The sequence below is a fragment of the Pseudomonas sp. W5-01 genome (assembly GCF_046540435.1).
Classification (GTDB): Bacteria; Pseudomonadota; Gammaproteobacteria; order Pseudomonadales; family Pseudomonadaceae; genus Aquipseudomonas; species Aquipseudomonas graminis_B.
This window is the reverse complement of the sequence record NZ_JAXCIP010000001.1, coordinates 173,015-230,685: the sequence shown is the minus strand read 5'-3', so window position 1 is coordinate 230,685 and position 57,671 is coordinate 173,015. Positions and strand designations below refer to the sequence as shown.

Here is a 57,671-nt window from a genome sequence, read left to right as displayed (position 1 = left end):
CACGTCAGGCGGCGCAGGCGTTCAATCTGATGCAGGAGCGCATTCGCGAACAGGTGCGACAGCGCGGGCGCATGCTCGCCGCCGTCTCCCATGACCTGCGCACGCCCCTCGCGCGCCTGAAACTGCGGGTCGAGCAGATCGACGAACCGCGGCTGCACGGGCAGATGAGCCAGGACCTCAACGACATGATCGGCATGCTCGACGCGACCCTGACCTACCTCAACGAACAGCGCACCAGCGAAGCGCTGCAGTATTTCGACGTGCAGGCGCTGATCGAATCCCTGGCGGAAAACGCCCAGGACAACGGCGACGACATCCAGGCGAGCGGCACCTGCCGGCCGCTGAGATCCCAGCCCATGGCCCTGCGTTCGTGCCTGAACAACCTCATCGACAACGCCCTGCGTTACGCCGGGCATGCGCGGGTGGAGATCGAAGACGCCAGCGATCGCCTGCGGGTCAGCGTCATCGATCACGGCCCCGGTATTCCCGAAGACCTGCGTGAAGTGGTGTTCGAACCCTTTTATCGCGTCGAGAGTTCGCGCAATCGCAACTCGGGTGGTGTCGGCATCGGCATGACCATCGCCCGGGAAGCCGCACGCCGAATGGGCGGCGACCTGCGCCTCGAACAAACACCCGGCGGCGGTTTGACCGCCGTGCTGGATCTGCCGCGAACCTGACTCGACCTCGTCATAAGCGATGGGACAGGGTGCGTTCGGTGGTGCTGGCGATCGAACTTAGTGTAGGACCGGCTTTAGCCGGGAATTCGTCAGGCGTCACACCGCAAATATGACGGTGTTCGGACTGGCCTCTTCCCGACTGAAGCAGGTCCCACTGAGCGAAGCCTGGCGCAACCGCTGACGTACGCTCGCCGGTACAAACCCAACACACCCACGACACGCCTTGCCCGGACGCTGCATAAGCCGGAGCACCGCCCCGGCATTATCCATCTGATGGGGAGTCAGTCCGATGATCACAGGCGTCAGCGGCAGCAGCCGTTATTCCAGTTACACCAGTGCCAGCACGAACAGCACCACCAACACCGCCAGCACCGCCAACAGCAACAAGTTTGCCGACGATTTACTGAAGAAACTCGACGCCAACGGTGACGGCAGCGTCGACAAGGACGAGCTGAGCTCGGCGCTTTCGTCGGATTCCAATGACGGCATCACCGTCAGCCTGAGCAAGGCGTTCGGCGATCTCGACAGCAATGACGACGACAGCCTCGACGCCGACGAACTGGCCGCACTGACGCCACCGCCGCCTCCGCCGATGCAAATGGACGCCAGCTCTGCGGAGGACGACGCGCAGAACCTGCTGAGTGCGCTGGACAGCGACGGCGACGGGACGGTGAGCAGCGCTGAACTGACCACGGCGTTGAGCAGTTCAGACAGCAGCGCCGACAGCAATAAAGTGTTCGATGCCCTGGACACCAACAAGGACGGCACCGTCAGCCTCGACGAACTGACCGCCAGCCTGCAGACCCAACAACCGCCACCTCCGCAGCCTGCGCAAGACACCAGCGACCTGTTCAGCAGCCTGGACAGCGACAGTGACGGCAGCATCACTGCCGCCGAACTGACCAGCGCCTTGCAGGGCACGACGAATTCCGCCAGCGCCTCGTCCTCCAGCAGCCAGACCGCCTCGACGCAAACATCCACTTCGCACACCACCACCCAGCCCACTGAGGCACTGAACCGCATGATTGCGGCCCTCAGTGACCGCTACAACCTCAATGGCAGCGCCACGTCCGGCAAATACGTCAGCACCTCGGCCTGACGAAAAAAAACCGCCGCCGAGCTCAGCCCGGCGGCGGTTTTTTTGTGCGCGTGTTTTTTAAGGGTGTGAGCTACTTGACCGGCTGCCGCGCGCGATTGTCTGCGACCCAGTCCAGCAGCAAGCTGTAGGCCACCGCCAGCAGCGTCGGGCCGATGAACAGACCGATGAAGCCGAATGCCAGCAGCCCGCCAAACACCCCCAGCAAGACAATCACCAACGGCAAATTCCCGCCGCGGCTGATCAGATACGGCTTGAGCACGTTATCGACGCCACTGACGATGAACGTGCCCCACAGGCCGAGAAAGATTGCCATGCCGTAATCGCCTCTCCAGGCCAGCCACGCCGTGGCCGGTATCCAGATCAACGGTGGGCCCATGGGCACAAGGCTCAGCAGGAAGGTCCCGATCCCCAGCACCAACGCGCCCGGCACGCCGGCAATCAGGAAGCCGATCAAGGCCAGCACGGCCTGGGCCGCTGCCGTGCCGATCACACCGTTGACCACCCGTTGCACCGTGCCAGCCACCAGATCGAGGTAATACTGCGCGCGATCGCCGATCAGCCGCTCCAGCAGACTGAGCACGAACGCCGCCACCCGCGGCCCGTCACGGTAGAAAAAGAACACGAAGATGATGCTCAGGGCCAGCTCGAGAATCCCGCCGCCGATCTGCGCACTGCGCGCCAGCAGCCAGTTGCCGACCTGACCCAGATAAGGCCGGACGCTGACCAGCAACGCCGCGCCCTGTTGGTCGATGGTGTTCCAGTAACCCACCAGCCGCTCGCCCACCAGGGGAACGCCCGCCAGCCAGGTGGGTGGATCGGGCAGCCCGTCCACTTGCACGTCCTTGACGAACGCCGTTGCATCGCGCACGTGATCCGCCAGATTGAAGCCCAGCCAGACCAGCGGCGCGAGCACCAGTACCATCCAGCCCAGGGTCAGAATCGCCGCCGCGAGGGATTCCCGCCCCTTGAGCGCACGGGTCAGCAGACGCATCAGCGGCCAACTGGCGAACGCCAGCACCGCGCCCCAGAACAGCGCCGACCAGAACGGCGCCATTACCCACAGGCAGGCGCCCAGCAGCGCGAGCAGGAGGATCTGCACCAACAGGCGATCGTTATTAAACATCGGTCATTCCGCAAAAGAGGGGTCGAATCCGCTGAGCATACCGGCGAACAGGGTGGCCTGGCACGCAGCCCGCCCCATCCCGACAGCCAGGTCAGTTTTTCAAGACAGGAATAGAGCCCGCCTCAGCGGATGAGTTCGAGGGTCAGGCCGGGTTCTTTCCGATCGCCCGCTTCCAGCCGTGCAGCCCGCACGCCTTTGCCCACCAGCGCCTGGCGCCATGCCTCGCGCTGCTCACCGGACAGCGTCACGCGCAAGGTACTGTCCAGATTCAAACCCCGTGACAGCAAGGTGATCCAGGGCTCCTGCGGCTCTGCGGTCAGCATCGGCAGCTCCAGCTCGCCGGTGCTTTTCAGCTCGCGCAACAGGGTCGCGGACGTCGGCAGCAACTCCCCCAGCGGCGTGCCCGATTGAAATTGCTCGACGTGCAGGAACGCCCGGCGGTTGCCACGGGTGATGCCGTACAACGCCACGAGGGTGTTATCCGCCGGGGCGGCCAGGCGCAACAGCAAATAGGACTGACCGTTGTCGGCGCCATACAGCTTGGCGTTGCCGAACACCTCGTTGGCCCACAGGCTGCTTTCACCGCAATCCCGCGCCTGGCACCAGAACAGCAACTGCGCGCCCTGCTGCTGTAGCGCTTCACGGGCGGCGGTGAATGCTTCGTCGGCGCTGTGCTCGACCGGTAATTGGTAGGTGATGGCGGTAACGTTGCCGCGCCCGGCCACCTGCCCGTCGAAGCGCAGCTGGCCGCTGATCTTGCGGATCGAGCCCAGCGGGTAGATGCGTTCCAGCTCAACGGCAGGCCGATAATCGACGATTTCCGCGTCTTCCAGTCGCGGCAGATTGGGCAAATCCTGACTGCCGGGAACGTCAGCCGCCTGGGTAACGGCGCTGAGCCCGGTGAGCAGCAACGTCAGGGCCAGCGCATGGGTGAACGTCACGGATGTGCTCATGACAGGGCAATCGGCAGGCAAAACAAAGCCGCGACAACGCGCGGCGAGCATGAAAATAAAACGGTGAGGCGTGGGCAGTGGTCCATCGTGCAGTCTCCTGTTTCAACTGCCCCAGCCTCGGCAGTTGCAGGTCGCAAGTCAAGGAACGGCGAAGAAGCGATTGAAACAGTCTGCAACAGAGCGCGCACCCGCCTCATCGTTGAGGTGCAGATGGTGCCCGCCCGGTAAGGACGTCACCGTAAAAGGAACGCTGGCCAGCAGCTCCCGGTTCTGCGCCAGCATGCCCTCCTCGGCAACGATCAACTGCGCCGGGCAGCGCACCGCCGCGACGAAAGACAGCGCCTGCGCTCGCGTGAGACGAATCGCCGAGGGCAATGTCAGCCGGCTGTCGCTGCGCCAGGTGTAACCACCTGGCACCGGCTTCAAGCCACGCTGGGCCAACAGCTCGGCGGCCTCGCGACTGACCGCGACCATGCCTTTCATCCGCGCCTCTACTGCCCGGTCCATGTCCGAATAGACCGGCTTGCGCTTGCTCTGCTGGGTCAATTGCGCCTTCAGCGCCGCACCCATTCGTTCGACGACAGACTCCGGCTCGCCCACTGGAGGCACCAGGCCGTCGATCAAACCCAGACGACTCACCCGCTCGGGGACAGCCGCCGCGACGATCACCGAAATGATCGCCCCCAACGAATGACCCAGCAGGGAAAACCGCTCCCAGCCCATCTGCCCCGCCACCTGCAACACATCGTGGGCATAGTCCGGCAAACCATAGGCCGAACCTGGCGGACGGTGGTCGGAGTGACCATGCCCGGCCATGTCCAGCGCCAGAATCCGCAGCCCTTCAAGCCTGGGCGCCAGGCGCGCGAAGCTGTTGGCGTTGTCCAGCCAGCCATGCAATGCAATTACCGGAATGCCGTCCTGGGGACCAAACAGATGAGCCGCCAGTTCAATATGGGGCAGGCTCAGACGGATTTCTTCTACCGAGCAGGTCATGCGCGTGCTCGTTCAAGCGCGGCGTCGGCGTCTGGCATTGCAGTTGCGCCGTCAGCGCCGGCCGTCCAGCGGGAAAACAGCGTTCTGAGCATGTGGGCGGTGTCCTCGGGATGTTCGAGCGGGAACATATGCCCGCCGGGGACAGAAAGATACACGCCCTCGCGCATGCTTTTGACTGACAGCGCATGGTGGCGCCGCACCACGTCACTGCTTTCGCCCCGCACCATCGCCAACGGCACCCGCAACTGACGGGCCAGGCCGGGACTGGTGTGGGGCACGCTGCGGTAGATGCTGATTTCGGTCGCAGGGTCGAAACGCAGGCGCAACCCGTCGCCATCGGCTTGCAGCCCATGACGCAGGTACGCCTCGAAGCACTCGGGATCGAAACGCCGGAACAGCGACTTGCCGGCAAAGTATTCCCGGGCCGCCTCGACGCTGCTGAACACCTCCCGGCGCCCCAAGGTCCGGCCTGCGGGCGTGATGCGATCAATGAAGCCAAAGCGCTTGGCCGCACGAATCATCCACTGATCGAACCGCGTCAGCACCGGCGAATCAAGCATCACCACACCCCGGTACAGCTCGGGCTGACGCAACGCCGCGTGGTAATGCAGCACACCGCCCAGAGAATGCCCGACGCCCCACACCGGTTGAGCCTGCTCGCGCACATGGTGAATCAACTCATCCACCAGCTCCGGCCAGTTGTCCGTCACCGGAAATTGCGGGTTGTGGGCATGCTGCTCCAGATGCCGAATCTCGAACTCAGGCCCGAGCGCCGCGAACAACTTGCCGTACGTGCCCGACGGGAAGCCATTGGCGTGAGCGAAAAACAGAAGTTGAGCCATGCCGACGCACCCAGAGCAACCAGAACAAGCCGCGATTGTGCGCACCGCCCGACAGGGGCGGCAATGACCGGAACTGCCATCGATGAGGCCACTCCGGTCATGGGCGTGTTTATAGGGTGCGTTTGAACGATAAAGTGGGACCGGCTTTAGCCGGGAAGGCGTAAGGCGTGGCATTCCCACGCGGAGCGTGGGAACGATCAGGTGTCAGAGCTCAGGAATACCGGCGTCTGGACTGGCTTCTTCCCGGCTAAAGCCGGTCCCACGAAAAGCAGAGCGTGCATCACGCCGGAGTAGCACTCATCCCGACCGTAGGACCGGCTTCAGCCGGGAAGCCCTTGATCTGCTTTTGATCTTCCTACGCAAAACGCTCAGACACCGCCAATCGCGACTTGGGTGCCGGCTGAACGAAGGTCTCGCGCAATGGATCGAGCCGCAGGTCCAACCGGCTCAGAGCATCTTTGTGAAACGGTCCAGACACGCCTGAATATAGGCGACCTGGAAGGCGTACGCCTCCTGAATGTTTGCCTTTGCCTCCTCGGGCAAGTGCCTCTTTTTAAAACTCAAAATCCCCACCTGCATCTGCTGCACGGCGTCATCTGCGGCTTTCTGAAAAGTGCCCAGACCATCACTTTCCGGATACAGCTCCTTCAACGCGTCCAGCCTGCGATCAGCCTCGTCACGCAATTGCTGAAACTCGACACTGTTGAGCGACTGGTCGTCGTAGATACGCGCCAGCCATCGGCTCAGTGCAGTTTCGCCCGCTCTCGCCTTGGTCTTCTCGGGCGTCGAGAGTTCGGCGGCGAGTTTTGCAATCTCGGTACACCGGGGACAGATTGATTTACGGTGAAGCGCTGTAAATAAATCAGTCCCCTTGAAGCTTGGAACGATCAGATGTTAGAGCTCAGGAAATACCGGCGCCTGGACTGGCCTCTTCCCGGCTAAAGCCGGTCCCACGAAAAGCAGCGCGTGCAGTCAGTGGGGGTAGCGACGCTACTAGACCGTAGGACCGGCTTCAGCCGGGAAGCCCTTGATCTGCTTTTGATCTTCATACGCAAAAAGTCCGGACACCACGAAACGCGACTTGGGTGCAGGCTGAACGCAGGTCTCGCGCAGTGGGCCGAGCCGCATGGATGCGGCGTGAGCGCCGTTGCGGACATGGATGTCCGTTCGGCGGGGGCCCACGGAGCGAGGCCGGAGTGAAGGAACCCTGACGAAGTAAGGGCCAAACCAGGAGCACAAGCCCTTGGTTACTTGGGGCTTTATCAAGTAACTCGCCGGAGGCGAAACCCGAGGCCGTTAGGCCGACGCTCCTGATCTTGGCGTCAAGCGCCTCAACCATCAGCGAGCCGGAGGCTGCTCCCCATGGGGCACTACCGCCACCGTCAACCGGGAAATGCAACAGGCCTTGCCATCCTCCGTCGTCAGACGAATATCCCAGACATGGGTCGTGCGCCCGATATGCACCGGGTGCGCCACCGCCGTCACCCGCCCACTGCGCACCCCGCGCAAGTGGTTCGCGTTGACCTCAATCCCCACACAAAAAAAACGATCCGTATCAATCACCAGATAACTGGCCGTAGAACCCACCGTCTCCGCCAGCACCACCGACGCGCCGCCGTGCAACAAACCGTAAGGCTGATGAGTGCGCTCATCCACCGCCATGCTCGCCGTCAGAGACAGATCGTCGACCGCCTCAAACCGAATATCCAGCACCTCACCGATGGTGTTCTTCTGCTTCGCATTAAGCGCGTCAAGGTCCGGAGGGCTACGCCATACACTCATGGTTCTTCCTTGTTATTGGAGGGTTTGCACCACTTCTCTCATTCAACACCGGGAGCGCTGACAACCGCTCACCGCTGCCATCATTCAGCGTGCCGAACATCCACCAGTTCCATCGCGCCAGCAAGCGGCAAATCCGCCTCAAGCTGAGCAAGACTGGCAGTGTGCATCGGTTGCGCCTGCTGCAACGAGCCATGTACCGCCAGCCCGATCAACGTGCCCACCAACGGTTGATGACTGACCAGCAAGACATTCTCCGCACTGTACGCATCCAGTTGCTCCAGCACCTTGTGCGGATTGCAGTCGGGCGTCAGCCACGGCACGGTCACGATGGCCTCCGTGAACCCAAGCGCTTGACGGACCAGCTCGGCGGTCTGTTGGGCACGCACATACGGGCTCGCGATCATCCGCTGCACGGGCTGCCCCATCAGGTGAGCGGCACTGCGCAAAACCTCTTCGCGACCATTGGCGGTCAGCTCCCGCTCGGCGTCCGTACGGGCCTGAGGTTTCGCCTCGCCGTGGCGCAGAATCCAGACCTTCACAGTTTTGGCCCTTCGCCCGGCGTGGACGGCGGCGTAACCGGTGCGGATGGCGATGTATCGGCAGCCGCGGGCGAGGTGTCGGGAACCACTGGCAGGGTTTCGGAGCCAGGTTGCGGCGTGTCGGAAACCGGTGGCGTCGCAGCAGGAACCGGCTGCGGCGTCACGGGTGCCGGAGGCGGCGTGGCTGCAGCGGGTTGCGGAGCAGAAGGCGCCGGTTGCGGCTTGACAGTGGCAACGTGTGGCGCCTCGCCTTCAGGCGCACGCGGCGTTGGCCAATCGGCGAACGGCCACGGCTTCTGATCGGTGTGGAAGGTGCCGAAGCGGCCTATCTGCGCCAGGTACTGGCTCAGACTGTCGCCAAATGACATCACGCTGAGGCTCGGCGCGCCGTTGAACAGCCGGTAAACCAGCTGCACCAGGACAGCCACCGCCAGCACCACTTCCGCCACCTGCCAGACCAGCACAAACAGCACCATCCACAGGATGCGCAGCAGGATCGATTCGTGTTGCTTGAGTTTTGATTCGTTCAAGAGCTTCTCCGTGTGGGGATCAGTTGAAACCACTGGTTGAAATGAAATCGACGTCGGTCTTGGGCTCGGCGCGCATCAGCAGCTCGATGACCTGCTCCAGCGTGCGGCCCTCGAACAGAATGGCGTGCAGCCCGGCCACCAGCGGCATGTACACCTGCAACTCCTGCGCTTTGGTCTTCAGCACCTTGAGCGTGTTGACGCCCTCGGCGACTTCACCCAGCCGGGTAACCGCTTCGTCGAGGCTCAGGCCCTGCCCCAGGGCAAAACCGACCTGGTAATTGCGGCTCTTCGGCGAGGAGCAGGTGACGATCAGATCGCCGACCCCGGCCAGGCCCAGGAAAGTCATGGGATTGGCGCCCTGACTGACCGCAAAACGGGTCATTTCCGCCAGCGCGCGAGTGATCAGCATGCTTTTGGTGTTCTCGCCCATGTTCAGCGCCACCGCCATACCGGCGATGATGGCGTAGACGTTTTTGAGCGCGCCGCCCAGCTCCACGCCAAAACGGTCGGCGCTGGCGTACACGCGGAACGTGCGGCCGTGCAGCGCAGCCTGAACCTGCTGACAGAGGTCCTCATCTTCGCTGGCGACCACCGTGGCGGTCAGGGCGTGCTCGGCGATTTCGCGGGCCAGGTTGGGGCCGGACAACACGCCGATTCGCGCAGCGGGCGCGATGTCCTCAAGGATCTCGCTCATGAGCTTGAAGGTGTCGGCCTCGATGCCCTTGGTCAGGCTGACCAGCATTTTCCCCGCGAGCAGGTCGACGTGCGGGGTCAGTACGCCACGCAGGGCACTGGACGGCAACGCGACGAAAACCAGTTGACTGTCTTGCAACGTGGCGTGCAGGTCAGTGACCGGCTCAACGCCTTCGAGCACCTTGATGCCCTTGAGGTAGCGCGGGTTCTCGCGATTGACGCGAATCGCCTCGGCCTGCTCCGGATCGCGCATCCACTGCGTCACCCGATGACCGTTGCCGGCCAACAGATTGGCCACTGCGGTCCCGAAGCTGCCGCCGCCAAGGACCGCTATTGGTTGCTGCTGGGTCATAAAACAATCCATTCAGGGCCATCACATCTGGCGATGCAGGCATTATACGGAGCCCCAGGCTCGCGGCCAGCGGCAAAAGGTGACCCCACGAACTTACAGGCCATCCCCCACTCTTGCCGAGGAAATTGCCCACAGCTCGGTTAAGATGCGTCCCTGAGATGAAAATTCCTCAATGGCGCCGATGAGCTATCGTCAGGGTGCTCCCGAAGAGATCCGTCACATGACACCAAGCGTCCACCGCCCGACCCCCGTCAGGCTTCGCCATGCCTGAACATCGGCAAACCCTCCGGGCGCAGACCGCCGGAACCCCCTCGTGACGGCTCAACGCGGCTGGAACATCAGCACCCGGACGCAGATCCTCAGCCTGGGCCCGGCGTTATTGCTGACCTTGTTGCTGATCAGCTTCTTCACCGTGGTGCGGATTCAGGACCTGCGACAGGAGCTCAATCACACCGGGCAACTCATCGCCAACCAGCTGGCCCCCGCCTCGGAGTACGGCGTCATCGTCGGCAATAACGCGGTGCTGGAAAACCTCATGAACGCCACGATGAACACGCCCCACGTGCGTTTTCTCGAAGTGCGCGACAGTGCCGGAAAGGTACTCGTTCATGTCGAACCCGCCGAGGAACAGGGGCATTCGCGGCAGATGGAAGTGTTCCAGGCGCCCATCCGCCTGCAGCCAGCCCGATCTGCACAGCCGATCGAGGATGCCAATAAGGCCGTTTCCGATAACGCCATCAGCGTGCCGGTCGAAGGCTATCTGGGACGGGTGCTGGTGGGCATGTCCAGTGACGCGTTCAATCAGCGCGAGCAGGAGATATTGCTGAAAGCGGGTGTGCTGGCGATGTTCGCCCTTCTGTTTACTTACATGCTGGCCAGACGTCTGTCGCTGAGCCTGTCCCAGCCGATCAGCGCCATGAGCGCGGCGGTGAAGGCCATCCAGCGTGGCGATTACTCGGCGCCGCTGCCCGTTGCAGATGATGCCGAGCTGGGCGATCTGGCGCGGCACATCAACAATCTGGCTTTGGGCCTGGAGAAGGCCAGCCGCGAGCAGAGGCAAGCGATGGACGAGCTCATCCGCACCCGCGAAGAAGCCGAACGCGCCAATAATGCCAAGTCCGAATTCCTGGCCATGATGAGCCACGAGCTGCGCACGCCCATGAATGGGGTGCTGGGTATGCTTCAGTTGATGGAAACCACGAAGATGACCGACGAGCAGGCCGAATACGCCGCGCTGGCCATGGAATCCACCGAACACCTGCTGCGCGTTATCAACGACATTCTGGATTTCTCCCGCTTCGAACGCGATGCGCTGGAGTTGGAAAGCATTCCATTCAACCTCGCCGACCTGATCAGCACCTCGGTTCAGGCGTTTGCCCACAACGCGCAGCAGCGCGGTCTGGCACTGGAACTGGAGTTACCGCCTTCGATGGAGGCGTTGCAGGTGACCGGCGACCCTACGCGCATCCGGCAGATCCTGGTCAACCTGATCGGCAATGCGCTGAAATTCACCGAATGTGGCAGCGTGCGCGTCGAGGCGGGCTTCACCCTTGCCGACCCCCACCACGTTCGGTTTACCTGCGCGGTACGCGACAGCGGCATCGGGATTTCTCCCGACCTGCTGGAATCGATGTTCGACGCGTTTCAGCAAGCGGACAACTCCATCTCCCGACGCTATGGGGGCACCGGCCTGGGCCTGCCCATTGCGCGCAATCTGGCCGAACGCATGGGCGGGTCGCTGCAGGCGCAGAGCAGCGAGGGACTGGGCTCGGTGTTCCAGCTGCAAATCCCGCTGCAGCGGGTTCAACAGCCGGTGATCGAACCCGCATCAGGCGCCGTGGCTGAATTGCCCCAGAGCCGCGATGCCTGCGTGTTGCTGGTCGAGGACAACCCGGTGAACCGCACGGTGGTCGAGGCAATGCTGCGCAGCCTGGGTTTGCAGGTGAGCGTGGCGGCGGATGGCCTTGAAGCGGTGAACATGGCCAGTCGGGAGCGCTTCGCGCTGATCCTGATGGATTGCCGGCTGCCGGTCATGGATGGCTACGAGGCGACGCGCCGAATCCGACTGCTGCCGGGGCTGACGACGCTGCCCATCATTGCCCTGACCGCCAACGCTCAGCACGGCGACCGGGAAATTTGTCTGCAAGCCGGAATGAACGATTACCTGGCCAAGCCGTTCAAACGTACTGATTTACAGCAGGTTTTGCAGCGTTGGCTGACCATTAAGCCACCTGCGACTGGCGGTAAATGATAAATTGCGGCAGTCTTGTGTGCCGATTCGACCCACGCCAACGCGCGGACCAAAAATTTCAGTGCACAGGTGTACATTCATTTCACCCGTGCTGTGACTTTCACTACAACGCAATAGTCTATGAGTAGGCTGCCAGCAGAGGGATGACCCGCTGGCCAGATTGGGTACGTAACGCCACACCCTGCCGCACAGGATTATCGAGGAGCTCGCATGACCAAACAAAACGCCTTTACCCGGGAAGACCTGCTGCGCTGCAGTCGCGGCGAGCTGTTCGGCCCAGGTAACGCGCAATTGCCCGCCCCCAACATGCTGATGGTTGATCGCATCACCCACATCAGTGAAGAAGGCGGCAAGTTCGGCAAAGGTGAATTGGTCGCCGAACTCGATATCACCCCGGACCTGTGGTTCTTCGCCTGTCACTTCGAAGGTGACCCGGTGATGCCAGGTTGCCTGGGCCTCGATGCCATGTGGCAACTGGTCGGCTTCTTCCTGGGCTGGCAAGGCCTGCCGGGCCGCGGCCGCGCACTGGGCTCGGGCGAAGTGAAATTCTTCGGCCAGGTTCTGCCGACCGCCAAGAAGGTCACCTACAACATTCACATCAAGCGCGTCCTCAAAGGCAAGCTGAACCTGGCGATCGCCGACGGTTCGGTCAGCGTGGACGGCCGTGAAATCTATACCGCTGAAGGCCTGCGTGTCGGCGTCTTCACTTCCACTGAAAATTTCTAAGGGTATTCGCATGCGCCGCGTCGTTATCACTGGTCTGGGCATTGTTTCCTGCTTGGGCAATGACAAAGACACCGTCTCCGCCAACCTGCGTGCAACTCGCCCTGGCATCCGTTTCAATCCGGAATACGCCGAAATGGGTCTGCGCAGCCAGGTGTCGGGCTCCATCGACCTCAACCTTGAAGAGCTGATCGATCGCAAGATCTTCCGCTTTGTGGGCCACGCCGCTGCCTATGCCTACCTGGCGATGAAAGACGCTGTCACCGACTCCGGCCTGACCGAAGAGCAGGTGTCCAACCCGCGCACCGGTCTGATTGCCGGCTCGGGCGGCGCATCGACGCTGAACCAGATGGAAGCGCTGGATATCCTGCGCGAGAAAGGCGTCAAGCGAGTCGGCCCCTACCGCGTGACCCGCACCATGAGCAGCACGGTATCGGCGTGTCTGGCGACGCCATTCAAGATCAAGGGCCTGAACTACTCCATCGCGTCTGCCTGCGCCACCAGTGCTCACTGCATTGGCACCGCCATGGAACAGATTCAGATGGGCAAGCAGGACATCGTGTTTGCCGGCGGTGGCGAAGAGGAGCACTGGAGCCAGTCGTTCCTGTTCGACGCCATGGGCGCGCTGTCCAGCAAACGCAACGACACCCCGGAACAGGCTTCCCGTGCCTACGATGCTGACCGTGACGGTTTCGTCATCGCCGGCGGCGGCGGCATGGTCGTGGTCGAGGAGCTGGAACACGCTCTCGCCCGTGGCGCGAAGATCTACGCGGAGCTGGTTGGCTACGGCGCCACGTCCGACGGTTACGACATGGTCGCTCCGAGCGGCGAAGGCGCCATCCGCTGCATGCAGCAGGCGCTGTCCACGGTTGATGGCACCATCGACTACCTGAACACCCACGGCACTTCCACTCCGGTCGGCGACGTCAAGGAAATGGAAGGCGTGCGTGAAGTGTTCGGCGACAAGGCACCGGCGATCAGCTCCACCAAGAGCCTGTCGGGTCACTCCCTGGGCGCGGCCGGCGTTCACGAAGCGATCTATTGCATGCTGATGATGGAAGGCAACTTCATGGCCGGTTCGGCCAACATCGACGAGCTGGACCCAGCCGTTGCCGACATGCCGATCCTGACCAAGACCCGCGAAAACACCGAGCTGAATCTGGTGATGAGCAACAGCTTCGGCTTCGGCGGCACCAACGCCACCCTGGTAATGAAGCGCTGGACTGGCAAGTAATCCAGTCAGTTGCAGACAAAAGGCGCCCCTCGGGGCGCCTTTTTTCTGGCAGGTTGAAATGCATTGGCTCGGACCTGATTTCGCAGGACCGGCTTTGGCCGGGAACACATCGGGCGTCACTCCGCAGGATTGCCAGTGCCCAGACCGGCCCCTTCCCGGCTGAAGCCGGTCCTACAACCGAACCGAAAGAGAGAACGCCATCATGCTGACCATCATTCCCCGCGCTGAAGACGTAGAAGGCCAACCGATCCTGCGTCCCCTCCCCGCTGCGCGATGCCGGAGCGTGGGGCCTTTCGTTTTTTTCGATCACATGCTGGAGACCACCTACGCCCCCGGCACCGGCATGGACATCCGTCAGCACCCGCACATCGGCCTCTCGACACTGACCTACTTGTTCGAAGGCGAGATCCGACACAAGGACAGCCTCGGCAGTAATCAGCACGTCAGACCCGGCGAGGTCAGCTGGATGACCGCCGGCAGCGCCATCGCCCACATCGAGCGCACGCCCGAAGCGCTGCACGCCAGCGGCTCGCGACTGCATGGCCTGCAAGTCTGGCTGGCGTCGCCCAAGTCCCATGAGCAAGGGGCCGGACATTACAGCCATCACCCCGCCCACACATTGCCGGTCAGCGACGGCATGGGCATTCGTATCCGCCTGATTGCTGGCGAAGGCTTTTGCCTGAAGTCGCCTGTGCCGGTGCTGTCGCCCACCCTTTACGCCGAACTGAACCTGCAGACCGCGACAACGCTGCGAATCCCGGCCGAGCACGAGGAGCGCGCCCTGTACGTGATCGAAGGTGAGCTGCTGCTGGACGCCGAGCCGGTGCAGCCGCGCAGCCTGGTGGTGCTGGATGCAGGGAGCGAGCCGACGCTGTGTGCGGAAAGCGAATGCCACGCGGTACTGATTGGCGGTGCTCCCCTGGATGGGCCGAGAAGGATGAACTGGAATTTCGTCGCCAGCGATCCGGCACTGATTGAACAGGCCACGGCGAAATGGGCGGCCGGGGACTGGCCGACCGTGCCGGGGGAAGTAGAGCGGATTGAATTGCCGGTGGGCAGCAGGCCGAAGCGCTGATTGGCCGCGGCCTGCCCGGACTCTGTGGGAGTGACCGGAGGGGCACTCTCACAACAGCTAAACAATCACATTAGCCGGCGAACACTTCATCCAGAAGGTTGTGCATCGAGGTAAACGCACGCTTCGAAACGGTCGGGTTGTACATCTGCACGCCCGGGTTGTTGGCGTGCGGGTCGGTGAAGGAATGGAACGCGCCGCCGTAGCTCAGCAGTTGCCAGTCGACATTGGCAGCGTTCATTTCAGCTTCAAACGCCGGCAGTTGCTCCTTCGGCACCAGAGGGTCGGACGCGCCGTGCATCACCAGCACCTTGCCCTTGATGTTGTTGGCGTCAGCCGGGTTCGGGGTGTCGAGGGTGCCATGGAAGGACACCGCTGCCTTCAACGGTGCACCGGTGCGCGCCAGTTCCAGCGCGCAGCAACCGCCGAAGCAGAAGCCAAACGCCGCCAGCCGGGACGTGTCGACGGTGGCGATGGTCTGTGTGGTCAGTTGATCCAGTGCAGCCTTCATGCGCGTGTTCAACAGCACGCGATCATTTTTCAACGGCATCATGGCAGCCGCCGCTTCATCGCCATTGGACGGGCGCACCTGCTGGCCATACAGGTCCGCCAGCAACACTACATAGCCCTTCGCCGCCACGTCTTTGGCAATCTGCTCGGCATCTGTGCTGACACCCATCCAGTTAGGCGCCATCACCAGACCCGGTAAGGCCTGACCGCCTTCGGCGAAGGCCAGACGACTCTCGTAGCTCACGCCATCGATCTCATACACGATGGACTGCACGGTCACATTGCTCATAGCGAACTCCTGCTGATAAGGATGGAGGGAGATTAAATGACAAAACCCGCCGAAGCGGGTTCTGCCGTGACGCTGATGTTAAACCGAGAGCTCAACCAACAACTTGTTCAGGCGGCGCACGTAGGCCGCCGGATCCTTCAAGCTGTCGCCGGCCGCCAGCGCAGCCTGGTCGAACAGGATGTGCGACAGATCACCGAAGCGGTCTTCATTCTGCTCGTTGTCCAGCTTGCCGATCAGCGGGTGCGACGGGTTGAATTCGAAGATCGGCTTGGAGTCCGGCACCTTCTGACCGCTGGCTTCCAGAATCTGACGCATCTGCAGACCCAGGTCCTGCTCGCCAATCGCCAGAATCGCCGGCGAATCGGTCAGACGGTGGGAAACCCGCACTTCGCTGACGGCTTCACCCAGCGCCGTTTTCAGGCGTTCGATCAGGCCCTCCTTGTCCTTGGCGACTTCTTCCTGAGCCTTCTTGTCCTCTTCGGAATCAAGCTTGCCCAGATCCAGGTCACCGCGTGCCACGTCGACAAAGCCCTTGCCGTCGAAGTCGCTCAGGTAGCTCATCAGCCACTCGTCGATACGGTCGGTCAGCAGCAGCACTTCAATGCCTTTCTTGCGGAAGACTTCGAGGTGCGGGCTGTTCTTGACCTGGGCGTAGCTTTCGCCGGTGAGGAAGTAGATCTTGTCCTGACCTTCCTTGGCGCGCGACAGGTAGTCGGTCAACGACACGTTTTGCTCGCCGCCGTCGTCGGAGGTCGACGCGAAGCGCAACAGGCCGGCTATTTTTTCTTTGTTGGCGAAGTCTTCGGCCGGCCCTTCTTTCAGCACCTGACCGAAGTTTTTCCAGAAGCCTTTGTATTCTTCCGGCTGGTTTTTCGCCAGCTTCTCCAGCATGTCCAGCACACGCTTGGTCAGCGCGGACTTCATCGAATCGATGATCGGGTCTTTCTGCAGGATTTCACGGGACACGTTCAGGGACAGGTCGTTGGAATCGACCACGCCCTTGATGAAGCGCAGGTACAGCGGCAGGAACGATTCCGCCTGGTCCATGACAAATACGCGCTGCACGTACAGCTTCAGGCCGCGCGGTGCTTCGCGCTGGTACAGATCGAACGGCGCGCGGGCCGGCACGTATAACAGCGAGCTGTATTCCAGCTTGCCTTCAACCTTGTTGTGGCTCCAGCTCAGCGGGTTCTCGAAATCGTGGGCGATGTGCTTGTAGAACTCCTGGTATTCCTCGTCCTTGACCTCAGTACGCGGACGGGTCCACAGGGCGCTGGCGCGGTTGACGGTTTCCCACTCTTCAACAGGCTCGGCTTCGCCTTCGACCGGCGCCTGTTCTTTCGGCAGCTGGATCGGCAGGGCGATGTGGTCGGAGTACTTTTTGATGATGTTACGCAGACGGAAGCCGTCAGCGAACTCGTCTTCGGCGCTCTTGAGATGCAGCACGATGCGCGTACCGCGATCGGCTTTCTCGATCGTGGCGACTTCGAACTCGCCCTCGCCTTTCGACGACCAGTGCACACCTTCGCTGGCGGACAGGCCGGCGCGACGGGTGAACACTTCGACTTGATCGGCAACGATGAACGCGGAGTAAAAGCCGACACCGAACTGGCCGATCAGGTGGGAATCTTTCTTCTGATCACCGGACAGGTTCTTCATGAAGTCGGCGGTGCCGGACTTCGCGATGGTGCCCAGATGCGTGATGACATCGTCGCGGCTCATGCCGATGCCGTTGTCTTCCAGGGTAACGGTCTTGGCATCCTTGTCGTAGCTGACTCGGATCTTCAGCTCGGCGCCGCCTTCCAGCAGCTCAGGCTTGGACAGTGCCTCGAAGCGCAGCTTGTCCACCGCGTCGGATGCGTTGGAAATCAGCTCGCGAAGGAAAATTTCCTTGTTCGAGTACAGCGAATGGATCATGAGGTGCAGCAGCTGCTTCACCTCGGTCTGGAAGCCCAGGGTTTCCTTTTGAGTTTCCACACTCATGGTCATCAAACTCCAATCAGTCCACACAAATAGGGGGAGCTGCTCGAAACGCCCAAGGCGGCTCGGAGCAGCGCGTTGTCATCTAGGTGGGGGCTGGGGAGACGATTTCAAGGGACAGGCGTGCGGTCAGTGCAGAATCTTCACCCTCTGAAAATCTTCGGGCCGCCGATCTCATGGCTGAGGACGGCGCACAAACGATCACCGTCTCTCTTCCGCTCAGTGATTACGTCGCCGGGATGCTTATGTATTTATCCCGACGGAACATGGAACTAACCTAATAACCGAGTGCTCGAAGGCACGTTGATGACCAATAAGGAGAAACACCCCATGCGTAAATCTTTAGCTATTGCCCTGATGCTTTCTGCCACTCTGGGCCTCGCCGCCTGTGACAAAAAATCCGAAGATAAACAGCAAGATGCAAACAAGGCTGCCGAGCAGTCGCAAGAATCGATGCAAAAAGCGCAAGACAAAGTGAACGACGCTGCCAAAGAAAGTCAGGAAGCCGCTCAAAAGAACGCTGAAGCCGCTCAAGAGCGCGCTAAAGAAGCGAACCAGGCAGCACCTGCAACTAAGCAGTAAGTTTCCAGAGTTTCAAAAAACAAAGCCCGCATTAAGCGGGCTTTGTTTTGTCTATCAAATGATCAGCTCTGCTTCAGAGTGATCGGCGCATCGCTTTCACGGCGCGCCAACCTCCCCCCCTCAGGCCAGTGCCTCGCTGCGCTTGCCGAGCATGCGGTCCACGACGAACGCGACGAACAGCGTGATCAGCGACGGGATCAGCCATGCCAGGCCTTGCTCGCTCAAGGGCAGATGAGCCAGCGCATCCGGCAGGTACACACCCAGCGCAGAGCCCTTCACCGCATCCACCGCACCGATCAGGAACGCCACCAGCATGACCGGCGCCACGATCCGCCCCTGCTCGTGCCAGAAATCCTTGCAGAAGCTCAACGCCACCAGTGCAATGCACGGCGGGTAGATCGCGGTCAGCACCGGAATCGAGAACTGGATCAGCTTGGTCAGGCCCAGGTTGGACACCAGCAGGGAAAACACTGCCAGCAGAATCACCAGCGTCTTGTAAGACAGGGGCAGCACGCGGCTGAAGTATTCGGCGCAGGCGCAGGTCAGGCCGACGGCGGTCACCAGACACGCCAGCGAGATCAGCACGGCAAGGAAGCTGCTGCCCAACGTGCCGAAGGTGTGTTGGACGTAGGCATGCAACACAGCGGCGCCATTGGTTGCCCCGGCAGCGATGGCGTGGCTGTCGGAACCCAGACGGAACAGGCTGATGTACACCAGTGCCAGTCCCACACCGGCGATCAGGCCGGCGATTATGGCGTAGCGGGTGATCAGCCGAGGCGACTCGACACCGCGCGAGCGAATCGCGTTGACGATGACGATGCCGAAAACCAGCGCGCCCAGGGTGTCCATGGTCAGGTAGCCGTTGATGAAGCCTTGGGAGAACGGCGCGGCGACGTAGGCAGGTTCCGCGATACCCACCTCTCCCGCTGGCAGAACAAACGCGGCGATGCCGAGGATGGCCAGGGCAATGATTTTCAGTGGTGCCAGGAAACGGCCGACGGTGTCCAGCAAACGACCCGGATAAAGCGAAATCCAGAACACCAGCACGAAATAAACCAGGCTGTAGAGAAACAGCGCGAGCGGACTTTCACCGGTTAAGGGCGCCAGGCCGACTTCAAACGACACCGTCGCCGTGCGCGGCGTGGCGAACAATGGGCCCACGGACAGGTAGCAGACGGCGGCGAGGATGGTTCCGGCGACCTTGCCAATCGGACTGCTCAAGGCGTCCATGGCGCCGCCGACCTTGGCGAGCGCGATCACGGTGACCACCGGAAGGCCGACCGCCGTGACCAGAAAGCCCAACGCGGCCATCCATACATTGGGGCCGGCCTGGAGGCCTACGATCGGGGGGAAGATGATATTGCCAGCGCCCACGAACAGCGCAAACGTCATGAAACCCAGTGCCAGAATGTCCTGGCCTTTCAACACTTTCATTGAGGAAACCACACTGCTGAATCGGAATTAAGAAGAGGATTTCCCTGAGGGTGGGGGAAATGCTGCCCGCCCTTTTAAGACAGACCCTGAGCGCGCCGCCGCTCCTTGTGGGAGCCGACTGCACAAAACGGCGGCTAGCCTACCCTATTTGGCGCACCGATACAGGGCGGTGCGACCGCTGAACGCACGTTCGTGTCGCATATCAGAAATGTCTTACAGGATCAGGACCTTCCCGCCGGCGCAAATCGAAACGCCAGAAACACAAAAGCCACCCGAAGGTGGCTTTTGTTGATCAGGCAGTGAGACGAGGGCGATTAAGCCTTCTTCACTTCCCAACCGGTCAGCTCAGCCAGGGCTTTGCCGATGTCTGCCAGCGAACGCACGGTTTTCACGCCTGCGTCTTGCAGCGCAGCGAATTTCTCGTCTGCAGTGCCTTTGCCGCCGGAGATGATCGCGCCCGCATGGCCCATGCGCTTGCCCGGAGGAGCAGTCACACCCGCGATGTAGGAAACGACTGGCTTGGTCACGTGTGCCTTGATGTAGGCAGCCGCTTCTTCTTCAGCCGAACCGCCGATCTCGCCGATCATGACGATCGCTTCGGTCTTCGGGTCTTCCTGGAACAGCTTCAGGATGTCGATGAAGTTCGAACCCGGGATCGGGTCACCACCGATGCCGACGCACGTCGACTGACCGAAACCGGCGTCAGTGGTCTGCTTCACAGCTTCGTAAGTCAGGGTGCCGGAACGCGACACGATACCGACTTTGCCTGGCAAGTGAATGTGACCTGGCATGATGCCGATCTTGCACTCGCCCGGGGTGATGACGCCTGGGCAGTTAGGGCCGATCAGGACCACACCCAGTTCGTCGCACTTGACCTTGGCTTCGAGCATGTCGATGGTCGGGATTCCTTCGGTGATGCAGACGATCAGCTTGATGCCGCCGAACGCTGCTTCAAGGATGGAATCCTTGCAGAACGGAGCCGGAACGTAGATGACCGAAGCGGTTGCGCCGGTTTTTTCTACTGCTTCGGACACCGTGTTGAACACTGGCAGGTTCAGGTGCGTGGTGCCGCCCTTGCCTGGGGTCACACCGCCAACCATTTTGGTGCCGTAGGCAATGGCTTGCTCGGAGTGGAAGGTACCCTGGGAGCCGGTGAAGCCCTGGCAGATAACCTTGGTGTCTTTATTGATCAGGACGCTCATTATTTGCCCTCCGCAGCTTTGACGACTTGTTGAGCAGCGTCGGTCAGGCTGGTAGCTGCGATGATGTTCAAGCCGCTTTCTGCCAGTACTTTAGCGCCCAGCTCAGCGTTGTTGCCTTCAAGGCGAACAACAACCGGGATTTTCACGCCGACTTCTTTCACCGCGCCAATGATGCCTTCGGCAATCATGTCGCAACGGACGATGCCGCCGAAGATGTTGACCAGTACTGCAGCGACGTTGGTGTCGGACAGGATGATCTTGAACGCTTCGGTAACGCGTTCTTTGGTTGCGCCGCCGCCTACGTCGAGGAAGTTGGCTGGCTTGCCGCCGTGCAGGTTGACGATGTCCATGGTACCCATGGCCAGACCGGCACCGTTGACCATGCAGCCGATGTTGCCTTCCAGTGCCACGTAGTTCAGTTCGAACTTGGCAGCGTGGGCTTCACGTGGGTCGTCTTGCGACGGGTCGTGGAAAGCCTTCAGCTTTGGCTGACGGTACATGGCGTTGGCGTCGATGTTGATCTTGGCGTCGAGGCAATGCAGATCGCCGTCAGCCTTGATCACCAGCGGGTTCACTTCCAGCAGGGCCAGGTCGTGGTCCTGGAACAGCTTGGCCAGACCGGTGAAGATCTTGGCGAACTGAGTGACCTGCTTGCCTTCCAGACCCAGCTGGAAGGCCAGTTCGCGACCCTGGAATGGCTGAGCGCCAACCAGTGGATCGATGGTCGCTTTGAGAATCTTCTCAGGCGTGTCGTGAGCGATTTTCTCGATGTCCACGCCACCTTCGGTGGACGCCATGAACACGATACGGCGGCTCGAACGATCGACTACAGCGCCCAGGTACAGCTCTTTGGCGATGTCAGTGCACGATTCAACCAGGATCTTGGTGACCGGCTGACCGTTGGCATCAGTCTGGTAAGTGACCAGACGCTTGCCCAACCACTGTTGAGCGAACGCAGCGGCGTCTTCCTTGCTGCGAACCAGCTTGACGCCGCCCGCTTTACCGCGACCGCCTGCGTGAACCTGGGCTTTGACGACCCACTCGGTTCCGCCGATCTTGTCGCACGCTTCTGCTGCTGCTTCCGGGGTGTCTACTGCATAGCCCTTGGATACTGGCAGGCCGTATTCAGCAAACAGCTGCTTACCCTGATACTCGTGAAGATTCATGCTTATTACCGTCTTCGTTAGGTACTGCGCATTCGGTGCTGCTCGTCAAAGCGTGCCGCACCACCTGTGACCGCTTCTCCCGGAGAACGCAGATCAGGCGTTAAGCCTGCCTGCGCTGCCGGGAGTTCGAGTCCAACGATCCTTCCGCGGTAAGCCCTGCGAGCAGGGCCTGCGACGGGCGGATCGTCGTGGTTATTTTCAGCGTTTTTTCTTGTTCTGGATGTGGATGGCGCCGCCATTCACTGCCAGTGCCGCTTCGTGCAGCGCTTCGGACAGCGTCGGGTGGGAGAAGACCATCATGCCGATGTCTTCGGCACTGGTGCCGAACTCCATACCGATCGCGCCCTGCTGTACCAGCTCTGCAGCGCCAGGACCAATGACGTGCACACCCAGTACACGGTCGGTCTTGGCATCAGCGATGACCTTGACGAAACCGCCGGTGTCATTCGCTGCCATTGCACGGCCGCTCGCCGCGAACGGGAACTGACCGACGTTGACTTCCACGCCTTCGGCCTTGAGCGTCTGCTCGGTCTTGCCGACCCACGCGATTTCCGGGTGGGTATAGATAACCGACGGGATCAGGTCGTAGTTCATCTGGGTCTTGTGACCCTTGATGCGCTCGACGACCATGATGCCTTCTTCCGACGCTTTGTGCGCCAGCATCAGACCACGAACCACGTCACCGATGGCGTACACGCCAGGAACGCTGGTCTCGCACTGCTCGTTGACGAAGATGAAACCGCGCTCGTCGATGTCGACGCCGCTGTCGGCAGCCAGCAGCTCGGTGGTCACCGGGCGACGGCCAACGGCCACGATCACGCGGTCGAACGTGATGTTCTGCTCGCCGTCCTTGTCGGTGTAGGTCACGACCACTTCATCGCCATTGACCTTGGAACCGGTGACGCGAGCGCCCAGTTTGATGTCCAGACCCTGCTTGTTGAAGGTCTTCTGCGCTTCCTTGGCAACGGCTTCGTCGGCGGCAGGCAGGAATTTCTCCAGCGCTTCGAGAACCGTCACTTTGGCACCCAGGCGTGCCCAGACCGAACCCAGTTCCAGACCGATCACACCGGCGCCGATGACGCACAGGCGCTCAGGCACTGCCGGGAATTCCAGGGCGCCTGTCGAATCGACGATGGTGACCTGATTGACCGGAGCCGGCGGAATGTCGATCGGACGCGAACCGGACGCCAGAATGATGTTTTCGGCTTCGATGACTTCGGTGGTGCCGTCAGGCTTGGTCAGCTCGACTTTCTTGCCGGCCAGCAGTTTGCCGTGGCCCTGCAGGGAAGTGACGCCGTTGGCCTTGAACAGGCTGGCAACGCCGCCGGTCAGGCCTTTGACGATCTGTGCCTTGCGACCAATCATGGCAGCAATGTCCATCTTCAGGTCGCTGAGCGAGATACCGTGAACACCGAACTGATTCTTGGCTTCGTAGAATTTCCAGGAGCTGTCCAACAGCGCCTTGGAGGGGATGCAGCCCACGTTCAGACAGGTACCGCCGAGGGCCAGCTTGCCCTCTTTATCCTGGTACTTCTCGATGCAGGCAGTCGTGAGACCGAGTTGCGCGGCCTTGATAGCGGCCACATAGCCGCCAGGGCCAGCGCCAATCACTACCACGTCGAATTTCTGGGACATAGAAAAGAGTTCCTCTTTAGCTGCGAGCTTTAAGCCACAAGCTGCAAGCTGATCCGTGATGCTTTACAGACGAGTTGCAGCCTGTTCATTAGGATGTTGCGACGACCCAAGCGTCGGCGCCAGGCTGCTGTAACTTGCAGCTTGACGCTTGCGGCTTGCAGCTGTCCTTGAATCAGATGTCCAGCAACAGACGCGCCGGGTCTTCCAGCAGGTTCTTGATGGTCACCAGGAAGGTCACGGCTTCTTTACCGTCGATCAGGCGGTGATCGTAGGACAGCGCCAGATACATCATCGGACGGATGACGGCCTGGCCATTGATCGCCATAGGACGCTGCAGAATGTTGTGCATGCCCAGAATGGCCGCTTGCGGCGGATTGACGATAGGGGTCGACATCATCGAACCGAAAGTACCACCGTTGGTGATGGTGAAGGTACCGCCAGTCATCTCGTCGATGGACAGTTTGCCGTCACGGGCTTTCTTGCCGAAGGTGGCGATACCGCCTTCGATTTCAGCCAGGCTCATCTGCTCGGCGTTGCGCAGCACCGGAACCACCAGACCGCGATCGCTCGACACGGCAACGCCGACGTCGGCATAACCGTGATAAACGATGTCAGTGCCGTCGATCGAGGCGTTGACGGCCGGGTAGCGTTTCAGCGCTTCGGTCGCGGCTTTGACGAAGAACGACATGAAGCCCAGGCGTACGCCGTTATGGGACTTCTCGAACAGGTCCTTGTACTTCGAACGCAGGGCCATGACTTCGGTCATGTCGACTTCGTTGAAGGTGGTCAGCATCGCCATGTTCGACTGAGCTTCAACCAGACGCTCTGCCACCTTGGCGCGCAGACGGGTCATCGGCACGCGCTTCTCGGTGCGGTCGCCAACGGCAGCCACAGGCGCGGCGGCAGCAGGCTTGGCGGCAGGTGCAGCGGCCGGAGCGGATTGCTTCGCTTCGATGGCAGCAACAACGTCTTCCTTGGTCACGCGGCCGTCTTTGCCTGTGCCTTTGACGCTGGACAGGTTGATGCCGTTTTCTTCGGCCAGCTTGCGGGCGGCCGGAGCGCCGATGGCGTCTTCGTCACCGGAAGCGGCGGCAGGTGCAGCAGCAGCCTGGGCAGGCGCAGCAGCCGGAGCCGATGCAGCAGCGGCTGGAGCGGCGGCAGCGGCAGCACCGCCCTCTTCGATCGAGCCCAGCAGCTGGTTCGAGAGGACAGTGGCGCCCTCTTCGGCAACGATTGCGCCCAGTACGCCGTCAGCTTCGGCCAGTACTTCCAGCACAACCTTGTCGGTTTCGATATCAACGATAAGGTCGTCACGCTTGACGGCGTCGCCCGGTTTTTTGTGCCAGGTGGCAACGGTGCCGTCGGCAACGGATTCCGGGAAAGAGGGGGCTTTGATCTCAATAGCCATTATCTGTAATTCCTTTAATTCGGTTTCTAGTGCGCGAAGGCGTTAAACGGAAAACGCGTCTTTCAGCAGTTTTTCCTGCTGTTCGGCGTGCATCGAAGCGTATCCACAAGCAGGGGCAGCGGAGGCATCACGGCCGGCATACTCGAGAACGAGGTTGCGGTTGTGATTGCCGATGCTGCGGCGCAAGTGGTGCTGACTGCTGTACCAGGCGCCCTGGTTCATCGGTTCTTCCTGACACCAGACCACGTTGGTCAGGTTGGTATACGACGCGATAGCGTCCATCAGGTCGTCTTCCGGGAACGGATAGAGCTGCTCGAGACGCACGATGGCGATGTCTTCGCGGCCTTCGGCACGGCGCTTTTCCAGCAGGTCGTAGTAGACCTTGCCGCTGCACAGCACCAGACGCGTCACTTTCGCGGCATCGAGGGTGTCGATTTCCGGGATGACCGTCTGGAACGAGCCATGGGCCAGATCTTCCAGTGTGGACACGGCCAGCTTGTGGCGCAGCAACGACTTCGGCGTCAACACGATCAGCGGCTTGCGCAGCGGACGGATCACCTGACGGCGCAGCAGATGGTAGATCTGAGCCGGGGTGGTCGGTACGCAGACCTGGATGTTGTGCTCGGCGCACAATTGCAGGTAACGCTCAAGACGTGCCGATGAGTGCTCCGGCCCCTGCCCTTCGTAGCCATGGGGCAACAGCATGGTCAGGCCGCACAGACGGCCCCATTTGTGCTCGCCGCTGGTGATGAACTGGTCGATCACGACCTGTGCACCGTTGGCAAAGTCACCGAACTGGGCTTCCCAGATCACCAGCGCATTGGGCTGAGTGGTCGAGTAACCGTATTCGAACGCCAGCACGGCTTCTTCCGACAGGAAAGAGTCGTACAGGTCAAAGCGAGGCTGACCGGCGTACAGGTTCTGCAAAGGCACGTAGGTCGCGCCGTCTTTCTGGTTGTGCAGCACGGCGTGGCGGTGCGAGAACGTACCGCGACCAACGTCCTGCCCGGTGATGCGAACCTGATGCCCTTCGAACGCCAGCGTGGCGTAGGCCATGGTTTCGGCGTAACCCCAGTTGATCGGAAGGCCACCGACTTGCATCTTCTGGCGGTCTTCGTAGATTTTCTGGACCTGACGCTGAACCACGAAACCTTCCGGCACTTCCATCAGCTTGGCCGACAGTTCCTGCAGGGTCTTGAGGTCGAAACTGGTGTCGTGACGTGCAGTCCACGCGTGACCCAGGTACGGACGCCAGTCAACGAACAATTCCTTGTTCGGCTCTTTGACCAGGCTTTTGACAACGTGCATGCCGTTGTCCAGCGCGTTGCGGTACTCGTCGACCTTGGCCTGAGCGGCTTCGGCGTTGAGGATGCCGGCGGTGGCCAGTGCATCGGCATACAGCTCACGGGTGGTGCGCTGTTTGGCGATCTGCTGGTACATCAGCGGCTGGGTGCCACTCGGCTCATCGGCTTCGTTGTGACCGCGACGACGGTAGCAGACCAGATCGATGACCACGTCACGCTTGAACTGCATGCGGTAGTCGATCGCCAGCTGGGTCACGAACAACACGGCTTCCGGATCATCGCCATTCACATGGAGGATCGGCGCCTGAATCATCTTGGCAACGTCGGTCGCGTACTCGGTGGAACGCGAGTCTTCCTGCTTGCTGATGGTGAAGCCGACCTGGTTGTTGATCACGATGTGGATCGTGCCGCCGGTCTTGAAGCCGCGGGTCTGCGACATCTGGAAGGTTTCCAGCACCACACCTTGACCTGCGAACGCCGCGTCACCGTGAATCGAGATCGGCAGCACTTTCTCGCCAGTGGCGTCGTTGCGACGGTCCTGACGGGCACGCACCGAACCTTCAACCACAGGGGAAACGATTTCCAGGTGGGACGGGTTGAACGCCATCGCCAGGTGGACTTCGCCGCCGGTGGTCATCACGTTGGACGAGAAGCCTTGGTGATACTTGACGTCACCGGAGCCCAGCTCGACCTTCTTCTTGCCTTCGAACTCGTCGAACAGGTCGCGCGGATTCTTGCCGAAGGTGTTGACCAGCACGTTGAGACGGCCACGGTGGGCCATGCCGATGACAACTTCCTTGGTGCCGTAGGAACCGGAGCGCTGAATCAGCTCGTCGAGCATCGGAATCAGGCTTTCGCCGCCTTCCAGACCGAAACGCTTGGTGCCCGGGTATTTGGTGCCCAGGTACTTCTCCAGACCCTCGCCCGCCGTCACACGCTCGAGCAGATGGCTCTTGATGTCGGCGGAATAGGCAGGACGGCCACGCACGCTTTCGAGGCGCTGCATGAACCAGTTGCGCTGGTTGGAATCGACGATGTGCGTGAACTCGGCGCCGATGGTGCGGCAATATGTCTGCTGCAACGCTTCGACGATTTCGCGTAGGCTCGCTTCTTCTTTGCCGATGAACAGGTCGCCGGCACGGAATGTGGTATCGAGGTCAGCGTTGGTCAAACCGTAATGGTTGATCGACAGGTCAGCTGGCGCAGTACGCTTCCACAGACCCAGAGGATCGAGTTGCGCACCCTGATGGCCGCGCATACGGAATGCCTGGATAAGTCGCAGCACTTCAACTTGCTTCTTTTCATGCTCGCTGCTCACGCTGCCGGCAGAGACCGGTTGGGCGCGGCGCTGGTTTTTCCCCAGCAACACAAAATGATCGCGAACCGTAGAGTGCGATACATCGGTGGCAGTGCTGCCGTCAGCCGGCAACGTCTGAAAATAGGTGCGCCACTCTTCTGGCACAGCGTTAGGGTCGTGCAGGTAGAGCTCATAGAGCTCTTCCACATAGGCAGCGTTACCACCGGAAAGGTGGGCGCTGTTCCACATGCGCTGCATCACGCTTTCTTGCATGCTTGGTCACCCTCGATTAGGGGACACCATCGGCGTCGATGCCAGCGCAAACTTGAAAAGTCCATGTGCAGCGACTTCAAGTCACTAGGGATCACGCAGATAGTCCGGGTACCAGCCCGGATGCCCCTGCTGGTTTCATTTCTTCAAAATAAGAGCTGAAGCCCTGCGACAACTGCTCAGGTTAAAACTACGGCGCCGGTTGAAGCCTGCGCCGCAGCGTTTACGGGTGCTGCAGTAGCGGGTGCTGCGGTGTTACAGATGCGGCAAACTCAGACACCGCTTTTGAGCAGCATGTTGCGCACGTGACCGATAGCCTTGGTTGGGTTCAGGCCTTTCGGGCAAACGTTGACGCAGTTCATGATGCCGCGGCAGCGGAAAACACTGAACGGATCGTCCATCGACGCCAGACGCTCTTGGGTCCGGGTGTCGCGGCTGTCAGCCAGGAAACGATAGGCTTGCAGGATCGCGGCAGGACCCAGGAACTTGTCGGGGTTCCACCAGAAGGACGGGCAGGACGTCGAGCAGCAAGCGCACAGGATGCACTCGTACAGGCCGTCGAGTTTTTCCCGCTCTTCGGGGCTCTGCAGGCGCTCGATGGACGGAGCCGGCGTGTCGTTCTGCAGGAATGGCTTTACCTTCTCGTACTGCTTGTAGAAGATGCTCATGTCGACGGCGAGGTCGCGGATGACCGGCAGGCCAGGCAGTGGGCGAACCACCAGCTTGTTACCCTTGACCACAGCCGACAGCGGCGTGATGCAGGCCAGGCCGTTCTTGCCGTTGATGTTCATGCCGTCGGAACCGCACACGCCTTCGCGGCACGAGCGACGGTACGAGAAGCCCTCGTCCTGCTCTTTGATCAGAGCCAGCACATCCAGGACCATCAGGTCTTTGCCACCGGTGTCGACCTGGAAATCCTGCATGAACGGCGCGGCGTCCTGATCAGGGTTGTAGCGATAAACACTGACTTGCAACATGGCGGTCACCCTTAATAAGTCCGAATCTTAGGCTCAAAAGTCGGAACAGTTTTTGGCGAGAAGTTCACGGCACGCTTGGCTACGCGCTTGTCACCCGGGAAGTACAGGGTGTGACACAGCCAGTTCTCGTCGTCGCGATCTTCGAAGTCTTCACGGGCGTGAGCGCCACGGGACTCCTTGCGATGCTCTGCGGCGATCGCCGTTGCTTCAGCGACTTCCAGCAGGTTCTGCAGCTCCAGCGCTTCGATCCGGGCAGTGTTGAATGCCTGGCTCTTGTCGTTGATCTTGACGTTGGCGATGCGCGTGCGCAGGTCAGCCAGCTGGGCGATACCCTTCTGCATGTATTCGCCGGTACGGAACACACCGAAGTAGTTCTGCATGCAGCTTTGCAGCTCTTTGCGCAGGGTAGCGACGTCTTCGCCATCGGTGCGCGAGTTCAGGCCATTGAGGCGAGCCAGCGCAACGTCGATGTCGGTTTCGGAAGCGCGACGGTAGTCGACGCCTTCGTTGAGTGCCTGCTCCAGGTGCAGACCGGCAGCACGGCCGAACACCACCAGATCGAGCAGCGAGTTGCCGCCCAGACGGTTGGCACCGTGAACCGATACGCATGCCACTTCACCCACCGCGAACAGGCCCGGGATGATGGTGTCGACGCCAGCGGCGTCCTGGGTGATCGCCTGACCATGAATGTTGGTGGCAACGCCGCCCATCATGTAGTGGCAGGTCGGCACGACAGGGATTGGCGCAACGGCCGGATCGACGTGTGCGAAGGTCTTGGACAGTTCCATGATCCCTGGCAGACGGCTGTGCAGCACTTCCTCACCGAGGTGATCGAGCTTGAGCATCACGTGGTCGCCGTCAGGACCGCAACCGTTGCCGGCGATGATCTCTTTAACCATCGAGCGAGCCACAACGTCACGACCGGCAAGGTCCTTGGCGTTTGGCGCGTAACGCTCCATGAAACGCTCGCCGTGCTTGTTGATCAGGTAACCGCCTTCACCACGGCAGCCTTCGGTGACCAGTACACCTGCGCCAGCGATGCCGGTCGGGTGGAACTGCCACATTTCGATGTCCTGAACCGGTACACCGGCACGCAGCGCCATGCCCACGCCGTCGCCGGTGTTGATCAGGGCGTTGGTGGTGGAGGAGTAGATACGGCCAGCACCGCCAGTGGCCAGTACAGTCGCGTCAGCGCGAATGTAGGAGGTTTCACCGGTTTCGATGCAGATGGCGATGATGCCGACGAACGCACCGTCCTGGTTCTTCACCAGGTCAACGGCGTAGTACTCGTTGAGGAATACAGTGCCGGCCTTCAGGTTGGCCTGATACAGGGTGTGCAGCAGCGCGTGACCGGTACGGTCGGCAGCAGCACAGGTACGTGCAGCCTGACCGCCCTTGCCGAAGTCTTTCGACTGGCCGCCGAACGGACGCTGATAGATGCGTCCCTGTTCGGTACGGGAAAACGGCAGACCCATGTGCTCGAGCTCGAACACGGCTTCCGGGCCGACGGAACACATGTATTCGATAGCGTCCTGGTCACCGATGTAGTCGGAGCCCTTGACGGTATCGTACATGTGCCAGCGCCAGTCATCGTTCGGATCAGCCGAAGCGATGGCGCAGGTGATGCCACCCTGTGCGGAAACGGTGTGGGAGCGAGTCGGGAAAACCTTGGTGACTACAGCGGTCTTGTGGCCGCCCTGAGCCAACTGCAATGCGGCACGCATGCCCGCACCGCCGCCGCCAATGATAATGGCGTCGAATGAAAGCGTATTAATGTTAGCCATGAATCAGATACCCCAAAGAATCTGCACACCCCAGACGAAGTAAGCGAACATCGCAATGCCGCACACCGCCTGAAAAAGGAAACGCACCACTGTCGCGGAGTTGCCCAGCGCCATCGGCGTCAGGTAATCGGTCGCGATGGTCCACATGCCAACCCAGGCGTGAGCCGCCAGGGCAACAAGGGCCAACAGGCTGAAGATGCGCATTGCGTTATGGGAGAACAGCGCGTGCCACGTGGCGAAATCAAGGCCAGGGTGCGCGATCAGGTACCCGATCAGGAAAATGAAATAAGCCGCGAGTACGACGGCGGAGACGCGTTGCGCCATCCAGTCATACAGGCCCGAACGAGAAAGGTTAGTGACGTTGGTTACCATATCCACACTCCTGCCAGAACGATCACCACCACAGACACGGCGATAACAATTTGAGAGCCTCGCTTGCCGCCTTCCAGCGTCTCGCCGATGCCCGTGTCCATGATCAGATGACGGACGCCCGCCACCAGGTGATAAAGCAGTGCGGACAGAAGAGCCCAGATCACGAACTTGGCCAGCGGACTGGTCAGTCCCGCTTTCACCGACGCGAAGCCTTCCTCGGAGTCGAGCGACAGGTCCAATGCATAAAGCATGATGGCAATGCCGACGAAGAGGATGACACCGGAAATACGGTGAAGGATGGACGTGTAAGCAGTGATAGGGAGTTTGATGGTCCTTAGGTCTAGGTTTACAGGTCGTTGGCTTTTCACGGCTTTTTTTCACACTGAAGAGCCCTAACACTCAGGGCAAGTTGTTGGGAAGTGTACTGGTCAGGTACCCACTACCCAGGAAGTGACCAACCCCGTTGAATCAGGCCTGAAAGCCCCTGGCGGTCGGACGCCGAGTATAGACAGTTAGCCCGCTAATGACAACGCGCAGACCCTGTCCCAAGGGTGGATTGCTTTAGCCCGATAATTGGCGTAAATGGCCCGTAATTTCGACGAAAACCATGGCTTAAAGCCCTCTGCTACAAGACTTTTGGCAAATTGACTTTAGAATTTATCTCACTATAGTGATGCGGGCCCTGCGTGGGGGGTCTGTCTGATGATTTGAAGCATAATTAGGAGGCCACATGGCTGATAAAAAAGCGCAGTTGATCATCGAGGGCGCAGCCCCCGTCGAGCTGCCCATTCTGACCGGCACCGTTGGTCCCGATGTTATCGACGTACGCGGCCTGACTGCCACCGGACGCTTCACATTCGACCCAGGCTTCATGTCCACCGCCTCATGCGAATCGAAGATCACCTATATCGATGGTGACAACGGCATTCTGCTGCATCGCGGCTACCCGATCGAACAGCTGGCCGAGCAATCGGACTACCTGGAAACCTGCTACCTGTTGCTTAACGGCGAGCTGCCAACCGCCGAGCAAAAAGCCGAATTCGTCGTCACCGTGAAGAATCACACCATGGTGCACGAGCAACTGAAGACCTTCTTCAACGGTTTCCGCCGCGACGCCCACCCGATGGCCGTCATGTGCGGTGTGGTTGGCGCCCTGTCGGCGTTCTACCACGACTCCCTGGACATCAATAACCCGCAGCACCGGGAAATCTCCGCGATCCGCCTGGTCGCCAAGATGCCGACCCTGGCCGCGATGGTTTACAAGTACTCCATGGGTCAACCCATGATGTACCCGCGCAACGACCTCAGCTACGCGGAAAACTTCCTGCACATGATGTTCAACACGCCGTGCGAGATCAAACCGATCAGCCCGACGCTGGCCAAGGCCATGGACCGGATCTTCATCCTTCACGCCGACCACGAACAGAACGCCTCGACGTCCACCGTGCGCATGGCAGGCTCTTCGGGCGCCAACCCGTTTGCCTGTATCGCAGCCGGTATCGCCGCGCTCTGGGGCCCTGCCCACGGCGGCGCCAACGAAGCTGTGCTGACCATGCTCGATGAGATTGGCGATGTGTCCAACATCGACACCTACATCGCCAAGGCCAAGGACAAGAACGATCCGTTCAAGCTGATGGGCTTTGGCCACCGGGTTTACAAGAACCGTGACCCGCGCGCCACCGTGATGAAGCAGACCTGCGACGAAGTCCTGCGCGAGCTGGGCATCACCAACGACCCGCAGCTCGAACTGGCCATGCGTCTTGAAGAGATCGCCCTGACCGACCCTTACTTCATCGAACGCTCGCTGTACCCGAACGTGGACTTCTACTCGGGCATCATCCTCAAGGCGATCGGCATCCCGACCAGTATGTTCACCGTGATTTTCGCCCTGGCGCGAACCGTCGGCTGGATCTCCCACTGGAAGGAAATGCTGTCGAGCCCTTACAAGATCGGCCGTCCACGCCAGCTGTACACCGGCGAAGTGTCGCGGGACATCGTTCCGCTGGCCGAGCGCAAGTAACTCGGCAGCACCTGCCAAGACGCAAAAAAGGCTGCCCTCGGGCAGCCTTTTTAGTGCGTGGCGTCAGCGTCGGGCGCGAACTGGTCAGTTCTTCTCTGCACGCTCCTTGAGCGCCTTGAGCGTATTGAACGGCGCGTCCACCACGAACTTGTTCGCCAGCCACGACGGCACGCTGCCGCCCGGCTCGGTGTGCACCTGATAGGTGACCTCGGTCAGATTCTCGCCTTTGGGCACGAACTTCCAGAACCCCTCGACCTGCGCCACCCGCACAAAGCCCTTCTCTTCCGGGATGTACTTGGGGTCGCCTTCCAACTGACGGGTCATGCTGCCATCGGCGCCCTCCACTGTGGTGACCTTCAGCACCGAGTCCCGGGGCGTGACCGGCCAGGGCGTATTGAACTGGGAATAGGTCCAGGTCTTGTCGCCCTCATGCTTGAGTATCTTCTGCAGTTTGCATTCGTGAATCCAGGCACAGGCGCTGACCACGTCTTCCTGCAACGCCCGGAGCTTGCCGATGCTCGCCTTGATGGTGGTCACGCCCTGATAGGCCTTGTACTGCGACCCGGGGAATTCGCTGAGTGAGACCTTGATCCCCTCCTCGTTCTTCGCGACTTTCCACTCCTCAGCCTGCGCCGAAGCCGCCACCCATACAGTCAGTCCCAACCCGAAAGCAATGCGGTACAGCGAACTCATATGTTGTTCCTTATTGTTGAAGTTCAGTCGTGCCTCGGCCGCAACTCACGCCACCGATGTCATCTTTTCCCACCAGCCAATCAGCCGGATCGCATCCTCGGGACCGCTGCCACACACTTCGGGCTCCGCTGCAAACTGGCCACATACCGCCGGCCTTCCCGGCTGCCCGAAGATTGCGCAGAGCATGTCCACCGACAGGTGCAGGCAGCGCATGCCGGCAGGTTTGCCGTTGGGCATTCCAGGGATCGGTGATGTGATGGACGGCGCGATGCAGCACGCGCCGCAGCCTGAACGGCATTCCATGGAGAGAACCTGTGTGGCAGTGAGGACGATGGCAGGATCTTACGCGCTAAAACACACGTTTGAAAATCAGGTCCTGCGACAGCGCCGTGCGCTCATCACTTTTTAAAGGTGAAATCCAAAGCAGCGCCTTCGACGTCCTTGCGTGCCTCATTACGCAACTGCAAATCCATTTCATTGCTCAGCAGACGGCCTTGCATCTGGAAGTCTGGGTCCGCATCCGCATCCGGGAACATTTTAGGCAGCAGCGGCTTGGCCCCAGTTGACTGGGCTTTGGACTTTGACGCCGAGGAGATCACATTCGCCGGAGGGGTCAGTTGCTTAACCATCTCGGGCGGCAGACTCAGGTCGAGGGGCACCTTGTTCAGGCGGGTCTCCTTGACCACTTGAGACGCCGATTTACTCTTGCTGGCCACCGGCGCACGCCGCGCGACTTCGGCATTATCCGCTTTGACCTTGGCAGATTTGGCGTTCGTGCCAGCGGACTTACCGTCCCCAGCCTTGACATCGGTGACCTCCCGCGGCGCTCCAGCCGACGCCTTACCCGACGCGACTACAGGCACGGCAGGAATGTTCGGCGCCAGCGCATGGACCGCTGGCGCATCCGCAGCAGGCTTGTCCGCCAGCGCAGGCGCGGACTCAGGCTCTGACGCTGGCTTCGCTGCTTTAGCAGCTTCGGCCGGCGCAGCGGCACCCGCAGCAGGCGCAGAAGCGGTAGCTTTCGCCGGCGGGGTGGGCGCTTTATCGGCATCACAGGCGCTCAGCAACACCAACAACATCACACTTAAACAACGCAGTGATTTCATAGTCTGAACGGCAGTAAGTAAGACAGGGGCCATATGCTGGCCCGTTGCACGGCGGCTGACAAGTTCCCTGTCAGCCTCCCTCGATAGTATGGAAAGCTGGCGGCCCTACGAGTTCACCAGGATTGCCCGGCATCCTGGCATAACTGCTTGGCGAGCATGCCCACCGTCATCAACGCCCTCTCCGCTTCACGGTTCCACGGCAGCCCGCAATTCAGGCGAATGCAGTGGTTGAACTGCTCGGTATTACTGAAGATCAGGCCCGGCGCGATGCTGATGCCTTGCTCCAGCGCGCGCACGTGCAACTCTTGAGTGTTTACCCGCCCCGGGAGGCTGATCCACAGGATGAACCCGCCCGCAGGCCGGCTGATCTGCGTGCCTTCGGGGAACATTTGCTGCACGGCGAGCTGGAAGGCGCTCAGATTCTTGCGGTGCTCCTGACGGATAAAGCGCAAGTGCCGGTCATACCCGCCGTTTTCGAGGTAGGACGCCACCGCCATCTGCGTCACGCTGCACGCCGAATGGGTGCTGAAGGTTTGCAGGCGCTGGATTTCCGCCTGGTATTTCCCGGCGATCATCCAGCCGATCCGCACGCCCGGCGACAGGGTCTTGGAGAAGCTGGAGCAGTAAATGACGTGGCCCAGCCGGTCGAACGCCTTCAACGCCTTGGTCTTGTTCTGCTCGTACATCAGTTCGCCGTAGATGTCGTCCTCGATGATTTGGATGTCGAAATCCGAGGCCAGGCGCAGCAGGTGTTTCTGCCGCTCTTCCGGCATGGTGCTGCCCAGCGGGTTGCTCAGCCGCGACGTCATCACCAGGGCCTTGATCGACCACTGATTGGCCGCCAGTTGCAGCGCTTCCAGGCTGATCCCGGTGTTGGGGTCGCTGGGGATTTCGATGACCTTCAAGCCAAGCAGATCGGCCAGTTGCAGCAGGCCGTAATAGGTTGGGGATTCTGCAGCGATCAGGTCACCGGGGCTGGTCAGCACCCGCAGCGACATCTGCAGCGCATCGACGCAACCGTGGGTGATCACCACTTCCGAGGGGTCGATCACCACGCCGGCGTCGCGCATCCGGATCGCCACTTGCCGGCGCAGCGGCTCGAAGCCTGGGCTGAACATGTAGTTGAATGCGCGGGGGCTTTGAAACCGGGTGACCTTGGCCAGTTGCTGATGCAACGCGCGCAGCGGCAAGTAATCGATGTGCGGGACAGCAGCGCCAAACGCGAACACCCCTTCACGCCGCGCTTCGACCAGCACCTGCTGAATGATGCTGGCGCGGGTGACCAGGCCGGGACGCTCAACCCGCGCGATATCGGGGGTCGCCGCCGTGAGGGCCGGAGTTTGATGCACGTAGTACCCGGACTGGGGCCGCGCGCGGATCAAACCCTGATCTTCAAGGTTGGCATAGGCCTGGAGGACGGTGGCATGGCTGACGTTGAGCTGGGAGCTCATCTTGCGCACGGAGGGCACGCGTTCGCCTGGCTGGTACACGCCCCGGCGAATGTCTTCGGCCAGCTGCTGGGCGATGCGTTGGTACAGCAACAGACTGGTCATTTCGCGTCCCTCGATCCCGTGCCTTGATCATGCGTGCGGTGACCAAAGGAGAAGGATCACCGGAACAGTTCAGAAGTGTACGGTGACAGTTCCTGTTCCGGCTAGAGGGCGCGGTGTTTGAATCACTCGGATTGTGACAGTCCGCTGCTCTTCAACGAGGCGCGCTCAGATGCCCCTTGTCGTCCGAGAAGACGATTTCGACACGGCGGTTCTGGGCGCGGCCGCTTTCAGAGGCGTTCGAGTCCACCGAGTACTGATCGCCGTAGCCTTCGACCTGAATGCGATCTTCCTCGATGCCTAGATCAGACAGCACGTCAGCGACGGCCTGTGCCCGGTCTTTCGAAAGCGCGAGGTTTACCTCACTATCGCCGGTGCTGTCGGTGTAGCCCTCGATGCGCACGACGCGCTTGGGATTGAATTGCAGGAACTGCACGACCTTCAGTACCGTGCGGTTGGCCGAGCTTTTCAGTTCGGCGCGGCCGGTATCGAAGAGCATGTCGCCGAGGGTCATCACCAGCCCCCGCTCATTCTGCTGCGTCGACAGGCTGATCACCTGATCTTCGGCCCACTTGCCCTGTTGCTGGGCGCCGGCCAGCTTGGCCTCGCGCAAGGCCAACTGCAGGCGCTGACGTTCCAGCTCCAGTCGCGCGAGCTTTTCCTGATTCAGCAGCAACTTGCTGTGCTCCCGGGCGATCGCGCTGTAACGGCTGCTCAGGTACGCGTAATGACTGACGTCGTCAGCGCTGCCGATGTAGCTCGACAGGCGCTCGGCCCGGCCCAGCAATTCACCGGCACGGATCACGTCCTTCGGCGCGCTGCGCAGGACGTTGGTGTCTTCCTTGACCTTCTGGTAATCGGCAACGGCGCCCTGCAACGCCTGTTCACTGCTCTGGTGGCCGGCACAGCCAGCAAGACCGGCACTGGCCAGCAAAAGGCCGAGACTGAGGCTTCGCGCAACGGCATTCATTGGCCAGCCCCCAGCTGCTTGCGCAGACGCTCGAGGCGGGTGTTGACCTGGGCCACCTGTGCTTCACTCTTCTGCGTCAGCACACGGGCCTCCGCCAGACGAGCGTCCAGCTCGGCCTGCTCAGCCTGCATGCGCGCGTCCTTGTAGGACTTGTCCGCCATGTCGACGCGGGCCTGGGTCAGCTTGGTCTGCGCTGTCACCAGGTCCGGTTCTTCATCCGTAGCGCCGACCGCGGTGGCCTGGGTGACAGCCTGTTCGGTAAGTTTGAGTTGTTCGGTGGGCGCTGGGTCGTTGGCACAGCCGACGAGAGCGACGAGCACGACAGCGGCGAATACAGGCTGGATTTTCAAAAGAAAGCTCAAAACACATTCCTACTGATGGAGGGCGCTACCGGACTGCTGCAACTGGATTTTCCACAGGTCCAGGTTGCGCGTGACGGCTTCACTGGAGCGACCGGAAGCGGCCAATTCTGTCATTTTTTTCGCCAGCTGTCCGCGCAGCCATGGATCGTTGCAGGCGGAGTTGAACGACAGCGCCAGATAAAAGCCCGGACGATCGAGGGTCAGGGGCTGGGTTTGCAGGTCTTTGGCGATGTTCAGCGCCTGAGTCACGGCCATCCCCGCATAGCGGCCGGCCAGGACGAATTCGACCTGCCCCGCCGCCAGTTTCTGAAAGGCCTGGAGAAGACTGGCCTGCCTCTCCAGCGTCAGGTGCGCCTTGATCGCCTCATCGAACCCCGGTGTCACGCGGGTTTTTTCAGACATGGCGCCGGGATGGCTCTGCAGATCGGCCAGCGAATTGAACGGCTGCTCATGGCCGGTGCGGGTCCAGACCATGATCTCGTTCTGGGCGATGGGCGGGTGGATGAAATCCAGGGATTCCAGCTCGGCGCTGTTGAGGGGCGTGTCCGCCAGCATGTCCATGCGCCCGGTGCGCACCTCTTCCAGGGCCTGGCTGCGCTTGCCGCCATACAGCAGCTCGACCTTGACGCCGATCTGTTGCGCGACTTCCTTGAGCAGGTCGGCATTGGCGCCCATCAGGTGCTTGGGGTCCTGCGGGTCGCGCCACAGGTACGGCGGCGCGTCCGGGCTGCCGGTGACAATCAGCCGGTCACACTTGCCCGCAGACCAGGCCAGCGACGGCAGCAACAGCAACCCGCCCAGCAGTGAAGCCAGCGTTTGCTTTGGCGACAACATGACAACGTCCTTTTTGAGCCCATAAAAAAAACCCGCCAGCCCCGACTGCCTGAGCGCTGGTTCATCGAGTGAACGATGACCGGCGCTCAGGCAGCCCGAACGAACGGGTTCTCTTTATAAGTCAGGGAAGTGGATTAAACCAGCTTCTCCAGCTCGGGGATCGCTTCGAACAGGTCCGCCACGAGGCCGTAATCGGCCACCTGGAAGATCGGTGCTTCTTCGTCCTTGTTGATCGCCACGATCACCTTGGAGTCTTTCATGCCGGCCAGATGCTGGATCGCGCCGGAGATGCCGACCGCAATGTACAGCTGCGGCGCGACGATCTTGCCGGTCTGGCCAACCTGCATGTCGTTGGGCACGAAGCCTGCGTCGACGGCCGCGCGGGAAGCGCCAACAGCCGCACCCAGCTTGTCAGCCAAGGTGTACAGGTGTTTGAAGTTGTCGCCGTTCTGCATGCCACGGCCGCCGGAAACGACAATCTTGGCAGCGGTCAGCTCCGGACGATCGGACTTGGCCAGCTCTTCGCTGACAAAGGACGATTTGCCCGCATCATGGGCCGCGCTGACGGCTTCAACCGAAGCAGAACCGCCTTCCGCTGCAACGGCGTCAAAGCCGGTGGCGCGAACGGTGATGACTTTCACGGCTGCCGACGACTGAACGGTCGCAATGGCGTTACCCGCGTAGATCGGGCGCTTGAAGGTGTCAGCGCTTTCGACCGAGATGATCTCGGAGATCTGGTCGACGTCCAGTTGGGCAGCAACACGCGGCAGGATGTTCTTGCCGTTGGAGGTTGCAGCGGCCAGCACGTGGCTGCAGGCCGAAGCCAGCTCGACGACCAGCGGGGCAACGTTTTCCGGCAACTGGTGTTCATACGCTGCGTGGTCAGCCACGAGGACCTTGGACACGCCTGCGATTTTTGCAACTGCTTCGCCGACGGCACCGACATTCAGACCGGCGACCAGAACGTGAATGTCACCACCGATCTTGGTGGCCGCGGCAACGGTATTGAGAGTGGCGGGAGCGATTGCGCCGTTTTCGTGCTCAGCGATAACCAGGGTCGTCATCAGATCACCTTCGCTTCGTTTTTCAGTTTATCAACCAGTTCAGCAACCGACTTGACCTTGATGCCTGCGCTGCGGGCAGCCGGCGCTTCAACCTTCAGGGTCTTGTTGGTGGACGCAATCGAAACGCCCAACGCATCAGGGGTCAGCACTTCGAGGGGCTTTTTCTTGGCTTTCATGATGTTCGGCAGCGACGCGTAGCGCGGCTCGTTCAAACGCAGGTCGGTGGTGACGATGGCCGGCAGCTTGAGGGAAACGGTCTGCGCGCCAGCGTCGATTTCACGGGTGACGTTGACGCTGTCGCCGGACACTTCGACTTTGGACGCGAAGGTGCCCTGGGCATAACCGCTCAGCGCAGCCAGCATCTGGCCAGTCTGGTTGTTGTCGCTGTCGATCGCCTGCTTGCCGAGAATGACCAGCTGCGGTTGTTCTTTGTCGACAACGGCCTTCAATAACTTGGCCACGGCCAGGGAGGTCAGTTCGTCAGCGGATTCCACGAGGATGGCGCGATCGGCACCCAGTGCCAACGCGGTACGCAGTTGCTCCTGGGCGGTGGTCGGGCCGATGGAAACGACGACGATCTCGGTCGCAACGCCTTTCTCTTTCAGGCGGACGGCTTCTTCTACCGCGATCTCGCAGAAGGGGTTCATCGACATTTTAACGTTGGCGAGATCGACGCCGGAGTTGTCCGCTTTGACGCGAACCTTGACGTTGTAGTCGACCACTCGTTTGACAGCTACAAGAACCTTCATGGATTCCTCGTTTCTCTCCGGTGAAAAGAAAATCGCCAGGCCTTGCCCGGCGATGGGTACTCGTCAGTGTAAAGAACACCTGTGAAAACAACGTATTCGTGGTTGGTGAATGCTGATATCAGCAAAAGCGGCCACGCTACGGCGGCAATCCAAGCCAGACGTTGCCCGCCCGTGTAAACTGCAGCGCGCCGCAGGCCTGGGGCTGAGGGTTGCGCGGGGGCGATGCTCACGTTGCTTTTAGCGGTGTTCTGCTACCGACAGTTTGCACGCAGCCGACAAGGCCGGCGGCCAACTGTAGCGAGCGCAAAACCGCCCGTATCTTGACCGCAACGCCGGGTCGGGTCAATACGACATAAACGCCAGTCACAAGCCGTCTCACCATGATTTATCTGGGTTTCGGCCGATTCAAACAAACGTTTGTATTGGACCTGCGAGGTGGTGTAGATATAATGCGCGCCTTCAAGACGACACCCGGATAAATGAGCTTCCGGGGGTCGGTTTTAGCCATCTATAAAAATACGCCTAAAAAATACGCCGTTGAGCCTTGAGTAGGAGATAGCCTGTGGAACGCGAATTTATGGAGTTCGACGTCGTCATCGTCGGAGCCGGGCCCGCCGGGCTGTCTGCCGCTTGCCGCCTGAAACAGAGAGCCGCTGACGCCGGTCAGGAAATTAGCGTCTGCGTGGTGGAAAAAGGCTCCGAGGTCGGTGCTCACATCCTTTCCGGCGCAGTGTTCGAACCCCGCGCCCTCAACGAGCTGTTCCCCGACTGGAAAGCCTTGGGCGCCCCGCTCAATACCCCGGTCAAAAGCGACGACATCTATGTGCTGACCGGTGCGGACGCCAGCCAGAAAGTCCCGGGCGTGTTCGTGCCCAAGACCATGCACAACGAAGGCAACTACATCATCTCCCTGGGCAACCTGTGCCGCTGGTTGGCACAGCAGGCCGAGAACCTCGGCGTCGAAATCTACCCGGGCTTCGCGGCTCAGGAAGCGCTGATCGATGAGACCGGCGTGGTGCGCGGGATTCTCACCGGTGATCTGGGCGTCGACCGTGAAGGCAATCCGAAAGAAGGCCTGTACACACCCGGTATGGAACTGCGCGGCAAGTACACGCTGTTCGCCGAAGGCTGCCGTGGTCACATCGGCAAGCAACTGATCAATCGCTTCAAGCTGGACAGTGAGGCCGACGCCCAGCACTACGGCATCGGCTTGAAGGAAATCTGGGAAGTCGATCCGGCCAAACATCAGCCGGGCCTGGTGGTTCACACCGCCGGCTGGCCGCTGGATATCATGGGCACCGAAAACACCGGCGGCTCGTTCCTTTACCACCTGGAAAACAATCAGGTCGTGGTCGGCCTGATCGTCGACCTCTCCTACGCCAACCCTTACCTGTCGCCGTTCGACGAATTCCAGCGCCTCAAGCACCACCCGGTCATCAAGCAGTACCTGGAAGGCGGCAAGCGCATCAGCTACGGCGCACGGGCCATCTGCAAGGGCGGCCTGAATTCGCTGCCGAAGATGGTGTTCCCCGGCGGTGCGCTGATCGGTTGCGACCTGGGCACGCTGAACTTCGCCAAGATCAAGGGCAGCCACACCGCCATGAAATCCGGCATGCTCGCCGCCGAAGCGGTGGCGGATGCGCTGTTTGCCGGCAACGAGGGTGGTGACACGCTCAACGGCTACGTCGAGGGCTTCAAGGCCAGCTGGCTGCACGAAGAACTGTTTGCCAGTCGTAACTTCGGCGCGGCGGTGCACAAGTTCGGCGCGATCTTCGGCGGCGCGTTCAACTTCGTCGACCAGAACCTGTTTGGCGGCAAGATCCCCTTCACCCTGCGTGACACCACGCCGGACTATGCGTGCATGAAGCTGGCGGCCGACTCGAAGAAGATCGACTACCCGAAACCCGACGGCAAGCTGAGCTTCGACAAGCTGAGTTCGGTGTTCATCTCCGGTACCAACCACGAAGAAGAGCAGCCGTGCCACCTGAAGCTGAAGGATCCGAGCATCCCGATCAGCGTCAACCTGCCCAAGTACGACGAGCCTGCCCAGCGTTACTGCCCGGCGGGGGTTTACGAGGTGGTGACCCAGGAAGACGGCGCCAAGCGCTTCCAGATCAACGCGCAGAACTGCGTCCACTGCAAAACCTGTGACATCAAGGATCCGTCGCAGAACATCACGTGGGTAGCACCGGAAGGCGCAGGCGGCCCGACCTATCCCAATATGTAAGAGAAGCGGCAAGCTTCAAGCTTTGAGCTGCAAGCTTCCCGGCTAAAGCCGGTCCTACTGACACTGCGCGCGTTCAGTGGGACCGGCTTTAGCCGGGAAAGCGTCAGGGGCCACATCGCACAATTGATGGTGCACACACTGGCCTCTTCCCGACTGAAGCCGGTCCCACAAAGACACCGCGTAACCTTCGTAGGACCGGCTTTAGCCGGGAAGCTCTTGAGGTTCAGCGTCACCCCTCACGCTGATATCTTCAGCCGCTCGCCCTCTTCCCCCGGATTGCGTTCGAAGTAGCGTTTGTACTCGCGACTGAATTGCGACGTGCTCTGATACCCGACCTTGTGCGCCACCTGCGCCACGCCCATGCCCTCGCCGATGAGCATCTGCTGAGCCTTGAGCAGCCGCACGCGTTTCAAGTACTGGACGGGTGACAGCAGCGTGCTGCGCTTGAAATGCTCATGGAAGGTCGAGGCGCTCATATTGGCGCAGCGGGCCAGATCCTCGACACTCAAGGCCTGATCATAGTGGTCGCGCAGATGCTGCAGTGACGCGGCAATGCGCGCGAAGTGGCCGGTCTGCTCGACCAATGCCCGCAGCACCCCGGCCTGGGGACCGCGCAACGCGGCGTACACCACCTCCCTGACCCGCGCCTGGCCCATCACTTGTGCGTCCAGCGGATCGTGCAGGCAGCGCAATAGCCGCTCGACACTCTCACGCATCGGCGCATCCAGCTCGGCGGAGGTCATGGATTCCGGCGTCTGCGCCTTGACCTTGACGTTCGGCGCCTCGCCCATGGCATGCACCAGCTCGCCCAGCAGCGCGCGATCGATTGACACGGCGACGCCATACATCGGCGCCTCGGCCGTGGCGAAGGTTTCGCACATGAACGGCACCGACAACGCCTGCACCAGATAATGACCGGCGCCGTATTCCAGCGTTCGCGGGCCCAGGCGCGCGAGCTTGCTGCCCTGGGCAATGATCACCAGACTCGGTTCATAGATCTGCGGGCTGCTGGCGACGTAGTAATCCCAGGACATCGCCTGCACGCCCGAGACGCGGGTGTCGACGAAACCCGGGCGCGACGCCAGCGGTTTGATGAGGGCGACCAACTCGGCGTTGGCATCGGAATGGGAAAGAGGAGACATGGGCAGCCGTACGGAGGATTTGACACCGCCATCATCGCAGATCAGCGGCGTGACGCCCTATTCGATTCGTGAAATCCGGAGGATCAGGCATGACAGGCGGAGGAATGACCATGGCCGGCAATGCCCTGCCTGGGGACAATGCACCGCCTCAACCGTCATTGTTTCTGCGAGGTTCTTCATGTACACAGCCATCGGTTACGCCGCCCAGTCCGCCACCGCCCCCCTCGCCCCTATGACGTTCAGCCGCCGCAACCCGCGGCCGGACGACGTGGCCATCGAGATTCTGTACTGCGGCGTCTGCCACTCCGACATCCACCAGGCGCGCAACGAGTGGGGCATCGCCGTGTACCCGCTGATGCCGGGCCACGAGATCGTCGGCAAAGTCACCGAAGTCGGCGCCAATGTCAGCAAGCACAAAGTCGGCGATCTGGTCGGCGTCGGTTGCATGGTCGACTCCTGCCGTCAGTGTGAAGCCTGCGCGCAGGACCTCGAGCAGTATTGCCTCGAAGGCGCGACCATGACCTACGCCACCCCCGACCGCGTCGACGGCAGCAACACCATGGGCGGCTACTCCAACAGCATCGTGGTCAGCGAGCACTTCGTCGTGCGTATCCCGGAGAAACTCGACCTGGCCGCCGCGGCGCCCATCCTGTGTGCCGGCATCACCACCTACTCGCCACTCAAGCATTACGGCGTCAAGGCCGGCGACAAAGTGGGCGTACTGGGCATGGGCGGTCTGGGCCACATGGGCATCAAGTTCGCCAAGGCCATGGGCGCGGAAGTGACGCTGTTCACCCGTTCGGCGAGCAAGGCCGAAGAAGGTCGTCGCCAGGGCGCCGATCACGTCATCGTCTCGACCGATGCCGAGCAGATGAAAGCCGCTGCCGGTCACTTCGACTTCCTGCTGGACACCATTCCGGTGCAGCACGATTTGAACCCCTATCTGGAAACCCTGAGTTTTGACGGCGTGCACATTCTCGTCGGCCTGATCGAACCCGTCGACCCGGCGCTGCATGCGGCCAACCTGGTGATGAAGCGCCGCGTGCTGGCGGGCTCACTGATTGGCGGCATCGCCGAGACCCAGGAAGTCCTGGATTTCTGCGCCGAGCACGGCATCACCTGTGACATCGAGATGCTCGACATCAAGAACATCAACGAAGCGTACAGCCGCATGATCGCGGGCGATGTGAAGTACCGTTTCGTGATTGATATGGCCACGTTGAAGGCCTGATCCACCGGTTCGCCCCGCGCAATGCGGGGCGACACGCTAGCCGCCCAGTTCCGCCGACAACCTTGCCGCCGCGTCCTTGATCACCGGCACCAGGTCGGCCATCTTTTCCAGCGGCATGTACGGCACGGTGCTGGCGATGCTGATGCCGGCGACAATCTGCTTGCTGGCATCACGCACCGGCGCCGCCACACAGCGGATCGACGGTTCGTTGTCTTCCAGATCGAACGCATAGCCGCCCTGTACGTACTCGTGCATACGCGCCTGCACCTGCTCCCAGGTCTGTTCTTCGTGGGCCGGCCACAACGGGTTCTTGCCGGTGGTCGGCACACTGATTTCGTACAGCCGTCGCCATTCGCTTACCGGACTGTCCAGCAGCAATGCCTTGCCGATGCCGGTGCGCGCCAGCGGCATGCGATGGCCCACCCGCGATCGCATCTCCGGGCCATTGCGCCCGGGATTTTTATGCAGGTACAAGACCTCGTCGCCATCGCGCATGGCCAGGTGCACGGTGTCCCCGGTGAGTGCCGACAGTTCGTCGAGAAAGGGTCTGGCCAGCACCAGCAGCGGCACTTCTTCCCGAGCCTGAAACCCCAGCTCGATCAATCTCGGCCCGAGCACATACCCCACCTGCGGCAACACCCGCAGGTAGCGCTCCTCCACCAGACAACTGGCGAGCCGGTGGGTGGTGCTGCGGGTGGTGCCGATCAACCGGGCGATTTCCTTGAGGTCGCGAGCGCCGCTGGCGACCGCCTGAATCACGCCCAAGCCACGAATCAGCGTTTGCGTACCGGTGGGTGCAGGGTCTTTGCCAGTGACGGCGGTGTCGGATGCATCTTGCATGGCGCGCCTTATCGAATCAGAAAACCGGCGCCATTATCGTCGCCAGCCTTGAAGCCTGCCAGCGCTGTGCAGAATTTGCTCGGCGTCGGCGCAGGGTCATACCCACTCGATGCGTTCGACCTTGCCCACCAACAGGATGTAGGACAACGCGCCGTACGCACGCTCGAAGACCACCGCATTCTCCCCAAGATTCACCTTGGTAGCACGCGTCTGAGGGCAGATAATTAAGCCGTTTCGATGACCAAGGATTCCGCAGGCATGAGGCAAAAAGTTCTGAGACTTTCGCAAAATCACCATGGCCGTGACTTTGTCGTAGGTGACATTCACTTCAAAACCACCGACTTGTACAAAGGCCTGCGCAAACTCGGCTTTGACAGCCAGACTGACCGAGTCATCGGCGTCGGCGACCTCATTGATCGCGGCCCGGGCGTGCTCGAAGGGCTCAAGCTTTTGGGCGAGCCGTGGTTTTTCACGGTAATGGGTAACCATGAACAGATGCTGATTCGGGCTTACCGTGAAAACCCGGACGCTCGTTATGTCTCTCATGGGGCTGGTTGGTGGGCAACCGTCGCCGATGAGTCGAAAGAGATGATCATCGTCAAGCTTGAGACCCTCCCTACCCTCATTGAGATCGAATCACCCCGTGGGGTCGTGGGCGTTGTACATGGGGATGTACCGAGAGGCTTGTCCTGGCAGGGGTTCGTCAACGATATCGACAACGCGCAAGTCGAAGAAATAGCCCTCTGGGGGCGAGAGCGGATCAAAAAGCATTACCGTCAAGGCGTCGCCGGCGTTTGGCGTGTTTGCACGGGTCACACGTGGATTCCAGAGCCGTTACGCCTCGGGAACGTGCTCGCGCTGGATTGCACCGGAGGCGGTGACGGGCCTCTGGGGATTTACTGCGTGCAGGAAGACACCCTCTATGTCGACGGTCTTTCCGTGGCGCTTGACCAAGCTGAAGTTTTCACGGAGTTGCTTAACGATCTAGAGCGCACGCAGGCAGAACTCAACAGCATGTTGAGTGCGAGCACGCTCATCGAATCCCAACGCCTGAGTCGTAAGGCTGAAGATTTGGCGGCTCGGGCGAATACTGCCTGGCTTGCACTGCAGCCTGAGGTCGAAGCGTCTCAGAAGCTCTTGAATGAGCTCCACGGGCTCAGCCTGCTTGGCGGGGAGCGTAGGGTTCTGAAGCTCGAAGAATTACGGTCTGGATACGAAGGAACCCCCATTGAAGGATTACTGAACAGGCTGTTTTGCTAGACGCAAGAGCTGCTGGCCCATAGATGACGGCCGGTTTAATCATTCAAGGCAGATGCTGCATGCTTACGTCTGACAGGATTGTTGATGTTCACTCGTGCAATCGCTCACTTCTATTCAGGAGCCATGACAGCAACAGCCCTGGAACCAGGAAGCCTAACGAGACCAAAACCCCGTGAAGTATGTGCGAGAGAGGTTCATCGAGAGTCGCAACAAGCCTCATAGGCGAAGCGACTGGGGATAGCTGCAAGAACAAGACAACCAGCACTGCGCAAGGCCACATCAAGCTCACACCCCGTCGCGCGCTTTGTTGCCATGCATAGCCCGCCAGCACGGCAGAGAAAGCCCCTTCAAGAATCCAGGCAATAGTTCCCAGTCTTCCCCACAGACCATAACCGTAATGTTCAACCGAATGGGGATACAGTGCCAGATCGCTGTTATGCATAGGCCAATCAGCGATGAAGTGAGAGAAAGCTGCCGCTGCTGCCACGATTGCTACGGATCGATGCTTTACGAAAAGCAGCCCCCACACTACGGACCAGAATACAGCGGCAAGCAGCGAGTGATCCCAATCGATAAAGGTCAAATCAAAGAACAGGTAAGGCCCGCTTTTTAAATTGGGGGTGACAGTGTTAAAGCCGAGGATGATGAAGATGCCATCCAGCAGATCCAGGAAGCCAACGCCCATCAGGATGGGCATCGCAGGGATCTTGGGATAGCGGGCCTTGATTGCGAGGCCGATCGCGAAGTGACCTACGTACATTCTGTGTTCCTGATTCTGGTATGCCTGTCCTCTACAGGCTAGATGCTTCCGATACTATCCGAGCCTTCAAAACAAGATTGTCGGGTTTTAGCAATGTCGGAATTATCTGGCCAAGTCACATCTCCATCCTTCCACCTACCCCCGGAGGTGGACGCAATTTTGCTTAAGGCCTCGCGGGTCAGGACGTTGGTGAAATCTGAGGCAGTGTTCCCTCAGGGCTCTGAGCCATTGGGAATGTTTCGCGTGCTTCATGGCACGTTGGGCGTCCATAGCCAGGGCGCTAGTGGACGCCAACTCTTTCTTACTCAATTGGTGTCTGGAGATTGGTTTGGCGAAGTACCACTTCTAGATGGCTTGCCGCGAGCGTATGACGTCCGCGCTGCCTCGCAGGCGACTATTGCCGTTCTTCCTGCAAGCGCGTTCTGGCAGATCATCCAGGCTCGACCAGATGTTCTACTGGCCATAACTCGCCTGGTCTGTGGCAGATTTCGAATGGCGCTCGATTGGGCCGGAAGCGCATTCCTCGATCCCCTGCCCGTGAGGTTGGCTAGCCGACTCGCTTCATTGATCAAACGTTCAGATGTCGACGGCGGCCACTGCCTGAAAGTAAGCCAGGAAAAAATTGCGCAACAGCTTGGTGTTTCTCGTCAGAGCATCAACCGCCAGCTGAAAATTTGGGAGGCGCAAGGCTTATTGATTGTTCGATACAGCGCTATCACAATTCTCGATCTACAAAAACTCAAAGAGACAGCAGGCGGCGAGTAAGTATCAGGATCCCAACCACAAGCGGGGGCAGGACTGATGACTTGGAACAGGTGATGGATCATCGATGGCTGACCTTGCACGCCACAACTCGTTAAACATTGTGGCGTGTCCTGTGATTGCTCTGTCAGCAAGACAATGGGGCGCTCCCCGATAATCCAGGGTGTATTTGCCATTCGCTTGCGGTGTGTTCGCTGGTTGCATACGAAGTATCATTCGCCGTGACCAGCACTCCTTTAAATTGCGCGAACGTGATCATTGCGCCAGCGGAATCTTTGCCACTCTTGCACTTAAAGACCATTTCTGTAGATACAGAGGTGGCGCGGGGTAAGCCCGAAGTACCTTGAGCCACAAGTCTCCCTTGCGTCGTGGCTAAGTAGTGGCTCAGCTGAAGTTCCCGCCATCTATTACTTGAATACCTTTGTATTAATCATCCCGCGTAGACATGCGACTGCGGAGGTCGCCAAGCCCCTGCGCTGAACCTACTAAAGATGCGTTACTTTCTCTACAGTGAAACTAAAATGCCACCATCCCGGATTGCACCGTAATTGTGCCTGCTCCGTCTAGATGCCTCATCACAGCGCCTTGTGCCTTATTACCTGCCTGCTTAGTTACTGTTGGCTTTGTATCAAATTTGAAACAAATAAGTTGCCATCCCCTGCGCAGCGGACTATTTTCTTACGGCGCTCACTAGGGAGCTAACAAATAAAAAAGGTGTGCAGGGATGCGAAGGTTCAAGCCGTCGAATGCTGTCCGTTATTCCGTTAAACCCGCAACCACTACCGCACTTTGCGCGTTGTCTTTTACCTTTGGCTGCTCGGCTTATGCCGACTATGCAGAACAGGGGAAGTTAGGCGACGCGGCCAGTTGGCACTCGGAAGAATTCAAGAGCGACTGGGGATTGGGCCGTATCCAGGCTGACCAGGCTTATGCCGCCGGTATCACCGGCGCCGGGGTAAAAATCGGCGCGATGGACTCAGGTTTCGACCCCTCTCATCCCGAAGCCAGCCCATCCCGCTACCATGCGGTAACCGCCAACGGCACCTATGTAGATGGTTCGCCCTTTAGCATCACGGGTGCCATCAACCCCAATAACGACACCCACGGCACGCACGTGACCGGGACCATGGGCGCGGCCCGTGATGGCGTCGGCATGCATGGCGTGGCGTACAACGCGCAAATCTATGTGGCCAACACCAACCAGAGCGACAGCTTCCTGTTTGGCCCGAGCCCGGATCCGCAGTACTTCAAGGCGGCCTATGGCGCGCTGGCCGATGCCGGTGTGCGGGCGATTAACAACAGTTGGGGTAGCCAGCCGCCGGATGTGACCTACGCGACGTTGAAAGGCGTACAGGCTGCCTATGCCCAGCATTACAACCGGGGCACCTGGCTGGATGAAGCGGCTAACGTCTCGCGCAAGGGCGTGATCAACGTCTTCAGTGCTGGCAATACTGGCTATGCCAACGCCAGTGTGCGGTCTGCGCTGCCGTATTTCGAGCCGGACCTGGAAGGCCACTGGCTGGCGGTGTCTGGCCTGGATAGCGCCAATGCCCAGCGCTACAACCAGTGCGGCATTGCCAAATATTGGTGCATCACCACGCCCGGGAGGCTGATCAACAGCACCGTGCCTGGCGGCGGCTATGCGCTCAAGTCCGGTACGTCCATGGCCGCGCCCCATGCCACGGGCGCATTGGCGCTGGTGATGGAGCGCTACCCTTACATGAACAACGAGCAGGCCTTGCAGGTGCTGCTCACCACCGCGACCCAGCTCGATGGTTCGGTCACCCAGGCGCCCAATGGCGCTGTGGGCTGGGGTGTAGTCAACCTGGAGCGGGCCATGCGCGGCCCGGGCCAGTTGCTGGGCACTTTCGATGCCACCCTGGGCGCCGGCCAAACCGATGTCTGGAGTAACAATATTTCTGATCAGGCGTTGATCCAGCGTCGGGCCGAGGACACTGCTGAACAGGCCGCCTGGCAGCAAACCCTGGTGAGCAGAGGTTGGCAGAACGGCGTGGCCAGCACCGCCAGCCAACAGGACCAAACCGACTACGCCGTGGGCACCGCCCGTGCTGCGGCCGCGGCTCAGCGCCAGTACCAAGGCAGCCTGATCAAGTCCGGCGCGGGCCGGTTGATTCTTGAAGGCAACAATACCTATCGCGGCGATACCCAGGTCAACGGGGGTGTGCTGTCGGTCAATGGCTCCCTGGCGTCCGCTGTGCAGGTCAATGCGGGGGGCACCTTGGGCGGCAACGGCCAGGTCGGTAACCTCACCGCGTTGAGCGGCGGGCAGGTGGCGCCGGGGAACTCCATCGGCACCTTGCAGGTGAACGGTGACGTAACCTTCGCGCCGGGCTCAACCTACGCGGTAGAGCTTTCGCCCACGGCCAGTGACCGCCTTGTGGCCACCGGCAGTGCCACGGTGTCGGGGGCCAACATGACCCTGGCCCTGGACCCAACGCCGCTGGCCTTGAATGCGACGCCTGGCCAAACCCTGGTTGGCCGCCAGTACAACGTGTTGCAAGCCGCCAACGGTGTGAACGGGCAGTTCGCTGCGGTCACCTCCAACTACGCTTTCCTCGGCGGCCGGCTGGAATACGCCGCTAACGGCGTTGCACTGAATATCGAGCGCACGGCGGCTTTCGACAGCGTGGCGCAAACCCCTAACCAGGCAGCCGTGGCCTCGGCCGCCGAGCAATTGGGGACGGGCAACGCGGTGTATGAAAACCTGCTGCTCGCGCCAAGTGCCGCCTCGGCCCGGGAGAGTTTCCAGCAGCTGTCGGGCGAGATCTACCCGGCAGTCGCTACCCAGTTGATCAACGACAGCCGCTACGTGCGTGATGCCGTTGGCGAGCGCCTGGGCGCCAGCGTGTTCGGTGCCGATGCCAATACGGCAACGCAAGACAATGTGTGGTTCAAGGCCTTGGGCGCGTGGGGCAAAACGGATTCCCGTAGCGATACGGCTGGCTATACCTCATCGATTAGCGGCGTGCTGGCGGGTGTCGACGGCGACGTAGGTGACGACACCCGCCTTGGCCTGGTAGGCGGCTACAGCGACAGCTCGGTCAACATGGGCTCGGGCACCCATTCCCGTGCATCGGTAGACAGCTACCATCTGGGCGCCTACCTGGGTCATGAGATCGGCGCCTGGCGCTTGACCTTCGGCGGTGCCTACAGCTGGCACCGGATCGACGGCAGGCGCGATGTACAGGTCGGCGACGCCAGCGGGCGGGAGAAAACCAAACACGATGCGCAAACCGCACAGGTATTCACCGAAGCGGCGTACCGCATTCAGTTGCAGCCCGCAGTGCTTGAGCCCTTCGCCAACCTGGCCTATGTGCACCTTGGCACGGATAGCTTCAGCGAGAAGGGAGATGCTGCAGCGCTTGCATCCGGCAGTGATACCCGTGAAGCCGTGCTCGGCACGCTGGGTGTACGGGCGCTTAAAACCATCGCAATCAATGATCATCAGAAGCTGGATCTCTCCGGCAGCCTGGGCTGGCAGCACAACCTGAGCGACACCGATTCAGAGCAGCACATGGCCTTTGCGGCAGGTGGCAGCAGCTTTGGCATCGAAAGCTCGCCGTTGGTGCGTGATGCGGCCCTGGTGGGTGCCCATGCCCGCATGGCGCTGAGCCGTGAGGCCAGCGTTAGCCTGGACTACAACGGCCAACTGGCCAGCCGTGAAAAAAGCCACGGCATTGGCTTGAGCCTTAACTGGCAGTTCTAGACGCAAAGCGGCAGGGCGAGCCAGGCCTTCGCCCGCCGCTTTCCTGAAGCTGAATGTTTCAACCTACCCATTATTGGAAAAAGAACGACGCGGATACCAAGACGGCATTCGCGCGGGGTTTTGTGTGCGCTAACTAAGGACAGTTGTATTTATGAAAAAGCCATCCACCACTCGACAGCTTGCTGTCAGCTCCATTCGGCACGCTATTCGGCAAGCCAATCGCGTTTCTTGCGGCGCTCTGGCCTGTTACCTGGCCACCCTCGGTGCAGCCCAGGCTGCGCCTTACGTAGAAGCCGGCCAGGCCGGGAATATCGCCAGTTGGCGCAGCCCGGAGTTCACGGCCCAATGGGGGCTGGGCGCGATCAACGCCGACCAGGCCTACGCCGCCGGCTACACCGGGAAGGGCGTGAAGCTGGGAATTTTCGATCAGCCGGTGTACGCACCGCACCCGGAATTCGCCAGCCCGGATAAAGTGATCAACCTGGTCACCAGTGGCATTCGCGAGTACACCGACCCCTATATCCCGGTAAAGGCCGGCGACGCCTTTCGTTACGATGGCACCCCTACCCCTGACTCCAACGGCCGGCTGGGTAACCATGGCACCCACGTAGGCGGCATCGCGGGCGGCAACCGAGACGGCGGGCCCATGCACGGCGTGGCCTTCAACGCCCAGATCATCAGCGCCGACAACGGCGACCCTGGCCCGGAAGACGGCATTGTGCTGGGCAACGACGGCGCGGTTTACCAGGCGGGCTGGAATGCATTGGTCAGCAGTGGCGCGCGCATCATCAATAACAGCTGGGGCATTGGCATTACCGACCGCTTTGACCAGGGCGGTCGCGATCCGGCCTTTGCGCACTTTACCGTGCAGGATGCGCAGCTGCAGTTCAATCAGATCCAACAGATCCTCGGTACCCGCCCAGGGGGCGCTTACCAGGGCGCCATCGATGCCGCGCGCAGCGGCGTGGTCACCATTTTCGCCGCAGGCAACGACTACAACCTGAACAACCCGGACGCCATGGCCGGGCTCGGGTATTTCGTGCCAGAGATCGCGCCCAACTGGCTGACGGTTGCTGCCCTGCAGCAAAACCCCAACGTAACGGCCGCCGGCGCCACGCCTTACCTTTTGAGCACCTTTTCTTCTCGCTGCGGCTACACGGCCAGCTTCTGCGTGTCGGCGCCAGGTACGCGGATCTACAGCTCCGTGCTTAACGGCACCAGCTTGCAAGACCTGACCGTGGGCTGGGCCAACAAAAACGGGACTTCCATGGCCGCGCCCCATGTGGCGGGCAGCATGGCGGTACTGATGGAGCGCTTCCCCTACATGACCGGCGCCCAGGTGGCCGACGTGTTGAAAACCACCGCCACCGACCTCGGCGCGCCTGGCGTGGACGCGCTCTATGGCTGGGGCATGATCAACCTGGGCAAGGCCGTCAACGGCCCGAGCATGTTCGTCACCGAGGCGGATATTCCCGCTGAGTTTCGTATCAGTGGCGCCTATGGCGACAGCCAGTTCGTGGCCAACCTGCCGGGGGTAGGCGCGGTGGTCGATGCCGGTAAACCGACCCAGCGCCTCTGCAGCGGGCCGCAATGCGGGCGGGACACGTGGAGCAATGACATAGCCGGGCATGGCGGCTTGACCAAGACAGGTATCGGCACCTTGGTGCTGACCGGCGCCAACACCTACAGCGGCCCAACCCTGATCAATGAAGGGCGCCTGGCGGTCAATGGTTCGCTGGCCTCGGCCGTGACCGTCAATGACACCGGCATACTGGGCGGCAACGGCCGGATCGCGTCACTTGCCGCCAACCGCGGCGGTACGGTAGCGCCGGGCAATTCCGTGGGCACCTTACAGGTGGCGGGGGACCTTAACCTGGCGCCCGGCGCTGTGTATGCGGTGGAGTTGTCGCCCACTGGCAGCGACCGCATCATCGCCGGCGGGCAGGCGACGGTGAGCGGTGCGACCATGGCCCTCTCGCTGGAAAACGGCGCCGGCTTCAGCACAGGCGAGGTCAACAGCCTGATCGGCCGGCAGTTCAACGTGCTGCAAGCGGCTGGCGGCGTGCAGGGTCAGTTCGGGTCGGTGCTGGATAACTACGCCTTTCTGGATGGCAACCTGGCCTACAGCGGTACGGGCGTTGCCTTGGCCCTGGAGCGCAACGCGGACAGCTTCGCCAGCGCCGCGCACACCGCTAACCAGGCCAACGTAGCGGCTGCCGCCGAGCAATTAGGGGCCGGTAATGCGGTGTACGAAGAGCTGCTGTCGAGCCCCGATGCGGCTACCGCTCGGCGTGCCTACACCCAGTTGTCCGGCGAAGTGCATCCGGCCATCGCCACTCAGTTGATCAACGACAGCCGCCAGGTCCGCGATGCCGTCGGTGATCGCCTGCGCGTCGACGGGCTGTATGACCAGCCTGCGGCGGGTGTTGAAGACAACAACCTGTGGGTGAAAGGCCTGGGCGCCTGGGGCAAAAACGCCGGCAGCAGCGACAGCGCCAGCTCAACCTCATCCCTGGGCGGCCTGCTCGCCGGTGTGGACGGCCTGGTGGCTGAGCACACCCGGTTGGGCGCCATGGTCGGTTACAGCGACACCTCGTTAGGCATGGGTGACGACACCCATTCCCGCGCCTCGGCCAATAGCTACCACCTCGGTGCCTACATGGGCCACGAGGAAGGGCCGTTGCGCCTGAACGCGGGTGCATCCCATAGCTGGCACCGCATCGACGTCAAGCGAGACCTGCAACTGGGCACCTCGACCGACCGCCTGAAGGTCAAGCGCGACGCGCAATCGACTCAGGTGTTCACCGAAGCGGCCTATCGCCTGAACCTGCAGCCTCTGGCGCTGGAGCCCTTCGCCAACCTGGCCTATGTGCATTTCGACAGCGACAGCTTTACGGAGAAGGGAGGCGCCACGGCGCTCAAGGGTAATGACGACACCCGCGACACCGTGCTATCCACGCTGGGCATGCGTGCCGGTAGCCGGTTCAACCTCACCGATACTCAGAAGCTGGACGTCTCAGGCACCTTGGGCTGGCAGCATAACCTGAGCGATACCTCGGCCGAGCAGCACCTGGCCTTTGCCAGCGGGGTGAATACCTTTGCCGTGCAAAGCGTGTCCATGGACCGGGACGCGGCCGTCGTAGGCGCCCGCGCCAGCCTTGCCTTGAACCGGGATGCGCGGATCAACCTGGATTACAACGGCCTGCTGGGCGCCCGGGATAAAACCCACGGTGTAGGGCTGTCGCTGAATTGGGCGTTCTAACCTCAAGCGCTGCCTGAAAGCCTGCGCCAGCTTGGGTGCTCCCGCCCGATACTAAAAACCGTTTGGAGGGTCGATTTTGTCCCTCCAAACGGTTCAGCAGCTATCCAATGGGGCACCTGAGCACCGGCTCGAAAGGTCGCTCTCGTTGATGCAGACAACCTCTCAAGCCCGGTCATGCCAAGGCATGGCCGGCTTCCACGCCTCTCTCAAGGAAACGTTGATCACGGCGCAAGTGATTGACGTCCCTTATTCCGTATCGACACAGCCATCACAACTCGATGCGTTCCACCTTGCCCACCAACAGGATGTAGGACAACGCCCCGAGCAACGCGAGAACAGCGATGTAGGTGATCGCCGGCGCAAAGGAATCACCCGACGCCAGGAAACCGATCACGATCGGGGTGGCGATTGCCGCCAGGTTGCCGATCAGGTTGAACGTGCCGCCGGTCAGCCCCAACAGTCGCGCCGGGGCGAGGGTCGAGACCAGCGACCAGGTGATCGACGCCAGGCCGTTGCCGAAAAACGCCAGCGCCAGGAACGCAATTACCAGCGGAGTCGAATCGACGTAGTTGGCGCCGATGATCGAGGTGGAGATCAACAGGCCGGCGATGATCGGCGTCTTGCGTGCGAAGCCGACGGTGTAGCCGCGACGGATCAGCCAGTCGGAGAAGAACCCTGAGCAGAGCACGCCGACGAACGCTGCGAGAAACGGTAGCGAGGCCAGCAGGCCGGACTTGATGAAGTCCATGCCGCGGTATTTGACCAGGTAGGTCGGGAACCAGGTGAGGAAGAACCACAGCGTCGAGTTCAGGCAGAACTGGCCCAGGTAGATGCCCCACAGCTTGCGCTTGGTCAGCACGATGCCAAGGTCCTGCCAGCTAAAACCGCTTTTGCGTTTCGAGGCATCGGTCTGCATGTCGACCAGACCGCCGCCGTCCTTGATCAGGTCGATCTCGCCCTGGTTGATGCCTTTGAAGTCACGCGGTTCGCGATAGACCATGTACCAGATGGCGGCCCAGAGCACGCCGACGCCACCGGTGGCCACGAACACCATGTGCCAGCCGTAGCGGGTCTGCAGCCAGGCGAGCACAGGGGTGAGGAAGGCCAGGCCGACGAACTGGCCTGAGGTGTAAAAGCCGACGGCGGTGGCGCGTTCCTTTTCCGGGAACCAGGCGGTGACGACTCGGCTGTTGATCGGATACGCCGGGGCCTCCAGCGCGCCGACGGCCATGCGCAGGACGAACAAGCCGATGAAGCTGCCGACGAAGCCGAGGAAGATGGTCGCGATGGACCACAGCGCCAGCGCGACGGTGTAAAGGATGCGCGGCGGCACGCGATCCACCAGCCAGCCGCCGGGCAGTTGCATGGCGGCGTAGGTCCAGCCGAAGGCGGAGAAGATCAGGCCGACGTGCACCGGATCGATGCCCAGCTCGCTGGTCAGTGCGGGCGCGGCGATGGACAGGTTGCTGCGGTCGAGGTAGTTGATCACCACGGTGATGAACAGCAGCACCATGATGAAAAAGCGTTTGCGGGTCGGCGTGGCGGCGGTCGCCCGCGCCTGGGTTGCGGTCTGTGTGCGCAAGGGAAGTGCCTCTTTTTATGGTTATCTGAGGTCTGGCGTTATGTGTTTCGTGTGTGGACGAGTAGCGAAAAGCTTCGTGAGCAAGGTGGAGCGCCACCCCGGTCACTCCCACAGGATGGTCAGCACCCTCGATATCAGGGACATGCGCAGTTCCTGTGGGCGCGAGCTTAGTCGCGAATGGGTTTGACGCCGAATCGACGTCAAACTCGCAGGTCAATCACCACTCGGCAAAGCTGCCGTCCGCATGGCGCCAGATCGGGTTGCGCCAGCGGTGGCCGATGGCGGCGCGTTCCTTGACGTACTCTTCGTTGATCTCAATGCCCAGGCCCGGCCCGTTCGGGATCTTCACCATGCCCTTGTCGTAGTCGAAGACTTCCGGGTTCTTGATGTAGTCGAGCAGGTCGTTGCTTTCGTTGTAGTGAATGCCCAGGCTCTGCTCCTGAATGAACGCGTTGTA

Annotated in this window: 47 protein-coding genes and 3 pseudogenes (2 of these 50 running past the window's edge); 15 read left to right on the top strand and 35 right to left on the bottom strand. The window is 60.9% G+C overall.

The genetic code is table 11. The annotated features are described in order from the left end of the window. On the top strand, positions 1–677 hold the 3' portion of the coding sequence (locus SLW75_RS00910; RefSeq protein ID WP_192136171.1) for a sensor histidine kinase. It extends 403 nt beyond the left edge of the window; only the last 677 of its 1,080 coding nucleotides appear in the window; its start codon lies beyond the left edge, outside the window; it ends in the stop codon at positions 675–677. Positions 678–966: 289 nt separating this feature from the next. Further along, positions 967–1,776, top strand: a complete 810-nt coding sequence (xopAW, locus tag SLW75_RS00905) for a XopAW family type III secretion system calcium-binding effector (RefSeq protein WP_410933260.1) — start codon at positions 967–969, stop codon at positions 1,774–1,776. Positions 1,777–1,846: 70 nt separating this feature from the next. On the opposite strand, the gene SLW75_RS00900 is transcribed toward xopAW, so the two are convergent. From SLW75_RS00900 to SLW75_RS00860, 9 genes and pseudogenes are all read right to left on the bottom strand, one after another. Then, positions 1,847–2,899 carry an AI-2E family transporter gene (locus SLW75_RS00900; RefSeq protein ID WP_410933259.1) on the bottom strand — a complete coding sequence of 351 codons (1,053 nt, stop codon included), beginning with the start codon at positions 2,897–2,899 and terminating at the stop codon, positions 1,847–1,849. Positions 2,900–3,021: 122 nt separating this feature from the next. Next, on the bottom strand, positions 3,022–3,852 hold the full coding sequence (locus tag SLW75_RS00895) for a DUF4892 domain-containing protein (protein WP_065986336.1): 831 nt from the start codon (positions 3,850–3,852) through the stop codon (positions 3,022–3,024). 138 nt (positions 3,853–3,990) lie between these two features. Continuing rightward, a complete protein-coding gene (locus SLW75_RS00890; protein ID WP_410933258.1) occupies positions 3,991–4,845 on the bottom strand; it encodes an alpha/beta fold hydrolase in 855 nt (284 codons plus the stop codon). Continuing rightward, positions 4,842–5,687 carry an alpha/beta fold hydrolase gene (locus SLW75_RS00885; protein WP_410933257.1) on the bottom strand — a complete coding sequence of 282 codons (846 nt, stop codon included), beginning with the start codon at positions 5,685–5,687 and terminating at the stop codon, positions 4,842–4,844. The genes SLW75_RS00890 and SLW75_RS00885 overlap by 4 nt, the downstream gene beginning before the upstream one ends. A 447-nt stretch (positions 5,688–6,134) precedes the next feature. Then, the gene (locus SLW75_RS00880) at positions 6,135–6,371 is read right to left on the bottom strand and encodes a hypothetical protein (RefSeq protein ID WP_208600726.1); all 237 of its coding nucleotides are present in this window, start codon (positions 6,369–6,371) and stop codon (positions 6,135–6,137) included. A gap of 654 nt (positions 6,372–7,025) precedes the next feature. After that, positions 7,026–7,469: a hotdog fold thioesterase gene (locus tag SLW75_RS00875; protein WP_410933256.1), complete on the bottom strand. Its 444-nt coding sequence runs from the start codon at positions 7,467–7,469 to the stop codon at positions 7,026–7,028. Between the two features lie 80 nt (positions 7,470–7,549). Next, the gene (gene sixA / locus SLW75_RS00870) at positions 7,550–8,008 is read right to left on the bottom strand and encodes a phosphohistidine phosphatase SixA (protein WP_410933255.1); all 459 of its coding nucleotides are present in this window, start codon (positions 8,006–8,008) and stop codon (positions 7,550–7,552) included. A 209-nt stretch (positions 8,009–8,217) separates the two neighbouring features. Further along, a pseudogene (locus tag SLW75_RS00865) lies at positions 8,218–8,538 on the bottom strand (DUF4389 domain-containing protein); the annotation flags it as partial. 19 nt (positions 8,539–8,557) lie between these two features. Further along, positions 8,558–9,583 (bottom strand): NAD(P)H-dependent glycerol-3-phosphate dehydrogenase, encoded by a 1,026-nt coding sequence (locus tag SLW75_RS00860; protein ID WP_192136107.1) that lies wholly within the window; start codon positions 9,581–9,583, stop codon positions 8,558–8,560. Positions 9,584–9,896: 313 nt separating this feature from the next. Here SLW75_RS00860 and SLW75_RS00855 point away from each other — a divergent pair. The 5 genes and pseudogenes from SLW75_RS00855 to SLW75_RS00835 all read left to right on the top strand — a co-directional run. Continuing rightward, positions 9,897–11,385 (top strand): annotated as a pseudogene (locus SLW75_RS00855) (ATP-binding protein); the annotation flags it as partial. A gap of 68 nt (positions 11,386–11,453) precedes the next feature. Beyond that, positions 11,454–11,834 (top strand): annotated as a pseudogene (locus SLW75_RS00850) (response regulator); the annotation flags it as partial. 210 nt (positions 11,835–12,044) lie between these two features. Continuing rightward, complete coding sequence (gene fabA / locus SLW75_RS00845) at positions 12,045–12,560, top strand: 3-hydroxyacyl-[acyl-carrier-protein] dehydratase FabA (RefSeq protein WP_065986303.1); 516 nt, start codon at positions 12,045–12,047, stop codon at positions 12,558–12,560. A gap of 10 nt (positions 12,561–12,570) precedes the next feature. Continuing rightward, entirely contained in the window at positions 12,571–13,791 is a 1,221-nt protein-coding gene (gene fabB / locus SLW75_RS00840; protein WP_065986302.1) for a beta-ketoacyl-ACP synthase I, read from the top strand. Between the two features lie 202 nt (positions 13,792–13,993). Then, positions 13,994–14,866: a pirin family protein gene (locus tag SLW75_RS00835; protein ID WP_410933254.1), complete on the top strand. Its 873-nt coding sequence runs from the start codon at positions 13,994–13,996 to the stop codon at positions 14,864–14,866. Between the two features lie 70 nt (positions 14,867–14,936). On the opposite strand, the gene SLW75_RS00830 is transcribed toward SLW75_RS00835, so the two are convergent. Both SLW75_RS00830 and htpG read right to left on the bottom strand, forming a co-directional pair. Continuing rightward, positions 14,937–15,662, bottom strand: a complete 726-nt coding sequence (locus SLW75_RS00830) for a dienelactone hydrolase family protein (protein WP_410933253.1) — start codon at positions 15,660–15,662, stop codon at positions 14,937–14,939. A gap of 78 nt (positions 15,663–15,740) precedes the next feature. Continuing rightward, the gene (gene htpG / locus SLW75_RS00825; protein ID WP_410933252.1) at positions 15,741–17,645 is read right to left on the bottom strand and encodes a molecular chaperone HtpG; all 1,905 of its coding nucleotides are present in this window, start codon (positions 17,643–17,645) and stop codon (positions 15,741–15,743) included. A gap of 327 nt (positions 17,646–17,972) precedes the next feature. Here htpG and SLW75_RS00820 point away from each other — a divergent pair, with 327 nt between their 5' ends. Continuing rightward, entirely contained in the window at positions 17,973–18,224 is a 252-nt protein-coding gene (locus SLW75_RS00820; protein WP_065986299.1) for a hypothetical protein, read from the top strand. 120 nt (positions 18,225–18,344) lie between these two features. Here the strand turns inward: SLW75_RS00820 and brnQ are convergent, their stop codons facing one another. The 10 genes from brnQ to sdhC all read right to left on the bottom strand — a co-directional run bounded on the left by brnQ (position 18,345) and on the right by sdhC (position 31,441). After that, on the bottom strand, positions 18,345–19,658 hold the full coding sequence (gene brnQ, locus SLW75_RS00815; protein WP_108119730.1) for a branched-chain amino acid transport system II carrier protein: 1,314 nt from the start codon (positions 19,656–19,658) through the stop codon (positions 18,345–18,347). Positions 19,659–19,972: 314 nt separating this feature from the next. Next, entirely contained in the window at positions 19,973–20,860 is an 888-nt protein-coding gene (gene sucD / locus SLW75_RS00810; RefSeq protein WP_037009399.1) for a succinate--CoA ligase subunit alpha, read from the bottom strand. Next, positions 20,860–22,026 (bottom strand): ADP-forming succinate--CoA ligase subunit beta, encoded by a 1,167-nt coding sequence (sucC, locus tag SLW75_RS00805; protein ID WP_410933251.1) that lies wholly within the window; start codon positions 22,024–22,026, stop codon positions 20,860–20,862. Before sucC ends, sucD begins: the two co-directional genes overlap by 1 nt. 198 nt (positions 22,027–22,224) lie before the next feature. After that, the gene (gene lpdA, locus SLW75_RS00800) at positions 22,225–23,661 is read right to left on the bottom strand and encodes a dihydrolipoyl dehydrogenase (protein WP_065986297.1); all 1,437 of its coding nucleotides are present in this window, start codon (positions 23,659–23,661) and stop codon (positions 22,225–22,227) included. A gap of 172 nt (positions 23,662–23,833) precedes the next feature. After that, on the bottom strand, positions 23,834–25,069 hold the full coding sequence (gene odhB, locus SLW75_RS00795) for a 2-oxoglutarate dehydrogenase complex dihydrolipoyllysine-residue succinyltransferase (RefSeq protein WP_410933250.1): 1,236 nt from the start codon (positions 25,067–25,069) through the stop codon (positions 23,834–23,836). Between the two features lie 42 nt (positions 25,070–25,111). Beyond that, the gene (locus tag SLW75_RS00790; RefSeq protein ID WP_065986295.1) at positions 25,112–27,943 is read right to left on the bottom strand and encodes a 2-oxoglutarate dehydrogenase E1 component; all 2,832 of its coding nucleotides are present in this window, start codon (positions 27,941–27,943) and stop codon (positions 25,112–25,114) included. A 269-nt stretch (positions 27,944–28,212) separates the two neighbouring features. Then, entirely contained in the window at positions 28,213–28,917 is a 705-nt protein-coding gene (locus SLW75_RS00785) for a succinate dehydrogenase iron-sulfur subunit (protein WP_065986294.1), read from the bottom strand. Positions 28,918–28,928: 11 nt separating this feature from the next. Further along, on the bottom strand, positions 28,929–30,701 hold the full coding sequence (sdhA, locus tag SLW75_RS00780; RefSeq protein ID WP_065986293.1) for a succinate dehydrogenase flavoprotein subunit: 1,773 nt from the start codon (positions 30,699–30,701) through the stop codon (positions 28,929–28,931). A 3-nt stretch (positions 30,702–30,704) separates the two neighbouring features. Next, positions 30,705–31,073 carry a succinate dehydrogenase, hydrophobic membrane anchor protein gene (sdhD, locus tag SLW75_RS00775; protein ID WP_065986292.1) on the bottom strand — a complete coding sequence of 123 codons (369 nt, stop codon included), beginning with the start codon at positions 31,071–31,073 and terminating at the stop codon, positions 30,705–30,707. Beyond that, positions 31,067–31,441: a succinate dehydrogenase, cytochrome b556 subunit gene (sdhC, locus tag SLW75_RS00770; RefSeq protein WP_065986291.1), complete on the bottom strand. Its 375-nt coding sequence runs from the start codon at positions 31,439–31,441 to the stop codon at positions 31,067–31,069. The genes sdhD and sdhC overlap by 7 nt, the downstream gene beginning before the upstream one ends. A gap of 362 nt (positions 31,442–31,803) precedes the next feature. On the opposite strand from sdhC, the gene gltA reads away from it, so the two are divergent. Next, positions 31,804–33,093: a citrate synthase gene (gene gltA / locus SLW75_RS00765; protein ID WP_037009384.1), complete on the top strand. Its 1,290-nt coding sequence runs from the start codon at positions 31,804–31,806 to the stop codon at positions 33,091–33,093. Between the two features lie 84 nt (positions 33,094–33,177). Here gltA and SLW75_RS00760 read toward each other — a convergent pair whose 3' ends face one another. The 9 genes from SLW75_RS00760 to SLW75_RS00720 all read right to left on the bottom strand — a co-directional run bounded on the left by SLW75_RS00760 (position 33,178) and on the right by SLW75_RS00720 (position 40,421). Continuing rightward, complete coding sequence (locus SLW75_RS00760; RefSeq protein ID WP_296306307.1) at positions 33,178–33,786, bottom strand: START domain-containing protein; 609 nt, start codon at positions 33,784–33,786, stop codon at positions 33,178–33,180. 45 nt (positions 33,787–33,831) lie between these two features. After that, entirely contained in the window at positions 33,832–34,089 is a 258-nt protein-coding gene (locus SLW75_RS00755; protein WP_065986289.1) for a YkgJ family cysteine cluster protein, read from the bottom strand. Between the two features lie 95 nt (positions 34,090–34,184). Further along, positions 34,185–34,925: a translation initiation factor 2 gene (locus SLW75_RS00750; protein ID WP_410933249.1), complete on the bottom strand. Its 741-nt coding sequence runs from the start codon at positions 34,923–34,925 to the stop codon at positions 34,185–34,187. An 80-nt stretch (positions 34,926–35,005) separates the two neighbouring features. Further along, positions 35,006–36,445 (bottom strand): PLP-dependent aminotransferase family protein, encoded by a 1,440-nt coding sequence (locus SLW75_RS00745; RefSeq protein WP_122538388.1) that lies wholly within the window; start codon positions 36,443–36,445, stop codon positions 35,006–35,008. A gap of 151 nt (positions 36,446–36,596) precedes the next feature. Next, a complete protein-coding gene (locus SLW75_RS00740; protein WP_369320136.1) occupies positions 36,597–37,412 on the bottom strand; it encodes an OmpA family protein in 816 nt (271 codons plus the stop codon). Further along, a complete protein-coding gene (locus tag SLW75_RS00735) occupies positions 37,409–37,762 on the bottom strand; it encodes a DUF4398 domain-containing protein (RefSeq protein ID WP_410933779.1) in 354 nt (117 codons plus the stop codon). Before SLW75_RS00735 ends, SLW75_RS00740 begins: the two co-directional genes overlap by 4 nt. Before the next feature lie 21 nt (positions 37,763–37,783). Then, positions 37,784–38,605: a substrate-binding periplasmic protein gene (locus tag SLW75_RS00730; RefSeq protein ID WP_410933778.1), complete on the bottom strand. Its 822-nt coding sequence runs from the start codon at positions 38,603–38,605 to the stop codon at positions 37,784–37,786. Positions 38,606–38,742: 137 nt separating this feature from the next. Continuing rightward, positions 38,743–39,672 carry an electron transfer flavoprotein subunit alpha/FixB family protein gene (locus SLW75_RS00725; RefSeq protein ID WP_410933248.1) on the bottom strand — a complete coding sequence of 310 codons (930 nt, stop codon included), beginning with the start codon at positions 39,670–39,672 and terminating at the stop codon, positions 38,743–38,745. Then, positions 39,672–40,421, bottom strand: coding sequence for an electron transfer flavoprotein subunit beta/FixA family protein (locus tag SLW75_RS00720; RefSeq protein WP_065986283.1), 750 nt, complete (start codon positions 40,419–40,421; stop codon positions 39,672–39,674). Before SLW75_RS00720 ends, SLW75_RS00725 begins: the two co-directional genes overlap by 1 nt. 562 nt (positions 40,422–40,983) lie before the next feature. Here SLW75_RS00720 and SLW75_RS00715 point away from each other — a divergent pair. Further along, on the top strand, positions 40,984–42,648 hold the full coding sequence (locus tag SLW75_RS00715) for an electron transfer flavoprotein-ubiquinone oxidoreductase (protein WP_410933247.1): 1,665 nt from the start codon (positions 40,984–40,986) through the stop codon (positions 42,646–42,648). 236 nt (positions 42,649–42,884) lie between these two features. Here SLW75_RS00715 and SLW75_RS00710 read toward each other — a convergent pair whose 3' ends face one another. Continuing rightward, positions 42,885–43,790 carry an AraC family transcriptional regulator N-terminal domain-containing protein gene (locus SLW75_RS00710; RefSeq protein ID WP_410933246.1) on the bottom strand — a complete coding sequence of 302 codons (906 nt, stop codon included), beginning with the start codon at positions 43,788–43,790 and terminating at the stop codon, positions 42,885–42,887. A 178-nt stretch (positions 43,791–43,968) separates the two neighbouring features. On the opposite strand from SLW75_RS00710, the gene SLW75_RS00705 reads away from it, so the two are divergent. Next, a complete protein-coding gene (locus tag SLW75_RS00705) occupies positions 43,969–45,021 on the top strand; it encodes an NAD(P)-dependent alcohol dehydrogenase (protein WP_410933245.1) in 1,053 nt (350 codons plus the stop codon). 36 nt (positions 45,022–45,057) lie between these two features. On the opposite strand, the gene SLW75_RS00700 is transcribed toward SLW75_RS00705, so the two are convergent. Next, positions 45,058–45,861, bottom strand: coding sequence for an IclR family transcriptional regulator (locus SLW75_RS00700; protein WP_065986279.1), 804 nt, complete (start codon positions 45,859–45,861; stop codon positions 45,058–45,060). Positions 45,862–46,098: 237 nt separating this feature from the next. Between SLW75_RS00700 and SLW75_RS00695 the strand changes: the two genes are divergently transcribed. Then, positions 46,099–47,121 carry a metallophosphoesterase gene (locus SLW75_RS00695; protein ID WP_410933244.1) on the top strand — a complete coding sequence of 341 codons (1,023 nt, stop codon included), beginning with the start codon at positions 46,099–46,101 and terminating at the stop codon, positions 47,119–47,121. Between the two features lie 88 nt (positions 47,122–47,209). Here the strand turns inward: SLW75_RS00695 and SLW75_RS00690 are convergent, their stop codons facing one another. Further along, positions 47,210–47,881, bottom strand: coding sequence for a hypothetical protein (locus SLW75_RS00690; RefSeq protein WP_410933243.1), 672 nt, complete (start codon positions 47,879–47,881; stop codon positions 47,210–47,212). A 189-nt stretch (positions 47,882–48,070) separates the two neighbouring features. Between SLW75_RS00690 and SLW75_RS00685 the strand changes: the two genes are divergently transcribed. The 3 genes from SLW75_RS00685 (at position 48,071) to SLW75_RS00675 (ending at position 55,632) form a co-directional block, all read left to right on the top strand. After that, complete coding sequence (locus tag SLW75_RS00685; protein WP_410933242.1) at positions 48,071–48,646, top strand: Crp/Fnr family transcriptional regulator; 576 nt, start codon at positions 48,071–48,073, stop codon at positions 48,644–48,646. Positions 48,647–49,367: 721 nt separating this feature from the next. After that, complete coding sequence (locus SLW75_RS00680; RefSeq protein WP_410933241.1) at positions 49,368–52,370, top strand: autotransporter domain-containing protein; 3,003 nt, start codon at positions 49,368–49,370, stop codon at positions 52,368–52,370. Between the two features lie 151 nt (positions 52,371–52,521). Next, positions 52,522–55,632, top strand: coding sequence for an autotransporter domain-containing protein (locus SLW75_RS00675; protein ID WP_410933240.1), 3,111 nt, complete (start codon positions 52,522–52,524; stop codon positions 55,630–55,632). A gap of 268 nt (positions 55,633–55,900) precedes the next feature. Here the strand turns inward: SLW75_RS00675 and SLW75_RS00670 are convergent, their stop codons facing one another. Further along, positions 55,901–57,214, bottom strand: coding sequence for an MFS transporter (locus SLW75_RS00670; RefSeq protein ID WP_410933239.1), 1,314 nt, complete (start codon positions 57,212–57,214; stop codon positions 55,901–55,903). A 217-nt stretch (positions 57,215–57,431) separates the two neighbouring features. After that, a protein-coding gene (gene dgoD, locus SLW75_RS00665) for a galactonate dehydratase (RefSeq protein ID WP_065986272.1) crosses the window boundary here: on the bottom strand, positions 57,432–57,671 show its end. 909 nt of this gene lie beyond the right edge of the window; the window shows 240 of its 1,149 coding nt (coding positions 910–1,149); the start codon falls outside the window, past its right edge — the gene reads right to left on this strand; the stop codon is at positions 57,432–57,434.

Bases quoted from the DNA above. Each gene is read 5' to 3' on its own strand.
- xopAW (WP_410933260.1), top strand. From the start codon at position 967: ATGATCACAGGCGTCAGCGGCAGCAGCCGTTATTCCAGTTACACCAGT.
- SLW75_RS00900 (WP_410933259.1), bottom strand. From the start codon at position 2,899: ATGTTTAATAACGATCGCCTGTTGGTGCAGATCCTCCTGCTCGCGCTG.
- SLW75_RS00895 (WP_065986336.1), bottom strand. From the start codon at position 3,852: ATGAGCACATCCGTGACGTTCACCCATGCGCTGGCCCTGACGTTGCTG.
- SLW75_RS00890 (WP_410933258.1), bottom strand. From the start codon at position 4,845: ATGACCTGCTCGGTAGAAGAAATCCGTCTGAGCCTGCCCCATATTGAA.
- SLW75_RS00885 (WP_410933257.1), bottom strand. From the start codon at position 5,687: ATGGCTCAACTTCTGTTTTTCGCTCACGCCAATGGCTTCCCGTCGGGC.
- SLW75_RS00875 (WP_410933256.1), bottom strand. From the start codon at position 7,469: ATGAGTGTATGGCGTAGCCCTCCGGACCTTGACGCGCTTAATGCGAAG.
- SLW75_RS00860 (WP_192136107.1), bottom strand. From the start codon at position 9,583: ATGACCCAGCAGCAACCAATAGCGGTCCTTGGCGGCGGCAGCTTCGGG.
- fabA (WP_065986303.1), top strand. From the start codon at position 12,045: ATGACCAAACAAAACGCCTTTACCCGGGAAGACCTGCTGCGCTGCAGT.
- fabB (WP_065986302.1), top strand. From the start codon at position 12,571: ATGCGCCGCGTCGTTATCACTGGTCTGGGCATTGTTTCCTGCTTGGGC.
- SLW75_RS00835 (WP_410933254.1), top strand. From the start codon at position 13,994: ATGCTGACCATCATTCCCCGCGCTGAAGACGTAGAAGGCCAACCGATC.
- SLW75_RS00830 (WP_410933253.1), bottom strand. From the start codon at position 15,662: ATGAGCAATGTGACCGTGCAGTCCATCGTGTATGAGATCGATGGCGTG.
- htpG (WP_410933252.1), bottom strand. From the start codon at position 17,645: ATGAGTGTGGAAACTCAAAAGGAAACCCTGGGCTTCCAGACCGAGGTG.
- SLW75_RS00820 (WP_065986299.1), top strand. From the start codon at position 17,973: ATGCGTAAATCTTTAGCTATTGCCCTGATGCTTTCTGCCACTCTGGGC.
- brnQ (WP_108119730.1), bottom strand. From the start codon at position 19,658: ATGAAAGTGTTGAAAGGCCAGGACATTCTGGCACTGGGTTTCATGACG.
- sucD (WP_037009399.1), bottom strand. From the start codon at position 20,860: ATGAGCGTCCTGATCAATAAAGACACCAAGGTTATCTGCCAGGGCTTC.
- sucC (WP_410933251.1), bottom strand. From the start codon at position 22,026: ATGAATCTTCACGAGTATCAGGGTAAGCAGCTGTTTGCTGAATACGGC.
- lpdA (WP_065986297.1), bottom strand. From the start codon at position 23,661: ATGTCCCAGAAATTCGACGTGGTAGTGATTGGCGCTGGCCCTGGCGGC.
- odhB (WP_410933250.1), bottom strand. From the start codon at position 25,069: ATGGCTATTGAGATCAAAGCCCCCTCTTTCCCGGAATCCGTTGCCGAC.
- SLW75_RS00790 (WP_065986295.1), bottom strand. From the start codon at position 27,943: ATGCAAGAAAGCGTGATGCAGCGCATGTGGAACAGCGCCCACCTTTCC.
- SLW75_RS00785 (WP_065986294.1), bottom strand. From the start codon at position 28,917: ATGTTGCAAGTCAGTGTTTATCGCTACAACCCTGATCAGGACGCCGCG.
- sdhA (WP_065986293.1), bottom strand. From the start codon at position 30,701: ATGGCTAACATTAATACGCTTTCATTCGACGCCATTATCATTGGCGGC.
- sdhD (WP_065986292.1), bottom strand. From the start codon at position 31,073: ATGGTAACCAACGTCACTAACCTTTCTCGTTCGGGCCTGTATGACTGG.
- gltA (WP_037009384.1), top strand. From the start codon at position 31,804: ATGGCTGATAAAAAAGCGCAGTTGATCATCGAGGGCGCAGCCCCCGTC.
- SLW75_RS00760 (WP_296306307.1), bottom strand. From the start codon at position 33,786: ATGAGTTCGCTGTACCGCATTGCTTTCGGGTTGGGACTGACTGTATGG.
- SLW75_RS00755 (WP_065986289.1), bottom strand. From the start codon at position 34,089: ATGGAATGCCGTTCAGGCTGCGGCGCGTGCTGCATCGCGCCGTCCATC.
- SLW75_RS00750 (WP_410933249.1), bottom strand. From the start codon at position 34,925: ATGGCCCCTGTCTTACTTACTGCCGTTCAGACTATGAAATCACTGCGT.
- SLW75_RS00745 (WP_122538388.1), bottom strand. From the start codon at position 36,445: ATGACCAGTCTGTTGCTGTACCAACGCATCGCCCAGCAGCTGGCCGAA.
- SLW75_RS00740 (WP_369320136.1), bottom strand. From the start codon at position 37,412: ATGAATGCCGTTGCGCGAAGCCTCAGTCTCGGCCTTTTGCTGGCCAGT.
- SLW75_RS00725 (WP_410933248.1), bottom strand. From the start codon at position 39,672: ATGACGACCCTGGTTATCGCTGAGCACGAAAACGGCGCAATCGCTCCC.
- SLW75_RS00720 (WP_065986283.1), bottom strand. From the start codon at position 40,421: ATGAAGGTTCTTGTAGCTGTCAAACGAGTGGTCGACTACAACGTCAAG.
- SLW75_RS00710 (WP_410933246.1), bottom strand. From the start codon at position 43,790: ATGTCTCCTCTTTCCCATTCCGATGCCAACGCCGAGTTGGTCGCCCTC.
- SLW75_RS00705 (WP_410933245.1), top strand. From the start codon at position 43,969: ATGTACACAGCCATCGGTTACGCCGCCCAGTCCGCCACCGCCCCCCTC.
- SLW75_RS00700 (WP_065986279.1), bottom strand. From the start codon at position 45,861: ATGCAAGATGCATCCGACACCGCCGTCACTGGCAAAGACCCTGCACCC.
- SLW75_RS00695 (WP_410933244.1), top strand. From the start codon at position 46,099: ATGACCAAGGATTCCGCAGGCATGAGGCAAAAAGTTCTGAGACTTTCG.
- SLW75_RS00690 (WP_410933243.1), bottom strand. From the start codon at position 47,881: ATGTACGTAGGTCACTTCGCGATCGGCCTCGCAATCAAGGCCCGCTAT.
- SLW75_RS00680 (WP_410933241.1), top strand. From the start codon at position 49,368: ATGCGAAGGTTCAAGCCGTCGAATGCTGTCCGTTATTCCGTTAAACCC.
- SLW75_RS00675 (WP_410933240.1), top strand. From the start codon at position 52,522: ATGAAAAAGCCATCCACCACTCGACAGCTTGCTGTCAGCTCCATTCGG.